The organism is Amycolatopsis sp. cmx-11-12, assembly GCF_046269425.1.
GTDB lineage: Bacteria > Actinomycetota > Actinomycetes > Mycobacteriales > Pseudonocardiaceae > Amycolatopsis.
The window spans coordinates 56,883-111,265 of the sequence record NZ_JADNQM010000019.1; the positions used below are offsets into that span (position 1 = coordinate 56,883).

Sequence of the window (54,383 nt, forward strand, 5' to 3'; positions counted from 1 at the left end):
TGCTGGCAGGCGGGCAGAGCCTGGTGCCGTTGCTGAACCTGCGCCACGCTCGGCCGTCGCTGGTGGTCGACATCAACCGTGTGGACGAACTTTCGTTTCTGCGCAAGGAGAACGGGCGCCTGGAGATCGGCGCGCTCACCCGGCACCGGGTCGCCGAGACGTCCGACGTCGTCCGGTCGGAAGTTCCACTACTCGCCGAGGCACTCGGTTACGTGGGGCACGTGGCGATCCGGAACCGGGGCACGATCGGCGGCAGCCTCGCGCACGCCGACCCGGCCGCGGAGCTGCCCGCGGTGATGGTCGCGCTCGACGCAGAATTCGCCGTCCACGGGCCGGACGGCGAGCGGACGATCGCCGCGCGGGACTTCTTCCTCGGCCCGTATCGGACCGCTTTGGGAGCCGGCGAACTCCTGACCCGGATTTCGGTGCCGGTGGTTCCCGGCGGCTGCGCCGTCGAGGAACTGAGCCGGCGCAGCCGCGACCTCGCACTGGTCGCCGTCTTCGCCACCGTGACGATGTCCGGCGACGTCTGCGAAACCGCCCGGATCGCCGTCGCGGGCGCGGGCCCCACGCCGATCCGGGCCACCGCCGCCGAAGCGTCGCTCGTCGGCCAGCCCTTGACGGACGGCGTGATCACCACCGCCGCGGACCTCGTCGCGGCCGCGACCGACCCGCCCGACGACCTCCACGCCCCGTCCGGCTACCGGCGCGAGATGGCCGCGGTCCTCACCCGGCGGGCGATCACACGAGCGAAGGAGGGCGCATGATCACGGTCACCCTGACGGTGAACGGACGGACCTACCGCGCCGACTGTGAACCGCGGCGGACGCTGGCCGACTTCCTGCGCCACGACCTGGGTTTCACCGGGGTGCACGTCGGCTGCGAACACGGCGTCTGCGGCTCGTGCACGATCACCCTCGACGGCGCGAGCGCGCGTTCGTGCTGTCTGCTGGCGGTGCAGGTGGACGGCGCGGAGATCGTCACCATCGAGGGCCTCGCCTCGGACGGCGAGTTGCACCCGCTACAGGAATCGTTCCGGAAGCACCACGGCCTGCAATGCGGATTCTGCACGCCCGGGATGCTGGCGACGGCGCTCGAGTTACTGAAGGAGAACCCCGCTCCGACGGACGCCGAGATCCGGCAGGGGATCTCGGGAAACCTGTGCCGGTGCACGGGTTACCAGTTCATCGTGGACGCCATCCGGGACGCGGCGCCGGGCCGGTGAAGTACATGAAGGCCCCCTTCCTGTACCCGCACTCGCGTGCTTGGAGGCGGATCTCGCGTGCTTGGAGACCGCACACGCGAGATCCGCCTCCAAGCACGCGAGTTCGGCGAACAGGGTCGCCGTGCTTGCGCGTACTTCGGGATCAGCCGACGATGTCGATCTCGAACTCCACGTTCGAGCTGTACTCGAAGTCGGCCCACACCGCGCCCGGCAGGTGGTACCGCCGGTGCGAAACCGTCTTCGGGTTGAATCCGGGCGTCTGCAAGGGATTCCCGCCGACGCCGACCTTGTCGCTGCCCCAAGCGTAGATGTTGCCCTGCCAGACGGGCGCGTCGGTGATGCCGTCGCCGTCGACACGCGGGCGGACGATGATCGCGGCCGTCTCACTGCCGGAGAGGAACAGCCGCACGGACGTGGTGGACGGGCTGGCCGGAATGGTCCTGCGTTCCATGAGTTCTGTCGTCGCCTTCCGCTTCGGGGCGGCGCCGCCGCCGGTCAAGTGGGCGTTCGTATAGGACTCGTTGAGGTCGACACTGCTCGCGCGGATGCCGGGGACCTGACCGGCGTCCGAGTACTGGTGCACGTCATAGCGGCCCGCGGCGGCGTCGGGTTTGGCGCCGTAACGCGCGATCCAGATCACCAGGTCCGGCACGCCGAACTGGTCGGGGCGCAGCATCTTCGCGAGTGAGTTGTTCATGTACACGCCCGGCCGGAACCCGTGTCCCGCCACGCGGTTGCAGAACCTGATCGAGAAGTCCCGCTTACGCCCGTCGGGGATGTTCGGTGCCCCCGAACCCGGCGGGTTGTCCTCGAGGTCGAGCATCGGGACGCAGCCGGTCGCCCCGAGCCGCCGGACCTCGGCGATGAGCACATCCGCCTGGGCCTCAGGCGAAGGACTCGCCTGAGCGAAGTGGTAGCCCCCCACCGGAATTCCCACGGATCTCGCTCCGGCCACCAAGGCGTCTCCGGTGTTGCGGCCACCGTTAGGCAGGCCTCCACCGTCGGTGAGCTTCACGAAAACGTAGGAAACACCGTGGTTCTTTACGGATTGCCAGTTAGTAACGGATTGGAAGCGGCTGTAGACATCTATTCCCAGCGCCATCGTTACAGCCTGACGGGCGAACGAGTTGGACAAAAGGGCCTAGTGGGCGATTACTCGGACGTCCGATTCGCCCTTTCGGGCGGCCCCTCCCTGGCTGACCCGGCTCACCCGTGCCCGTACTGTGACGACCATGGCGTCTCGAAGCCCCTTTCGCTGGATGACCCGGTGGGTGGACTGGTTCGAAGAGCGCGGCGTCTACGTCCCGGGCGAGGAGAGCCGCGCGGTCGACCCGATGCGTGATTTCGGCTGGTTGATCGTGGCCTGGGTGTCCGGTTTGGCGATCTTCATCCTGTTCTTCGCCATCGCCGTTTGACCCTGATCGGTGTGCCACCGAGGTGACGACTGTCACTAGCCGTACCCTTCCGATCACGGATAGGCCACGGCTGTACACCAGGTGCGCTTCAACCCGGCCGTGCCGCTCCTCTCAGCTGAAGAAGACCGCCACTCTGGACTCTTCGGCAGTAATGACTACCTCGAACGGCCCACCCGCACCGCCGACTGGAGTAACCGCACATGGCGCCCCCGCGCACCCCGAAGCTCTTGATCGCCGCCTGCTCACTGATGCTGGCGACCGCGTGCGGGGTCCAGGCACCGGAAAAGGGGGCCGCCGCCCTCGGCGCGGACGCCCCGGCGCAGGGACTGGCCGCCACGCACGCGGAAGGCGACCTCGCGTTCGGCGCCCCGCACCGGTTCGCGACCGGGGTCACGATCTCCGTATCCGCGCCGAAGTCGTTCCGTCCCAGCCCGTCGGCGTACCCGCAGAGCCCGCGCGCGGTGGCCTTCGGGATCGAAGTGACCAACGCGGGCGACGGGACCTACAAGCTTTCCGGCCTGTCCGTGACGGGCGAGGTCGACGGCGAAAGCTCGTCGGTCAAACAGGTCGTCGACCCCGTGCAGGGTTATAACGGCATCGCGGACGCGGGCAAGGACGTGGCGCCCGGCCGGTCGGTCCATCTGAACCTGGCGTTCGCCGTTCCGGACAAGCCGGTGAAGCTGCGCCTCCAGGTACGGCCGAACCCCGCGGAACCCGTCGCGGCGAAGTACTGCGGGAAGGTCTGACGCCGCCGGTTTCGCTACCGTGTGCGTCATGACCGAGCAGCGACTCTCCCCCGGCGACAAAGCGCCCGACTTCACCCTCCCCGACAGCGAGGGCAACGACGTCAAGCTCAGCGACTTCCGCGGCAAGTCGGTCGTCGTCTACTTCTACCCGAGCGCCGGCACCCCGGGCTGCACGAAGCAGGCCTGCGATTTCCGGGACAGCCTCGCGCAGCTCAACGACGCCGGCTACCAGGTGCTCGGCATCTCCCCGGACAAGCCCGCGAAGCTCGCGAAGTTCGTCGAGGCGGAGGGGCTGACTTTCCCGCTGCTCTCCGACACGGAGAAGACCGTCCTCAAGACGTACAGCGCCTTCGGCGAGAAGAAGAACTACGGCAAGGTCTACGAAGGCGTCATCCGCTCGACTTTCGTCGTCGACGCGGACGGCAAAATAACCGTGGCGCAGTACAACGTGCGCGCCACCGGGCACGTCGCGAAGCTGTTGCGGGATCTCTCCCTGGCGTGAGCGGCGATGCCCAGCCGCCGTGTCGCGAAAGCCACTTTCGGGACATCAGACGTCCCGAAAGTGGCTTTCGCGACACCCGGGAGGGCTGGTATCGCCCTCACGAGACTCAGTCGGCCAGCTTCCTAAGCTCCCCTACCAACGCTCGCAACGCCCGTCCCCGATGCGAAGAAGCGTCCTTTTCGGACGGTTCCAGCTCGGCCGATGACCGCGTCTCACCTTCGGGCACGAAGATCGGGTCGTAGCCGAATCCGTTGGTGCCACGGCGTTCCCGGATCAGCGAGCCTCGCCATTCGCCGCGCACCACGGTCTCGTCGCCACCGGGGACGACCAGCGCCGCCGCGCAGACGAAGGCCGCGCCCATCCGCTCGTCGGGAGTGTCGGACAGCTGCGCCAGCACGAGGTCCAGGTTCGCCTCGTCGTCGCCGTGCTTGCCCGACCAGCGGGCCGAGAGCACACCCGGCATGCCGTTGAGCGCGTCGACGGCGATGCCGGAGTCGTCCGCGATGGCCGGGAGGCCGGTCGCGGCGGCCGCGTCCTGCGCCTTCGCGAGCGCGTTGCCCTCGAAGTCCGGAGCGGTTTCGGGCGCTTCGGGGAACTCGGGGACGTCGGCGAGGCCGATGACCTCGACGCCTTGGATCCCCTCCGCCACCAGGATGCGCCGAAGTTCGCCGAGCTTCTTCGCGTTGCGGGTGGCCAAAAGCAGCTTGGTCACTTCGCACCCTTCTTCTTGTCCGTGCGCGGCTCGGGCAGTTCGCCGGGGTACGGCAGCGCGAGCGCCTCGGTCTGCAAGCGGGTCAGCTCCGCGCAGCCCTCGAGCGCCATGTCCAGCATGGTGTCCAAAGTGGACCGGGCGAAGGTGGCGCCTTCGCCGGTGCCCTGAACCTCGATCATGGTGCCCGCGTCGGTGGCGACGACGTTCATGTCGACCTCCGCGCGCGAGTCCTCCTCGTAGGGCAGGTCGAGCCGCACGCGGCCGTCGACGACGCCCACGCTCACCGCGGCCACCGAGGACGAAAGCGGCTGCGGGTCGGCGAGGCGGCCCGCCGCGCCGAGCCAGGTGACGGCGTCGGCGAGCGCGACGTAGCCACCGGTCACCGCGGCCGTGCGGGTGCCGCCGTCGGCCTGGATGACGTCGCAGTCGATGACGATCGTGTTCTCCCCCAGCGCCGCCAGGTCGATGCAGGCGCGCAGGGACCGGCCGATCAGCCGGGAGATCTCGTGTGTGCGGCCGCCGACGCGGCCCTTGATGGATTCGCGGTCGCTGCGGGTGTTGGTCGACGACGGCAGCATCGCGTACTCGGCGGTGACCCAGCCGAGGCCGGAGCCTGCCCGCCAGCGGGGGACACCTTCGGTGACGCTCGCCGCGCACAGCACCCGGGTGTCGCCGAACTCGATCAACACCGAGCCCGCCGGCCACCGCTGGAAGCCGCGGGTGATCTTGATGTCGCGAAGCTGGTCGTCGTTCCTGCCGTCTTTTCTCGCCACGGCCGTCACTCTAGAACCCCGTGTCAGAGGTCGTAGACGGCGCCCTGCTCGACCAGCTCGGCGCCGGGGAACGCGACGGCCGCCTCGGCGAGCACGGTGTCGCGGTCGGTCCAGGGCGCGACGTGAGTGAGCAGCAGCCGCCCCACTCCGGCTTTTCGCCCCAGTTCCCCCGCTTCCTTGCCGGACAGGTGGACGCCGACGGGCCGGTCGGGCGAGTCGGTCCACGACGCCTCCGACAGCAGGACGTCGGCGCCCGCGGCGAGGTCGGTCAAGGTGTCGCAAACGCCGGTGTCGCCGGTGTAGGCGAACGTCTTGCCGCCATGGGCGATCCGCAGGCCGAACGCCGGGGTCGGGTGGTCGACCGGGACCGCGGTGACCTCGAACGGCCCGATCTCCATGGGCCCCGCCCGCAGGACGTCGAAGGCGAAGACGTCGGAGAGATCGGTGGTCGCCCGCTCTGCCTCGTTCGCCGCGTAGGCGTAGGCGAGCCGCTCGTGCACATCCGACGGCCCGTACACCGGCAGCCGTCGCGGCCTCGCCGGATACGGCAGCGCGGGGTGGTAGCGCCGCAGCACGGTCAGCGCGCTGACGTCGGCACAGTGATCCGGGTGGAGGTGCGAAAGGATCAGCGCGTCCAGATCGAACGGGTCACGCAGGGCCTGCAACCTGGCGAGCGTCCCGTTGCCGAGCTCGAGCCCCAGGACGAACCCGTCCGCCTCGATCAGGTAGCCGGACGCGGCGGCGTTGGGTCCGGGGACGCTGCCGCAGCAGCCGAGGATCGTGAGACGCACTGTGACACCTTAAGCGCGGAATCGGCGATTTACGCTCGGGTGGGAGCCAGCACACCCGGAGCGAAACCCATGAACCGCTGAGCGAGTCGGGTGAACGGCTCGGCGGATCCGGTGGCGACGAACTCGTGCCGCGGCGGGGTGTCGCGCTCGGCGAGGAGATCGTTCTCGGTGAGGACCCGCACGAGGTCACGCGCGGTTTCCTCGGCGCTGGACACCAGCGTGACCTCCTGGCCCATGACGATCTGCAGCACGCCGGACAGCAACGGGTAGTGCGTGCAACCCATGACCAGCGTGTCGACCTGCGCGTCCAGCAAGGGCTCCAGATATCCCTGTGCGAGCCCGAGCACCTGACGGCCGGTGGTGATCCCGCGTTCGACGAAGTCCACGAACCGCGGGCACGCGACACTGGTGATCTCGACGTCCGGGGCGGCGTTGAAGGCGTCGTCGTAGGCGCGGGACCGGACGGTGCCCTCGGTGCCGATCACACCGATCCGGCCGGAGCGCGTGGCCGAGACGGCCCGCCGCGCGGCCGGGAGCACGACCTCGACCACGGGGACGTCGTAGCGCTCCCTCGCGTCGCGAAGACAAGCTGCGGAGGCGGTGTTGCAGGCGATGACCAGCGCCTTCACCCCGCCTTCGACGATGTCGTCCAACGCCGCGAGCGCGTATTCGCGCGCCGTCGCGATGGGAAGCGGACCGTACGGGTTGCGCGCGGTGTCGCCGACGTAGCGCAGCTGCTCACCGGGCAGCTGCTCCAGGATCGCCCTGGCGACGGTGAGCCCGCCCACTCCGGAATCGAAGACGCCGATGGGGGCGTCGGCGCTCGGCTTCGTCACACGGCGAGGCTACCTGGACCGGCGGAAGTCGCTTTCCGGGCTTGGGACTTGTCCATCCGCGCCACCACCCAGGCCGCGAAGACCCCGGACAGCGCGCCGAACAGGTGCCCCTGCCACGAAACGCCCGGATCACCCGGAAGCAGTCCCCAGAGCATCCCGCTCCAGATGCCCAGCAGCACCACGGCCACCAGGATCTGCCCGACGGCCCGGTTGAAAATGCCCCTGACCAGCAGGAACGCGAGCCAGCCGAAGGCGATTCCCGATGCGCCCACGGTCACCGTGTTGTCCGGCGCGATCAGCCAGACACCGAGCCCGGAGAGCAACCAGATGATGGCGGTGACCAGCACCCACCGGCCGATACCCGCGGCCATCGCGAGGAAGGCGAACACCAGGACCGGGACGGTGTTGGAGAACAGATGCCCCCAGCCCGCGTGCAGCAACGGTGCCCAGAGCACGCCGTCGAGGCCGGAGACGTCGCGGGCGAGGATGCCACCCTGGTCGAGGTCGGCGGGCAGCACGACGTCGACCAGCTCGACCAGGTAGAGCAGCACGGTGAAGGCCAACGCCACGATCGCGGCGGCCTTCGCGTTCGGCGGCAGGACGCGTTTGGCCGGATCCGTACCGGACGACTCGCTCGCCGGGACCGGCTGGGAAGGCATTGTGGTCACCTCCCCAGGCTACGACGGGGAACGGCGAGATCGCCTCCGTGAGAACCCTGAATTGTCGGTGGGCGGCGCTACGGTCGTCGGCATGGGGAACTCTTCTTCCGAGCACGTCGACGTGCCGGCCTACCTCGCGCGACTCGGCCTCGAGCACGAGCCGCCGTCCCTCGGCGCGCTCTTCCGGCTGCACGCGGCACACGTGGAACGGGTGCCGTACGAAGATTTCGAAGTCCAGCTCGGCCGGGTGACCTCGCTGGATCCGGCGGTGTCGTTCAGCCGGATCGCCGCCGGCCGCGGCGGCTACTGCTATCACCTCAACGGCGCGTTCTCGGCGCTGCTTCGGGAGCTGGGCTACCAGGTCACGCGGCATCCGGGTGGTGCGCAGATGCCGGGCGACCCGGCCGGCATCCACCTCAACCACCTGCCGCTGACCGTGTCCGGGCTGGCGGAGACACCGGAAACGAGCTGGTTCGTCGACGTGGGGCTCGGCGACGGCATCCACGAGCCACTCCCGCTGCTCGAAGGCGAGTACAAACAAGGGCCGCTGGTGTTCGGCATGCGGGCCTCGGAGGTCACGCCGGGCGGCTGGCGGTTCGACCACGATCCGCAGGGCAGTTTCGTCGGGATGGATTTCGCGCCGGAGGCGGCCGTGATGCCGGACTTCGCCGAGAAGCACGTCGAGCTGTCGACGTCCGCGGACTCCGGGTTCGTCCGCACGCTCGTGCTGCAACGCCGGGACGCCGAGGGCGTCGACTCACTGCGCGCGCTGACTTTGAGCAGGCTGCCGGGCGACAAGACGGTGCTGGAGTCACCCGCCCTGTGGTGGACGGCGATCGAGGACGTCTTCGGCGTGCCGCGCGGCGGCTTCACCGGTGAAGAACAGGACAGGCTGTGGCGGCAGGCCGTCTCCCAGCACGAGAGTCACGTGGCGGGAGGGAGTGAGATCTCGCCGAGCGCGTAGTCCACGGCCGCTTCGGCGTGCAGTCTGGTGGTGGGGAAGGTCGGCACCGGGCTGTCCTCGGGACCGACGAGCAGTTCGATCTCGGTGCAGCCGTAGATCACGCCGTCCGCGCCCGCCTCGGCGAGCCGCGCGATGACCTCGCGGCACCGCTCACGGGAGTCCTCGGTGACGACACCGTGGATGAGTTCGTCGTAGATGACCCGGTGCACCGTCTCGCGATCGGCTTCGTCCGGCACGAGCACGTCGAGCCCGTGCGCGGCGAGGCGTTCGCGGTAGAACGGCTGGGTCATGGTGAAACCTGTGCCGAGAAGCCCGACGCGCTTGATGTTCGCGGCCTTGATCGCGACGGCCATGGTGTCGGCGATGTGCAGCAACGGAATGCCGAGGCCGTCCGTGAGCTGATCGGCGACCTTGTGCATCGTGTTGGTGCACAGGACGACGAAGTCCGCTCCGGCCGCTTCGAGGCTGCGGGCGGCGCGGTTCAGTTCCCGACCTGCGTCGTCCCAGCGGCCTTCGGCCTGCATCGCTTCGAAGTCGGCGAAGTCCACGGAGTAGAGCACGGTACGCGCGGAGTGGTACCCGCCGCGCAGCTCACGGACGCGCTCGTTGACCAGCCGGTAGTACCCGGCCGACGATTCCCAGCTCATCCCGCCCAGCAACCCGATGGTCTTCACACCCGCCATCGTGCCACCGCTCGTGTTATGAACGGACCTTTCATAACAAATTCTGTTATGAAAGGTCCGTTCATAACACGTGGGTCAGGCCCAGAGCTGCCCGTCGAGCCGCTCGGCCGCTTCGTCGAGCGAACCGGAGTAAGCGCCCGTAGAGAGGTACTTCCACCCAGCGTCCGCGACCACGAAGGCCACGTCGGCGGGCTTACCCGAAGCAGCGGCCTTCTCGGCGACGGCCAGCGCCGCGTGCAGCACCGCACCGGTCGAGATCCCCGCGAAGATGCCTTCGTGCTCCAACAGCTCACGCGTCCGGCGAAGCGCGTCGTACGCCCCGACGGAGAAGCGGCCGTTGAGCACGCTCGCGTCGTAGAGCTCCGGAACGAAGCCCTCGTCCAGGTTCCGCAGGCCGTACACCAGCTCGCCGTAGCGCGGCTCGGCCGCGATGATCTGCACGTCCGGCTTCGCCTCGTGCAGGTAGCGTCCGACACCGACCAGCGTGCCGGTGGTGCCGAGGCCGCCGACGAAATGCGTCAGCGTCGGCAGGTCCTTGAGCAGTTCGGGCCCGGTGCCGCGGTAGTGCGCTTCGGCGTTGGCCGGATTGCCGTACTGGTAAAGCATCACCCACTCCGGGTTCGCCTCGGCCAGTTCCTTCGCCCGGCGCACCGCCTCGTTGGACCCGCCCGCCGCCGGCGAGAAGACGATCCGCGCGCCGTACGCCTGCAGCAGCTGCTTGCGTTCGGTGGAGGTGTTCTCCGGCATGACGCACACCAGCCCGTAGCCCTTGAGCTTCGCGGCCATGGCGAGCGCGATCCCGGTGTTGCCCGACGTCGGCTCCAGGATCGTGGAGCCGCGCCGGAGGGTGCCGTCACGCTCGGCGGCCTCGATCATCGCCAGCGCGGGGCGATCCTTGATCGAGCCGGTCGGATTGCGATCCTCCAGCTTCGCCCACAACCGCACGTCGTGGGTGGGCGAAAGCCGGGGCAGGCCGACCAGCGGGGTACCGCCGAGCGTGTCGAGCAGCGACTCGAAGCGAGCCATGGATCAGCCTCCGGCCACGGCGGGCAGGATGGTCAGCGTGTCGCCGTCCTTGACCTCGGCCTCGAGACCACCGGAGAAGCGGACGTCCTCGTCGTTGACGTAGACGTTGACGAAGCGGTGCAGCTTCTCCTCCTTGACCAGGCGGGCCTTGAGGCCGCCGTGGCGGGACTCGACGTCGTCGATCACCTCGAGCACGGTCTTGCCGGTCGCCTCGACGGACTTCTCGCCGCCGGTGTGCGTACGCAGGATGGTCGGGATGGACACGGTCACGGCCATGGTTTTCTACCTCCGGTGGTGTTCTCTGCAACGCAGACGTTCGGGCGGCCCGGCTTGTTCCGGGGCCGGGTTCAGCCGATGATCTCGACGGGCTCCTCGGTGATCTCCCCGTCCACGATCCGGTACGACCGGAATTGGTGCGAATCGGGGTCCTTCGTGGACACGAGCACGTAGTGCGCGTCCGGTTCCGAGGCGTACGAGACATCGGTGCGCGACGGGTAGGCGTCCGTCGCGGTGTGCGAGTGGTAGATGACCACCGGGACCTCGTCGTTGGCGTCCATCTCGCGGTAGAGCTTGAGCAGATCACCCGAGTCGAATTCGTAGAACGTGGGCGAGCGTGCCGCGTTCAGCATCGGGATGTACCGCTCGGGGCTGTCCGATCCGTCAGGACCGGCGATCACCCCGCACGCCTCATCGGGATGGTCACGACGGGCATGGGCGACGATCTCGTCGACGAGTTCACGGCGGATCCGGAGCACATCGCACATCTTAGGTGCTGGACGGGCGCCTTCCACACTCTGAGATTGCCGCCACTCAAGCCCGCGTTTAGTCCTCTAGTTGCGGTAGTTGCACGTGCAACTACCGCAACTAGAGGACGAATTGCGTGGTCAGGAGAAGGCTTCGGGCCACACATCGCGGTACGCGCGCATGCCGCCCGCCGAAGTGGCGTTCAGCACGCCGTGCACCATCGCCCGCCCGAACACCCGCGCGGCGGCCGAGCACAGCGTGTCCAGCACCGCCGCCCGTCGCGTCGCCGCGACCGGGCCCGCGCCGCCGGGTAGCTCCCGCTCGCCGGTCGCCAGCGCGAAGACCGTGTCGCCGTCGAACATCGTGTGCGCCGGTCGCACGGCCCTGGCGATACCGTCCTGAGCGGCCACCGCGAGCCGTCGCGCCTCCGCCTTGGACAACGCCGCGTCGACCGCGACCACGCCGATGGTCGTGTTGAGCCCGGCGGCCTTCGCCTCGACGTCGCCGGGCCGGTCCGGCCAGCGGACGCCGAACTCGCCGTCGACCTCGTGGTCCGCCGCGAAGGCGCGGCCGGTCGAGAGGTCGACAGCCTCACCGGCGGCGTTCACGGCGGCGACGACGCCGACGGTGAACTCCCCGACCCGTTCCGAAGCCGTCCCGATCCCACCTTTGAGTGATCCCGCCTTCGCGCCGGCACCCGCGCCGACAGTTCCCAGCGGCACAGGACCGGCCGCGGCCGCTTCACAGGCCGCATAGCCGAAGGAGGCGTCCGGACGGTTTCCCCAGTCGCTGCGTGGCAGGTCGAACAGCACCGCGGCGGGCACGATCGGCACCACCTCGTGCGGCTCGGCACCGACCGGGATGCCCAGGTTCCGCTCGGCGAGCCAGCGCATGACGCCGTCCGCCGCGGCCAGGCCGTACGCGCTACCGCCCGACAGGCAGATCGCGTTGACGTGCTGGACCAGGTTCTCCGGCTCCAGCAGATTGGTCTCGCGCGTGCCGGGCGCGCCGCCGCGCTGGTCGACGGCCCCGACGGCGCCGCCGGGAACCAGCACGACCGTCGTCCCGGTCGCCCAGCCGTCACCGACCCGCTCGTGGTGCCCGACCAGCACGCCGGGAACGTCGGTGATCATGACGTCAGCGACTGGATGAGGGTTTCCTGCACCCAGGTCAACCAGTGGTAGACGCCCAGATGCGGGGCGCGGGGATCGTCCTCGGGCAGTTCGTCGGGCATGTCCTCGGTGACGTCGAGCGCGGTGCCCAGCGCCAGCCGGACGTCGTTGAGGGCGCCAAGCCACGCGTCGGCCTGCTCGAAGGTCAGCCGCACGTCCCCGCCGTCACGCGGCAGGGTGTCCAGCACGATCTTGGCGACGCCGACCTTCTTGTCCAGCAGATCGGGCTCGTGGATCGACCGCATCGCCGCGGCCGAATCGATGTCCTCGCGGGTCGGGTTGTCCGGGTCCAGCTTGTGGAAGTCCGGCAACAGCCGCGAAAGCACCGGATCGTCGGGCGACTCGGTCGGGCCCGTGCGGATCCCGGTCAGCTCCGCCAGCTCGTCCTGCGGCGCCTCCTCGGCGCGCGCGGTGAGCATGTCCTCCAGCTGGCTGACCAGACCGCGGAGAACCGCGGCCTCCTGCTGTTCGAACCCGGCGACGATCGTTTCGCCCTTGCGGCGCCATCCGTTCATGAAGGCTGCTCCATCGTCGCCCAGAGGCCGGCCGCGTGCAGTTTCGCGACGTCGGTCTCGACCTTCTCCTTCGAGCCGGACGACACGATCGCCTTGCCCTTCTGATGCACGTCGAGCATCAGCTTCGTCGCGTGGTCCCGGCTGTAACCGAACAGCTTCTGGAACACGTACGTCACGTACGACATGAGGTTCACCGGATCGTTCCAGACGACCGTCCGCCAGGGGCTGTCCTCAGAGACGACCTCTACTCCCTGTGGATCAACCTGCGTCTGCTCGGATGCGACAGGCGTGGACATGCACTCCATGGTGTCACGGGCCCAACCCGGTACGGGCTGGCAGGTCCGGCCATGTGGGTGAATAGGCTGGCAGCATGGGTTTCCCCGAGGCGGCCATTGGCGCCAGCACCGCGTTGCTCACCGACCACTACGAGCTGACCATGCTGGCCAGCGCCCTGGCCGACGGGACGGCGGATCGGCCGTGTGTCTTCGAGGTCTTCGCCCGCCGCCTGCCCGACGGCCGCCGCTACGGCGTCGTCGCGGGCACCGGCCGGGTTCTCGACTCGATCGCGGACTTCCGGTTCACCGACGCCGAGCTGAGCCAGCTGGAGGCGACCGCCGTCGTCGACGACGACACCCTTTCGTGGCTCGCGGACTACTCCTTCTCGGGGAACATCGACGGTTACCCCGAGGGCGAGCTCTACTTCCCCGGCTCCCCGATCCTGACCGTCACCGGTTCCTTCGGCGAGGCCGTCGTGCTGGAGACGCTGATCCTGTCGATCCTCAACCACGACAGCGCGATCGCGGCCGCGGCGGCACGCATGTCGGGCGCCGCGCACGGCAGGCCGATCATCGAGATGGGCGGGCGCCGCACCCACGAGTGGGCCGCCGTCGCCGCCGCGCGGGCCGCGTACCTCGCCGGTTTCGCCACGACGTCCAACCTCGAAGCGGGTCGCCGCTACGGGATCCCGACGCGGGGCACCGTCGCGCACGCCTTCATGCTGCTGCACGACAGCGAAGAAGAGGCGTTCCGCGCACAGGTCGACAAGATGGGCGCCGACACCACACTCCTGGTGGACACCTACGACATCACCAAGGGCATCGAAACAGCCGTCCGGGTGGCGGGGACCGAACTCGGCGCGATCCGCATCGACTCCGGTGACGTGGGCCCGCTGGCCCGCAAGGCCCGCGAGCAACTGGACGCCCTCGGCGCCAAGGACACCCGGATCGTGGTGTCCGGTGACCTCGACGAACACGCCATCGCGGCGCTCCGGGCGGAGCCCGTCGACGCGTATGGCGTCGGCACCTCGGTCGTCACCGGCTCCGGCGCGCCGACCGCCGGGATGGTCTACAAACTCGTCGACGTCGACGGCAAACCGGTCGCCAAGCGCAGTGCGCACAAGGAGTCCCGCGGTGGCCGGAAATCGGCGCTGCGACGGCACCGCGGCACCGGCACCGCCGTCGAAGAGGTGATCTGGACAGCCGCCTCACCCTCCTCGGAGGTCCCGGAACAGGGACCGAACGACCACGAATTGCAGATTCCGCTGGTCCGGGGCGGCCGGACGGTGGATGATTTGCCCACGCTGGACGACGCGCGCCAGCGGCTTCGCCGGGCCCTGGTGAGCCTGCCGTGGGAGGGCCTCAAGCTCTCGCACGGGGAGCCGGCCATCCCGACCGTATTCGTCTGATGAGAACTCAGGAGCAACACATGGGGACCGCCCTGATCGTGGTCGATGTGCAGAACGACTTCTGCGAAGGCGGGTCGCTCGGCCTGCCCGGTGGCGCCGCCGCCGCCGAAGCGATCTCCAAGCAGGCCGCCGAGGGTGGCTACGCGCACGTCGTCGCCACCCGTGACTACCACATCGACCCGGGCGACCACTTCAGCGAGACGCCGGACTTCAAGGACAGCTGGCCGCGCCACTGCGTCGCGGGCACCTCAGGCGCTTCGTTCCACCCGGCGCTCGACGTCGTCCCGATCAGCGAAGTCTTCTCCAAGGGCGAGTACACCGCCGCGTACTCGGGTTTCGAGGGCAACGCGCGCGACGGCAAGACGCTCGACGCGTGGCTGAAGGAGCACGACGTCACCGAGGTCGACGTCGTCGGCATCGCGACCGACTTCTGCGTACGCGCCACGGCGCTCGACGCGGCGAAGGCGGGCTTCACCGTGCGTGTGCTGTTGGACCTCACCGTCGGCGGTTCGCAGCCGACGGTCGACGCCGCGCTCAAGGACTTCGACGAGGCAGGCGTGACCTACACCGGGAAGGCGCCGGTCCCGGCCGCATGATCCAGCACCACCTCCAGGACACCCTGATCGAAAACCGGCTCATCGCGATCCTGCGAGCCGACAACGCGAACCGCTTCTCCGACGCCGCGACAGTGCTGCACGCGGCGGGCGTCCGGGTGCTCGAAGCGGCGTTGACCACGCCGGGAGCCCCGGAAGCCATCGCGGCCATCCGCAAGAAGCTCGGCGACGACGCGCACGTCGGCGCCGGGAGCGTCCGTGAACCGTCCGATGTGGACATCGCGGCGGACGCGGGCGCGACGTTCCTGGTCACGCCAACGGTGAACCCGCTGGTCTTGGAGCGCGCGCACGAGCGCGGGCTGCCGGTGGTCTGCGGCGCGCTGACCCCGACCGAGATCGACCATGCCTGGCGCCTCGGCGCGGCCGCGGTGAAGGTGTTCCCGGTCGCCGCCGTCGGCGGGATCGCCTACCTGCGGGCGATCCGGGCGCCGATGCCGGACATCCCGCTGGTGCCGACCGGCGGCGTCCACCTCGCCGACGTCGCGAAGTACCTCGAGGCGGGTTCGATCGCCGTCGCCGCCGCGACGCCGCTGCTGGGTGACTCGCTCACCTCCAGCGGCTCGCTGGCGGACCTCGCGACCAGGGCGAGCGAGTTCGTCGCCGCGGCCGCGAAGTACGTCTCGCGCACTTAGGCCCCTCCCGCAATTCGGCACCTACTTGCGGTCGCAATTCGGCACCTACTTGCGCTAGACGCGCGTGCAACGACCGCAAGTAGGTGCCGAATTGCGCGGGTCAGGGCTTCTTCTTGCCGTACGGGTCGCAGCGCGCGGTCCCGAGGTAGATGTCGCCCTTCGCCGGTCCGCCGCCCTGCGGGAACAGCTTGATGTGCAGCATGTGCGTCACGAGGCTCCCGTCGGGCGGCGTCGGCGTGACGGTCTCGTTGACCGTGAGCGATGCCAGCGCCGTCCCGCCCTTGCCGCCGGCGATGGTCAGCCGGTAGTTCTGCGGGATGTTCTCCGGCAGCGTGAACCCGGTGACGTCGCCGAACTCGATGTAGCCGAGGCTGCCGTCCTTGGTGGTGCTGCACTTCGCCATGAACGTGCGGACCTTGATCACCGGGCCGCCGAAGCGCTTGAGCAGGCTCATCTCGAACCGCCGCCCGGACGCCTCGCCGACCGCCGCCGCGCCGGTCCGGCCGCAGTTCGACTCGCCGCCGCCGAACCGGGCGAAGTCGCCAGTGGCCCCACCCTGGGTCTTCGCGGTCAGCGGCCCGTCGACGTCGCACGGCGCGAGATCGCCGGTGACGACGTGCTCGTCGCCGATCTCCACGTCGAGCGAGCCGACCGCCGCCGAAGCCGTCGCGGGCGCCGCTTCCGCCGAAGCCGTCGCCGTGCCTCCCGCCACCAGTGCTCCGGTCAGTATCGTCACCGACAGCAGCCGCCCCGCCGTCCTGGGTTTCGTCATGGTTGGCAGCCTCCACCAAGTCCCTGACCGGCGCAGGGCCACGCCACCCGGACGAGTGGATCGGCGATGACCGTGAGGTGGCCGACATTCGGTCCGCGACCCGTCGTCTGGCGTTAACCTCGGTTCACATTCGTGTACTCATAGGAGGTCTGAGTGTCTTCGCTGTCTGTGGCCGACCGTCGTGTCGTCCTCGCCGACCTCGTTCCCGGCGCACTGGTCCGTGACGCGATCCTGGTCGCCGGTGGTGCCGCGCTGACCGGCGCGGCCGCGCAGATCGTGCTCCCGGTGCCCGGCTCGCCGGTGCCGATGACCGGCCAGACGTTCGCCGCCCTGCTGGTCGGCGCGGCGCTGGGCTGGAAGCGCGGCGCGCTGTCGATGGCGCTGTACCTCGCCGTCGGCGCGGCCGGCTTCGGCTGGTTCCAGAACGGCTCGTCGGGCCTGTTCGGCGACAGCGCCGGTTACATCGTCGGATTCGTCTTCGCCGGTGCCCTGGTGGGCGCACTCGCCGGCCGCGGCGGGGACCGCACGCCGCTGCGCATGGCGGGGACGATGGTGCTCGGCAACCTCGTCATCTACTCCTTCGGCGCGCCGTGGCTGGCGGCCTCGCGGGGCGTCAGCCTGTCGACCGCGGTGGAGCAGGGCGTCGTGCCGTTCCTGATCGGTGACGCGCTGAAGATCGCCGTCGCGGCGGCGCTGCTTCCGGGCACCTGGGCGCTGGTCTCGCGCTTCCGCAAGGAGTCGTGACCGGCCCTTTCATCGCCCCAGCGCGTGTTATGAACGGTCCGTTCATTACAGGGTCTTGTTATGAACGGACCGTTCATAACACCGGGCGGACGATCCTGACGGTGCCCCCGGCTATCGTCTTGTCCCGTGCCAACCCGTGCTGACTTCCCCGGTGTCCTCGAACTCCTGACCCACGCGGTCGAGTCCGTTGGTGGTGCCGAGCGCGAGGGCCAGGTGCAGATGGCGGACGCCGTCGGCCGCGCCATCCGCACCGGCGAGCACCTGGCCGTGCAGGCGGGCACCGGCACCGGGAAGTCGTTGGCCTACCTCGTTCCCGCGATCCGGCACGCGGTCGAGAAGGAGGCGACGGTCGTGGTCTCCACGGCCACCATCGCCCTGCAACGCCAGCTGGTCGACCGAGACCTCCCCCGGCTCGCGAAGGCGCTGAAGAAGCCTCTCGGCCGTGAACCCACCTTCGCGATCCTCAAGGGACGCCGTAACTACCTCTGCCTCCACCGGCTCGATTCCGGCGCCCCGGACGAGCCGGAGGACCAGCAGCTGTTCGACCCGTTCGCCGTCTCCCGGCTGGGCAAGGAGGTCACGCGGCTGCGGGAATGGTCGTCCGACACAGAGACCGGCGACCGCGACGAACTGGTCCCCGGCGTCTCGGATCAGGCGTGGCGCCAGGTTTCCGTCACGGCCAAGGAATGCCTTGGCGCCTCACGCTGTCCCATCGGCACCGACTGCTTCGCGGAACGGTCCCGCGCCGAGGCCGGCAAGGCCGACGTCGTGGTCACCAACCACGCGCTGCTGGCGATCGACGCGTTGCAGGGCTACCAGGTGCTCCCCGATCACGACCTGGTGATCATCGACGAGGCGCACGACCTGGTCGACCGCGTGACGTCCGTGGCCACCGGCGAGCTGACCAGCGGCATGGTCTCCGCCGCCGCCCGGCGCTGCGGGAAACTGGTCGACGACGAAGTGGCCGACCAGCTGCTGGAGGCGAGCGACGGGCTGGCCCTGATCCTCGACGACCTGCCGTCTGGCCGCATGGACTCGCTGCCGCAAGCCCTCACCGGCGCGGTCCCAGCCGTCCGCGACGCCGCGCACCGCTGCCTCACCGCGCTCGGCAAGGACCGAAAGGAAGAGGTCGACGAGGCCACCGCCCGCAAACTGGCGCGGTCGCTGCTCGAAGAGGTCCACGACACCGCGGTCCGGCTGCTCGAAGCCTTCGACGACGACAACGCGCATCAACGCGACGTCGTCTGGTTGACCGGGGACCGCTTCTCCACGAACCCGCGTCCGCCCGCGTTGAAGGTCGCTCCGCTGGGCGTCGCGGGCCTGCTGCGCGAGCGCGTCTTCAACCAGCACACGACCGTCCTCACGTCGGCGACGCTGACCCTGGGCGGCACTTTCGACACCATGGCCCGGCAATGGGGTCTGCCGCCCGGCGGCGCCAGGGTCGAGAAGGCGCCGGGCGCGGCGACCGACAAGGCGGTCCCGGCCGATAGCGACGGCAGTAACGACAGCGACGGCCCGAAGTGGACCGGGCTCGACGTCGGCTCCCCGTTCGACCACAAGCGCAACGGCATCCTCTACCTGGCCAAACATCTGCCGCCGCCGGGACGGGACGGACTACAGCCCTCGACGATGGACGAACTGGCCGAGCTGATCGAGGCCGCGGGCGGGCGCACGCTCGGCCTGTTCTCGTCGATGCGCGCGGCGAAACAGGCCACCGAGGAGATGCGGGAGCGGCTCGACGTGCCGATCCTGTGCCAGGGCGACGATTCCACCGGCCTTCTGGTGCAGAAGTTCTCCGAGGACGCGCGCACCTGCCTGTTCGGCACGCTGTCGCTGTGGCAGGGCGTCGACGTGCCCGGTCCGTCGCTCCAGCTCGTGGTGGTCGACCGTATCCCGTTCCCCCGCCCGGACGACCCGGTCTCGTCCGCGCGGCAGCGAGCCGTGGAAGCCAGGGGCGGCAACGGTTTCCTCACCGTCGCGGCCACGCACGCCGCACTGCTGCTCGCACAGGGCACCGGACGGCTGCACCGCTCGGTCACCGACCGCGGCGTCGTGGCGATCCTGGATTCGCGGCTGGCCACGGCCCGTTACGGCGGATTCCTGCGCGCCTCGCTGCCGCCGTTCTGGCCGACCATGGACCCGAAGGTCGCCCGCGACGCACTGCGCCGCCTCGACGCCGCCGCCCCGGCCTGAGTGGTCTGGAACACGGCCGAGTACCGTAAACGGAACGCCGAAGACAGGGAGAACCGGTTGTCCCACGAGTCGCCCAACGCACAATCCCGGACCGTCAGCGTCGATGACACCGGAGTGCGTCGCCAGCTCGCGGACGGAAGCGAGGAAGCCGTCACGTGGTCCGAGCTGTCCGCGGTAGTGGTCAGAGTGATCCCTGAAGGCCCGTGGAAGGAAGACGTCTTCTTCATGCTCGCCGGTGCCGACGGAAAGGGCACCGCGATCCCCAGCGGCGACCCGGCCGCCGACGCGCTGATCGAGCGGCTGCAGACGCTGCCCGGCTTCGACAACGAGAAGTTCATCGAGGCCATGACCACTGACGCCGACGAGGCGTACGTGGTCTGGAGCTCCGAAGGCCATGCCGCGAAGCACTAGCGAAGTGTTATGAACGGTCCGTTCATTGCAAAATTTGTTATGAACGGACCGTTCATAACATCCCGGGCCCTACTCGGTCGGGAAGCTCTCCGTGACCGGGATCCCCTTCTTCAGCGTCCGGCTCACCGTGCACAGCCGCTCGATGGCGCGATCCACCGCCGCCGCGAGCGCCTCCCGATCCTCAGCGGGCAGTGACGACACGTCGACGTCGAAAGCCACATGGACGGCGTCGAGTTCCGAAACGCCTTCGCGGCTGTCCGCGGTCACGCCGACCCGGAACTTCGAGTCTTCCCCGATCCGGCGCGTGATGAGGTTCTCGGCGGTGACGGCCGAGCAGCCCGCCGCCGCGATCTGCAGCAGTTCGGCGGGTGAGAAGGCGCCCTCGGCGCCCTTGCGGCCGATCACGACCTCGGCGCCGCGTTCGTTGCGGCCGACGAAGCGGTGCTCGCCGTCGCGCTGGACTTCCAAAGACACGGGCTTCCCTTTCAGAGTGGTGGCAGCCTTGGCGCGATCTCCCTGGCGAGCCGTTCCGCCGCCGGGCACATCTCCGGCGGCTTCTTGACCTTGTCCGAAACGTAGATCTCCACCGTCTCGATCATGGCACGGCCGTTCCCGGTGAAGGTCCGGTGCGGGATCTCGGCCTGGCAAGCCTCCCACTCGGACGAGACCTCGACGAAGGCCTCCCGCGATCCGAGAGCGACGCGGGTGCCGTCTGCCTCGAACGGCGCCCACTCCCGCTCGAACCGGATCGTCACCTCCGTCTCACGATGGTTCCAGTAGCACTCCCAGTTGCCGAAGACCGGATCCGGCATTGCCGGGCCGCCGACGATCGCCTGCGGCAGTTCCCCGCCCAGCGCGCAGGCATCGAGACTCCCGAGCGTTCCCGCGGCGAAGGGAACGGGACGCCGCTTGAGCGGTTCCCGGTTCAGCACGTCGGCCGCGTGCACGGCCACCGGGACGACGTAGTCGCACAGATGGGCGTGCCAGTCCTGGATGTGCCGGGCGTGCACCCAGACCTGGTTGCCGTCCGGCAACGGGATGACCCGGGCACACTTCTCTTCGGGTTCGCCCGGTACTTCGCGCACAGTCAAGCGCCCCGGAACCGGCTTCTCCAGCAACGGCGATTTCGGAATCGTCAATTCGAGCCGGACGTCGACGATGTCACCGTCGTCGGGGCTCATCCGCAGCAGGATTCCGCAGGCGTTGAAGTTGCCGTTGGCGGTGTCGAGTTCGGGGGTACCGAACCGCTTCAGCACCGAGGGGTCCACCAGCGCGCACGGATCCGCCGTACGCGGGTCGCCGACCGAATCGGCGGGGAGCGGGGCGGCCGCGATCGACGCCGGTTCCTTGGTGGCGTAGACCAGGCCACCCACCAATACCAGCACCGCGGCGACGGCTCCGATCGCGACAGCGCGCCTGGTCACCCGGAAACGTCGCGACCGCGCCGGAACGTCGACATCCGCGACCTCGGCCAGCAGCTCGGCGGCGCGGACGGCGTTCGGCCGCCCGGCGGGTTTGCGCCGCAGCAGCTCGGTCAGCACCGGCGCCAGCCGTCCAGCCTGGCGGATCGGCTCCAGGGTGTACGACGTCGCCCGCCGGAGCTGGACGAACGGTCCCGCGTTCGCGTCTCCCCACACCGATGTGCCCTCGACGGCGGCGAAGAGCGTCGCGCCGAGCGAGAAAACGTCCGCCGCGGCACCCGCCTGCTGCCCTTCGGCCATCTCGGGCGCGACGTAGCCGGGAGTCCCGACGTCGAGGGCGCCCCCGGTGCGGGTCACCTCCGCCCACTGCGCGATGCCGAGGTCGGTGAGTTTGGCGGTGCCGTTCTCGGCCACCAGGACGTTGCCCGGTTTGAGGTCGCGGTGGACCATGCCCTTCTCGTGCATCGCCGCGAGCGCCGCGGCGAGCTGGACGCCGATCTTCGCGACTTTGCCGGGCGGCAGCGGACCGTCGGTTTCGAGGATGTCCGCGAGGCTGCGCGAAGGCAGGTATTCCATGACGAGCCAGCGCTCGTCACCGTCCATCACCGCGTCGAAGACGGTGACCACGTTCGGATGATGCAGGCCTGCGCCGATTCGCGCCTCGCGCCGGATCTGGCCGTTGTCCCCGGCCTGCGAGCGCTTGAGCGCGACGACCCGCCCGAGGTCCTGATCGGTGGCACGCCAGACCACACCCATGCCACCGGCGCCGATCCGCTCCTCCAAGCGGTAGCGCCCGGCGATCAGCCGGTCACCCATGCGGGGAGTATAAGAGGCTAAGCCCTTTGGGCTAGGACAGTGACCGTTCCGGGATCAACCTCGGTGAATCCCGCGTCCCGGACCGCGACGACACCGTCCCGGCGCCACGAGCCCTCGGGGTCCTCGACCGGGCACAGCGCCTTCCAGGTCGCGACCGGCGGGGTCCGCACCGAGCAGCGGAAACCGGTCTCGGCCCAAGCGGCCAGTCCGGGCTCGTCCAGCAGCGAGGCCAGGATCATCGTCGCGTGCCCGACCTGGGCGGCGCCCTTGCCGACGGTCATCGAGACCTCGGGGTTCAGCAGCAACCGCGGGACACCGTCCGGTGCGGGCCCCGGCTCGTCGGCCGGGAGTTCGCTCCCGGAGATCTGCAACCGCGAGACCTCTTTCGGCGTCTCGATCACGCGGCCGGGAAGCAAGGCCCGTGCCTCAGCGCCGTCGACCTCGATCGTGATGCCCGGCAGTTCCTGGACGGCCTGCCAGTGCGCGCCCCGCGCACGCCGGGCGACCTTGCGGATCCGGCCGTCGACCCAGGCCTTGAGCGGCTCGTGCCACTCACCCTCGGGTCCGGCACGTTCGTCGAGGCAGACCGCGATGGCCGCGGCGGCGGCGGCCTCCAGCAAAGCGGTGCGGGACGGCGGTTCGGCGCGTTCCATCCGCAGGATCACCGGCATGGCGCGGACCTCGGCGGGATCCTCGTCCGAGGTGTCTTCCGTGGCCTCGGCAGGCAGTCCCAACCAGTACGCGTAGCGCGCGGCCAACGGCTCCAGCACGCTCATGGCCGGGACAGTTCGAGACCGTCGGCCGCGTCGGCGGCCTCGATCTCACCGCGCGTGACACCGAGCAGGAACAGCACGGCGTCGAGGTACGGATGCGAAAGCGCGGTGTCGGCCACCTCGCGCAGCGCGGGCTTCGCGTTGAAGGCGACGCCCATCCCGGCGACCGACAGCATGTCGATGTCGTTCGCCCCGTCGCCGACCGCGACGCACTGCTGAAGCGAGATCTCGTACTCCTCGGCGAACCGGCGCAGCGCGGTCGCCTTGCCCGCGCGGTCGACGATCTCCCCGATCACCCGGCCGGTGAGCTTGCCGTCGACCACTTCGAGTTCGTTCGCGGCGGCGAAGTCGAGGCCGAGGTCGTCCACCAGTGACTGGATGATCTTGGTGAACCCGCCCGAAACGACCCCGCAGCGGAAACCCATCCGCTTCAGCGTGCGGATGGTCGTGCGTGCGCCGGGGGTGAGTTCGATCGACGCGGCGACCTCGTCGAGCACCGTCTCGGGGAGCCCTTCCAGCAGCGCGACACGGCGCTCCAGCGACTCACCGAAGTTCAGTTCACCGCGCATCGCGGCCTCGGTGATCTCGCGGACCTGCGGTTCGACGCCGGCGTGCGCGCCGAGCATCTCGATGACCTCACCCTGGATGAGCGTGGAGTCGACGTCGAAGACGACCAGCCGCTTGGCCCGGCGTGCGAGCCCGGCCCGCTCGACCGAGATGTCGATCCCGGCCTCGACGGCGGCGTCGGCCAGCGCGGTCCGCAAGGCGGCGTCGGCCTCCGGCGTGTCCTGGGCGAGCGAGGTGTACAGCTCCAGCCCGGTGACCGGGTAGTCGGCGACACTGCGGATCGAGTCGATGTTGACGTCCAGCGCGGCGAGGCGGCGCGCGACGTCGGAGAACGCCCGCGCGGTCACCGGGCGGCCGAGCATCAGCAGGACGTGCGTCGAATCCTTCTGGCCGATGGCGAACGGGTCGGCACCGATGGCCGAGCCGATCTTCACCTCGACCTGCATCCCGACCGACGCCATCGCCTGCTCGACGTATTCCTGGAGGCCTTCGGGGTCGCGGTACACCCCGGCTAGCACGCCGAGCACCAGCTGGCCTCTGATGACCACCTGCTCGACGTCGAGGACGTCGACGTCGTGGCGCGACAGCACGGCGAACAGCACCGAGGACACGCCCGGCTTGTCGGGACCGGTGGTGGTGATGAGAACTGGTGTCTGCGTCACGGGCTCAGTCTCTCTCAGCCAGACACGAAAAAGGCGCGTGCCTTGTCTCGGTGTGAGGCAGGGCACGCGCCATTTCCGCTTATCGGGTCACTTCTCGCTGGAGTTGTCCTTGGAGTGATCACCCGGCATGGCCGCCTCGGTGAGCACCTGAGACGGCGCGCGGTGGGTGTTGACCTTCTGCTTCCCGAAGAAGCCGATCTCACCCTCCTTGTGGATGCGCTCCACCATATGCGGGTAATGCAGCTCGAACGCCGGCCGCTCGGAACGGATCCGCGGCAGCTCGGTGAAGTTGTGCCGCGGCGGCGGGCAGGACGTCGCCCATTCGAGCGAGTTGCCGTAGCCCCACGGGTCGTCCACCGTGACGATCTCGCCGTACCGGTAGCTCTTGAAGACGTTCCAGATGAACGGCAGCGTCGAGGCACCGAGGATGTACGCGCCGATCGTGGAGATCGTGTTCAGCGTGGTGAAGCCGTCGGATTGCAGGTAGTCCGCGTACCGCCGCGGCATACCTTCGGCGCCCAGCCAGTGCTGCACCAGGAACGTGGCGTGGAAACCGATGAACGTGGTCCAGAAGTGCCACTTGCCGAGCTTCTCGTCCATCATGCGGCCGGTGATCTTCGGGAACCAGAAGTAGATCCCGGCGAACGTGGCGAACACGATCGTGCCGTAGAGCACGTAGTGGAAGTGCGCGACGACGAAGTAACTGTCCGACACGTGGAAGTCGATCGCCGGCGCGGCCAGCATGATGCCGGTCAGACCGCCGAAGAGGAACGTGACGATGAAGCCCATCGAGAAGATCATCGGCGTCTCGAAGGACAGCTGGCCCTTCCACATCGTGCCGATCCAGTTGAAGAACTTCACGCCCGTCGGGACCGCGATCAGGAAGGTCATGAAGGAGAAGAACGGCAGCAGCACGGCGCCGGTCGCGTACATGTGGTGCGCCCACACGGCCACCGACAGCGCGGCGATCGCCAGCGTCGCCCAGACCAGGCCCTTGTATCCGAAAATCGGTTTGCGGCTGAAGACCGGGAAGATCTCCGACACGATCCCGAAGAACGGCAGGGCCACGATATAGACCTCTGGATGGCCGAAGAACCAGAACAGATGCTGCCAGAGGATCACGCCGCCGTTCGCGGGGTCGAACACATGCGCCCCGAGATGCCGGTCCGCCAGCAGGCCCATCAGGGCCGCGGTCAGGATCGGGAACGCCAGCAGGATCAGGATGCTGGTGACCAGGATGTTCCAGGTGAAGATCGGCATCCGGTACATCGTCATACCGGGGGCGCGCAGGCAGACCACCGTGGTGATCATGTTGACGCCACCGAGGATGGTGCCGAGACCGGAGACGACCAGACCGGAGATCCACAGGTCGGCGCCGACGCCGGGCGAGTGGATGGCGTCCGACAGCGGGGTGTAGGCGAACCAGCCGAAGTCGGCGGCGCCACCCGGCGTCAGGAAGCCGGACATCACGATCAGGCCGCCGAAGAGGTACAGCCAGTACGAGAACGCGTTCAGCCGCGGGAACGCGACGTCCGGCGAACCGATCTGGAGCGGCAGCACGAAGTTCGCGAATCCGAAGAGGATCGGCGTCGCGTACAGCAGCAGCATGATCGTGCCGTGCATCGTGAACAGCTGGTTGTACTGCTCCTGCGAAAGGAACTGCTGCCCGGGACGTGCCAGCTCGGAGCGGATCAGCATCGCCATCGCGCCGCCCACCATGAAGAAGGCGAACGACGTGACCAGGTACATGATGCCGATTTGCTTGTGGTCCGTCGTGCGGAACAACCGCAGCAGGTACGAACCCTTAACCGACTCGCGCGCGGGATATGGGCGCGTGGCGATCGGCTTGGGGGCTACGGCCGTCACTCCTGCCTCCAACACTCAAACCTTGTGGTGGTCAATGTTCTGCCGTCGGCCGGGTTCGGGACCCATTTCGGCGGCTAGTGGGGATCGTAGCCCTCACTACCCACCGTCGCGCGCACCGGCTGGCAAGATCGCGCCGTGACCGACGAACACACCCGCGCGGGAGTGGCCGCGGCGATCGCTGTCGGTGACCGGTACGGGCTGCCGACCGGGGATCCCGATGTCCTGCACTTCAAGTCGAACGTGCTGGTGAGACTGGGTCCGGTGGTGGCGCGGGTGCCGGGAACGACGCGCTTGGCCCGGCCGTCCCCTGTGGACTGGCTCGCGCGCGATGTCGAGCTGTCGACGTACCTCACAGAACGTGATGTGCTCGTCGTCTCACCGACCACGGATCCCCCGGCCGGACCGCATTTCGCCAACGGCCTGCCGGTCACTCTCTGGCACTACACGCCCCATGAGGCGGGAGACACCCTGCCGCCGCGGGAGGTGGTGTCTTCACTCGCGCGAGTGAAGACGGCGCTCGCGGACTACCCCGGTGAACTGCCCGACCTCGGACCCGTCCGTGAACTCCGGACGCTGCTCGACCGGCACGGGTCCTTCATGAACGGTGCGGCGCCGCGACTGTACGAAGAACTCGAACGGGTCGCGGCGGCGCTGCCGGACTTGCCTGTCCGGCCGCTGCACGGGGACGCGCACTCGGGGAACGTCGTCGCGACAGCGGCCGGGCCCTGCTGGCTCGACTTCGAAGACGCCTGGCGCGGACCGCTCGGCTGGGACCTCGGTGTGCTCTACGCGGACCTCGGCCCTTCGGCCCTTTCCGCGTACCCGGCGGACGTGGCGCCTTCGTCACTGGAGCCGTTCATCGCGCTTCGGCGGTTGTTCGAGGTTCCCTGGCGGTTCGTGATCGCGCGGCGGTTCCCCTCGCGGCTCGGGGAGGCCGAGGCGGCGCTTGAGCGCTACTTCTCCCGCAAGTAGTCGCCCACTTGCGGCCGGGCGACGCAAGACCGCGTGCACCCAATGCGGCATCGGGTGCACCCAACGCACCCGACGCCGCATTGGGAGCACCGGGGCCTGGCCGGGCCGGAGCAAGTAGTCGACTACTTGTCCCCCTTCGGCAAAACGTGAAGGCACGAATTGTGGACCGGGAATGGGGGCTAGCCGCAAGTCCCCTTGTCCGCTATACCTTCAAAGGGGCAAGGGAAACGTTTTACGCGGGGTACCAGCCCAAGATCGCTTCGACGACTCCGGCCGGATCCTCCAGCGGCGTCAGATGTCCCGCTTCCGGCAGCACGACCAATGTCGCGTCCGGCAGCGTCTCCACCAGAGTGTTCGCCGCGTCCAACGGGGTCAGGCCGTCCTCTTCACCGACCACGACCAGCGCCGGCACGTCCGCCGATCGCAGTGTCTCGACCGAATCGGGCCGTGCCGCCATCGCACGGGCCGCCCACGCGACCCCCGACGGCGGCTGCGTCGTGATCAGTTCGCGAAGCCGTTCGGCCCCCTCGGGGCGGGCTTTCTCGGCGAGCAATCCTGGCGTGAGGGTATCGGGCAGCCATCCAGTGCCTTCCGCTTCGACCCGGGCCGCGAGGTCGTGCCGGGTCTGCGCGGCATCGGGAGTGTCGGCCGTCGCCTTCGTGTCGATGAACACGAGACCGCCCACGCGTTCCGGTGCGACGCGCAGCACCGCCATCGTCAGGTAGCCGCCCATCGAGCAGCCACCGAGGACGACCTTGTCGAGTTCGAGCCGGTCGAGCAGCGCCACGACGTCGCGGGCGGCGTCGTCCAGGTTCGGCTCCCGGTCGGTTTCCGGCAGCGGACTGCGGCCGAGGCCGCGCTGATCGGGGGTGATCAGCCGAAGGCGTTCCGAAAGCGGCGCACGCACCGGATCCCACATGCGGGCGTCGACAGGGAAGGCGTGCAGCAGTACCAGCGGGAGATCCGTCATGGCGATAATTCTGTCGCACCCTGGGTCTACCGTCGGAACCGTGCTGACAGAGATCAAGACGGAGAGGCTGCTGCTGCGGCGGCTGCACGAGGCGGATCGCGAGAACATCGTCGCACTGCAGGCCGATCCCGAAACGAACAAGTTCAACGTCGTCCCGCACACCGTCGAGGGTGCGCGGGAGCTGTACGACACCTGGATGAAGCAATGGGCCGAGCATGGTTTCGGCTACGTGACGGTGTCCGCTTTGGACGATCCGGACGTGATCGCCGGCTTCGGCGGCGTCCGATATCACGAATGGAACGGCGAGCGCGTGCTGAACCTCGCGTACCGCTTCTGGCCGTTCACCTGGGGCAAGGGCTACGCGACGGAGATGGCGGCCGCCGTCGTCGAATGGGCGGAGCGAGAGATCCCGGACGTCCCGGTGATCGCGAACATCATGGAATCCAACGAACCGTCGATCCGGGTCGCCGAGCGGCTCGGTTTCAAGGTCCACACGAGGGAGGAGTTCGAGGGAGCGCCTTCACTGCACCTGCGGAGGTGAATCAGACGCCGGATCACCAGCGGCCGGGGCGGCGCCGGGACCGCGCGTCCCAGCACGCCTTGTGCCAATGGCGGCGGTCGGCGACCCCGCCGGTGTCGTCGGCGGGCCAGACGACCAGATGCGGGGTCCCCGGCCGGATCTCGTGGTCACAGCCGGGGCAGCGGTAGTCCTTGGTGGCTTGTGCGCCGGGCACGGTCCGGACCAGCCATTCCCCGTCCGTGGCCGATTCGGAGCGCGCCCAGCCGGTCGACGCGCCGAGATCTGGGCGTCCACCGCGTTCGGGCCGGTTACGTCGAGGCACGCGGGAAACGGTATATCGGGCCTTCGCTCAGCCGCCGAAGTAGGCGCCCGGCGTCACACCGACGGCCCGGCGGAAGGCGACGACGAACGCGCTCGGCGACGAGTAGCCGATCCGGCGGGAGACCGCGGTCAGCGGCATGCCCTCGGCCAGCAGCGGCAGCGACGCGCGCAACCGGGCCTGCACCCGCCACGCGCCGAACGTCGTCCGGCACTCGGTGAGGAACAGCCGCGCGAGCGTGCGTTCGCTCGCGCCCACGCCGTGCGCGAAGTCCGCGAGACCACGCCGGTCCGCCGGGTCGGCGATCACCGCCCGCGCGACGGTCAGCGCACGCCCGTCGGAGGGCATGGGCACGTTGATCGGCACGACGTCCACCGGTTCGAGCAGGTCGAAGACGACGGCTTCGGCGCGGCGGCGGGTGCCGTCGTCGAGCGCTGCCGAGCCCAGGTGTTCCAACAGTTCCCGCAGCAACGGCCGGACGGCGACGAGCGTCGGCACGGCCCAGCGAACGGGGCACCGGTCCTGAGCCGCGTAGATCCCCCGCAACACCGCCTGCGCGGTGGCGCCGGTCCGGTGGACGACACCGGCCGGGATCCACAGCGCCCTCGTCGGCGGGAGCACCCAGTGCTGCTCGCCGACGTTCACGCTCAGGATCCCCCGCGCCGCCCAGGCGAGCTGGTGACCGTCGTGCTCGTGCCACGGCAACCAGGTGCCCGCGGGCAGATCCATCTCACCGAGCACCATCGCCGTCGCCATCGGGGGAAGGAGTCCGATTCTCGACATCACTTGGCAGCCTATCGCCTACCGGTCACGGCTAGCTTCGGATTCATGCCGATGAACCTGGTGCACCGCAAACTCTGCAGTTCCGCGCTGTGGGCGAAGGCCGTCGCCGCCGAGATGCCGCGCAACGTCGCCGGTTTCGATCTCGGCGACTCCGTACTGGAGATCGGCCCCGGCTACGGCGCGACCACCCGGGCACTGGTCGGGCTCGTCCCCCGGCTCACCTCCATCGAAATCGACGAAGCGTCGGCGGATCTCCTCAACCGGGAGTTCGACGGGCGGGTGCGGATCGTCCACGGCGACGGCGCGGCGATGCCCTTCGAGGACGGCGAGTTCTCGGCGGTCGTCTGCTTCACGATGCTGCACCACGTGCCGACGACGGAGTCGCAGGACGCGATCTTCGCCGAGGCGTTCCGGGTGCTCCGCCCCGGCGGCGTCCTGCGGGCGATGGACAACCTGGCGAGCGCGCCGTTCCGGCTCTTCCACCTCGGCGACACGATGAACGCGCTCGACCCGGTTTCGATCTGGCCGCGGCTCCAGGAAGCCGGATTCACCGACATCAAGGTCGGTCACGTGCCGAAGCGAAGCGTGGAGTTCTCGGCCAGGAAGCCGGAGTAACGCGGGCTAGCCGCGCGCGAGGACCAGCGGGACGAGTTGTTCGGCCGGGGTCAGGGAACCGTGCTGACCGACCATCGAGGACTCGACGGCCTCGGCCAGTTCCCGCACCAGCCCGAAACGCCCCTTCGCCGCCACGACGACGTCGCCGATCCGCGGCCGTACCCGGTCGGCGACCGGCCCGAACCAGCCCGCCTCGACGGCCTCGTCGCGTGACAGGATCCACGCCCGGTCACCGATCACCTCGCGCCAGGCCGCCAGCACGTCGGCCTCCGCCCCCGGTTCGCTGTAGACGTGCCGGGCCCGGACCTCGCCCCCGATGGCCCGGACACCGCCGAGCAGCGCGGGCGTCTCGTCGATGTCGAGCGCGCCCTCGACGGTCACCATGCCGTGGTCGGCCACGACCGCGAGGAGCGCGCCGGACGGCAGACCGTCCACAACGGACTCGACCAGCTTGTCGACGTGCCGCAGTTGCATCCGCCACGGTGACGAACCGGGTCCGTAGATGTGGCCCAGCATGTCGAGTTCGCTGTGATAGCCCCAGCAGAACGCCGGTCGCGCCTGAAGACAGTTCAGGATGCAGGCGGCAAGGTCGCCGAGCGCGTGGACGCCCACATAGCGTGCGCCGGACTGCGTCGCGCGGGTGAGCGCGGTGTCCGCGAACTTCGCCGACGAGACCACGCTGGTCGTGATCCCGGCGGCCGCCGCGCGCTCGAACGTCGTCGGCAGGGGTTGGACCTCGCGCGGCGGCAGCGCGCCGCGGAGATCGCCGCCGTCCTCGTGACTGGTCCAGCGCAACGCGTTCATGACGCCCGCCCCGGGGACTTCGAAGGTGTAGCCGACCAGGCCGTGCTCCCCCGAGGCCAGGCCGGTGCCGATCGCGCCGAGCCCCGCCGCGGTCGTGGCCGGGAAACCGACCCGCAGCGGCGACTTCGCCAGTTGGGTGAGCACGGGCGCGTCGGCGGCGTGCTCGGCCAGCAGTTCCCAGCCGAGCCCGTCGATGAGCAGCACGCAGGCGCTGGACGCCTCGGCGAGGCTCAGCGGGTTCGCGAATTCGGCGGCGCCGAGGGCGGAGAGGACGGACGGGACGACTTGGCCGAGGTGCGGCACGTGCGCCGCGACAGGCAGTTCCACCCGGCCAGCTTGCCATCCCGCAAGGTGAAAGGAGATGAGAAGATGAGCGCATGCCGACTTACGCCTACCGCTGCCGCGAGTGCACCGAGACCTTCGAACTGCTCCGGCCGATGAGCGAGTCCGGCGCGCCCGCGCCGTGCCCCGAGGGCCACCAGGACACCGTCAAGCTGCTGACGACCGTCGCGCTGACCGGATCCGCGGCCGGTCCGGCCCCTGTTCCCGCAGGTGGGGGCGGCGGCTGCTGCGGAGGCGGCTGCTGTAGCTGACCACCCGATCGGGTGGCCCCACGTGTGACGAAGTGGTCACCGGGTACCCCCTTCCCATCAGTCTGGAACCTCCAGTAGTGGGAAGGGAGAACGTCCAGTGGCCACATCAGCACTGGCGGCCGTCGATTTCGGTCAAGGCGTGTCCAGCGCCTGGAGTTCGGTCGCCACCTTCGTCCCCAAACTGCTCGCGTTCCTGGTCATCCTGCTCATCGGCTGGCTGATCGCCAAGGCGATCGCGAAAGCCGTGAGCATGGTGCTCGAGAAGGTCGGGTTCAACCGCCTCGTCGAACGAGGTGGTTTCAAACAGATGCTCGCGCGGAGTCAGTTCGACGCGTCGGGCATCATCAGCAAGATCATCTACTACGCGATCCTGCTGATCGCCCTGCAGTTCGCGTTCGGCGTCTTCGGCCCGAACCCGGTGAGCTCGCTGCTCAACGAGATCGTCGCGTGGCTGCCGCGCGCCATCGTCGCGATCATCATCGTGGTGATCACCGGCGCGATCGCGAAGGCGGTCAAGGACCTGGTCGGCCGGGCCCTGAGCGGCGTCTCCTACGGCAAGGTGCTCGCCACCATCGCCTCGGTGTTCATCTGGGGCCTCGGTGCCATCGCCGCGCTGAATCAGATCGGGGTGGCCACCGCGGTCACGCTGCCGGTGCTGATCACCGTGCTCGCCACGGTCGGCGGGATCGCCGTCGTCGGTGTCGGCGGTGGCCTGATCAAGCCGATGCAGCAGCGGTGGGAGACCTGGCTCGGCAGGGCCGAGGCGGAGATCCCGGCCGCGAAGGCACAGGCCGAGGCATACCAGCGGGGTCGCGAGGACGCGAACCGCTCCGGTGAAGTGCCGACCGAGCGGACGACCACTCAGCAGCCGGTGTCCGCCGGACATCACGCGGTGAACGATCCGAACATGACCGCTGGCCAGCACCAGCAGTTCCCGCCGAACCAGGGTCAGGTGCCCCAGCACCAGGATCCCGGCCAGCGGCCACCCGGTGGGTCAATGCCCCCTCCGCCGGAGTACCGCTGACCTGCAACGGGAACGGGTGGGGCGTCCGGCCGCCCTATCCGTTCCCGGTCGGCTGTGCCCGGCGGTCGTCCATCGTCGCGGCCAGCGAACACACGCCGACCAGGCGCGCGGTCGTCCAGTCGCTGGTGCTCCAGCCGGACAGGTCGGCCGGGGCGCGGAACGTCCAGCCCTTGGCCCTGGCCTCGTCCAGCAGCCCGCGCGTGTAGCCGGCGAGAAGTACCACCCCGGCGACCGCCGCCGAACCTTCGACCCCAGCCGCGAGGATGTCCCGCACCGCGGCGGAGTGCTGATCGAAGACGGCCGACAGCCCGGGAAGGGCCGCCGCCGCGGCGAGTCCGGCAACGCCGATCTGCTCGTGGAGCCGCGAAAGCGTGTTACGAGCCGAAGATTCCACCCAGGACGAGACCAGATCTTTCACCCGACCAGGTTAGCCAGGCCGGACGATTTGTCGACATCCCGGTGACCACGATCGCAGTGATTCAGCACGCTTTGAGTGCCTGATCCAGGTCGTGCCAGAGGTCCTCGACGTCCTCCAGCCCCACCGACATGCGGATGAGCCGGTCGGTGACGCCCGCGCCGTGCCGGTCGTCCTCGGCGACGATCCGATGGCTGATCGAGGCGGGATGCTGGATGAGCGAGTCCACGCTGCCGAGGCTGACGGCCGGGGTGACCAGCCGGACCGCGCCGATGAGCGTGTGCGGATCGCCCTCGACCTCGAACGCGATCAGCGGCCCGCCGATGCTCGGGTAGTGCACCGCGCTGACGTTCGAATGCGAGCGAAGCCGTTCGACGAGTTCGGCGGCCGTCGCGGACGCGGCGTTGACGCGCAGCGGGAGCGTCGAAAGGCCGCGAAGCAGCATGTACCCGGCCAGCGGGTGCAAGACACCTCCGGTGGCGAAGCGGATCTGCCGCAGCATCCCGGCGTCCTCGGCGCTACAAGCGACTACGCCACCCATGACGTCACCGTGGCCACCGAGGAACTTGGTCGCACTGTGCAGGACGAACCGGGCTCCGTGGCGTCCCGGACGCTGGAGCACGGGAGTCGCGAAGGTGTTGTCGACCAGCACCGGCACATCGCCGGCGGCATGCACGATCTCGGCGATGTCGACCTCGCGCAGGGTCGGGTTCGCGGGCGTTTCGAGCAGCACCAGTCCGGTGTCGGGACGCAGCGCCGAGGCGAGCTCCGCCGGATCGGCCCAGGTCACCTCGGTGCCGAGCAGACCGGACGTGAGCATATGGTCGGTGCAGCCGTAGACCGGCCGGACGGCGACGATGTGCCGCTTGCCCCGCGCGACGGCGGCGAGCAGCGAAGCCGACACCGCGGCCATGCCGGTGGCGAACGCGACGGCGTCTTCGAAGCCCTCGAGTTCGGCCAGCGCCTTCTCGAATCGTTCGACGGTCGGGTTGCTCAGCCGCCCGTAGACCGGGAGCCCGGACAGCGAGCCCGTGGTGGCGAACTCGTCGATGCGGCCCGCCTCCTCGACGCTGTCCCGCGACGGGTAGGTCGTGGACAGGTCGAGCGGAGCGGCGTGGACGCCGAGGTCCGTGAGGTCGTCACGGCCGGCGTGGACGGCTCGGGTGCGCAGCGTTGCGGTCATACCGAGATGGTGCGGTTTTCTCCGGATCGGAAGCAATATCCTCGGATATCATTCGCCAATGTCGGATTCTGTCGAACTGAGCACGGTCGACCTGCGAATTCTGCGGCTGCTCCAGAACGACGCCCGGATCTCGAACAAGGATCTGGCGGCCGAAGTCGGCATCGCGCCCTCGACCTGCCTCGACCGCGTCAACCGGCTTCGTGAGCTCGGGGTGATCACCGGACAACGCGCGGAGGTGGACGCCGCCAAACTCGGCCGACCGCTCGAAGCGCTCCTGTTCGTCCAGGTCCGCCCGCACCGGCGGACGCTGGTGGACTCGTTCGTCGAGCATCTGCTGGCCCTGCCCGAGGTCCGCGCCGTCTACCACCTGACCGGACCGGACGACTTCCTCGCGCACGTCGCCACCGCTTCGGCGACCGAACTGCAACGCCTGGTGCTCGACGAACTGACCGCCCGCGACGAGGTCGCCCGGGTACACACGAACCTCGTCTTCCAGCACTGGAGCGGGGGACCTTTGCTACCGCCCGCCTAGCGCCCGGAGTCGTCGGTTCCAACACCGCACTCACGTGTGCGGAGTCTGAGCACGCGAGATCCGTCTCTGAGCACGCGAGTGCGGAGTCTGAGCACGCCCGGGACGCCACTCGATGGCACGGACCGCTAGTCGATCCGGACCTTGAACGGATGCGCGACGTCGGTGGGACACGTGAAGACGTTCAGCACCCCCTTCCGGGCGAACGACCAGCCGGCCGGTTCCGCTTCGGCGACCTCGCACCCGCAGTCGACCTCGTGCTCCTCCGTGGCCAGCGCGATCGTCTGCCGTAGCTCGGCGCCGCATTCCCGGCAGCCCAGCTCGTGACGATCGGTCTCGTCCCAGGCGGTCCAGCCGCCGATCTTCGAGTATTGGTCCAGCTCCGGCCAGCCCTCCGGGTCGTCATGCGCGCCCTCGGGGATGCCGAGCGCGGCGCGGGTCTCCGGCGGGAAGTCGCAGAGACGGGGCAGTTCGTCGATCGAGCACGGTTCGAACACGCAGGGCACCGGAAGGAGAGCCGTGTCGGCGTCCTCGGGCGCGGGCGGCGGGTCCATGATGTCCTCGACTTCGCCGGAATCGCGCCACACCAGCCGGACCGCGGGCCCTTGGTGATGCAGGCTGTTGTGCTGCATCGGGCAGAACAGGAGCTGCAGGACGTCGGTGCCCTCCGGGAAGGGCAGCTCGGGGAAGTCGCCGCGGAAGAACTGCGCGGCACTGATCATCGCCGGAACCGGTTCGTCGAGCGGATGCCCGCCCGCCCACGCGTCGTCGGACGCGTCCGGGTCCGGCGGCCAGGTCACCGGGCATTCCGGCCACGGCTCGTCCGACGGCCAGAGCAGCGGGCCGCCCAGATGGCTTTCGTCCGGACGGGGGTCGCCTTGCGCGGGATGCAGGCGGATGGCCGTCCGGACCAGGTCGTTCAAGCCGGGGATCGGCACCCCGTCGTATGTCAGCTGGCGCACTCCGGCGAGCTTAGAGGTCCGGCAGCGGATCTTCAGGCTTTGCCGCGTCACGCATTATTTCCGCGTCGGCGGCGTGGATGACCGAAACGTACTCGTCGTCGATCTCGTAGACGATGCCGCAGAACTTGAACCACGGGGTGGTCGCCGTCTCCACCGGCCCGATCCGCTGGTTGCGCGGGGTCGTCGAGATGACCCGCTTCGGCGTCGTCCTGCTCCAGTGCCCGGTCGACAGCACCGTGATCGTCTTGCGGGTGACCGCGATGAACACGCTGGGATTGGCGCTGCCGTCGACGTCGGCTGGGAACACGTAGTGGATCTCGTCGTCCGGATCGAGGAACTCCTTGATCCGCTTCCTGACCCCCGAGGAAACCGGCATGGGGTCCAAGTTACCGGCCGTCGGCGCAAGTAGTCCTCCACTTGCGCCAACGAGCCCTACTTGGCCGAGTAAGGCCTTACTTGGCCAAGTAGTCCTTGAAGCCCTTCCCCGTCTTCCGGCCCAGCCGGCCGGCGGTCACGAGGTGCTCCAGCAGCGGCGCGGGCGCGAAGCCCTCTTCGCGGAACTCGTTGAACAGGGTCCGCTGGATCGCCAGCGAAACGTCCAGCCCGACGACGTCGAGCAGTTCGAACGGGCCCATCGGCAGCCCACAGCCCACCTTCATCGCGGTGTCGATGTCGTCGGCCTCCGCGTAGTGCGCTTCGAGCATCTTCACCGCGTCGTTGAGGTACGGGAACAGCAGCGCGTTGACGATGAACCCGGCCCGGTCGCCGCAGTGGACCGGGTGTTTGCCCACCGCCGCGCAGACGGCGTCCACGGTCGCGACCACGTCGGGCGCGGTCGCGATGGTCGAGACGACCTCGACCAGCTTCATCACCGGCGCCGGGTTGAAGAAGTGCACGCCGACCACGTCCGACGGCCGCGAGGTGGCGGCCGCGCATTCGATCACCGGCAGTGAGGACGTGGTCGTCGCCAGCACCGCGCCGGGCTTCACGACGTCGTCGAGGGCGGCGAAGACGGCCTGCTTGACGGCCAGATCCTCGGCGACGGCCTCGACGACGAGGTCGACGTCGGCCAGTTCCTCGAACTCCACCGCCGGCGAGATCCGGCCGAGCGCGGCGGCGGCGTCCTCCTCGGAGAGTTTGCCCTTGACGACGGCCTTGTCCAGCGACTTCTTCACCCGCGCGACCGACGCCGCGGCCTTTTCCGCGCTCCGCGCCCGGAGGATGACCTCGTAACCCCGTTTCGCGAACACCTCGACGATGCCGGTCGCCATCGTCCCGGTTCCGACGACGCCGACCTTGCGCACCTCGCGCGGCGCCACCGTGTCCACAGTGGACGCCGTGACCGCGTCGGTCACCGTCGGCGAATCGGGCTCGTCGTAGGCGTAGAACCCCTGTCCGGTCTTCCGGCCGAGCAGCCCAGCGGTGATCATCTGCTTCAGCAGCGGCGCCGGCGCGTGGAGCCGGTTGCGCGACTGGTGATACATCGTGTCGAGGATCTCGTACGCGGTGTCGAGCCCGATGAGGTCGAGCAAAGCCAAGGGCCCCATGGGATATCCGCAGCCGAACCGCATCGCGGCGTCGAGATCCTCACGGGTGGCGTAGCGCTGCTCGTACATCCGCACGGCGTGGTTGAGATAGCCGAACAGCAACGCGTTCGCGATGAACCCGGCGCGGTCGCCGATCACCACCGGGGTCTTGCCGAGGCGTTCGGCGAACGCGACGACGTCGGTGACGACGTCGGGCTCGGTGACGACGGTGCGGACGATCTCGACCAGTTTGAGGATCGGCGCCGGGTTGAAGAAGTGCATCCCGACGACCTTGCCCGGCCGCGCGGTGTGCACGCCGATCTCGGTGATCGACAGCGACGAGGTGTTGGACACGAAGATCGTGTCCGCGCCGGTGATCTTGTCCAGCGCCGCGAAAACGTCGGTTTTGGCTTCGAGGTTCTCCGGAATCGCCTCGATCACCAGGTCCACATCGGACAGTTCGGCCAGCGACGTGGTGTACCGGATCCGGCCGAGCAACGCGGTCCGGCCGTCGGCGTCGAGTTTGCCGCCGGACACCGCCCGTTCGGTCGAATGCTCCAGATGACCCCGGCCCCGGCTGACGCCGTCGTCGTCGATCTCCACCGCGACCACGGAGACGCCGCTCCGCGCGAGCACCTCGGCGATCCCGGCACCCATGGTGCCGAGACCGATGACTCCCACACTCGAGATTTCCCGCGCCACAACCGGCCTCCGGAGGTTACTCGCTGGTAGTTTTCTCCGATCGTGCCATGCCGGGGCGCGGAAAGCAGCGGCTGTCACCCTCCGGATCGAGTAAGTGTCACTCGCGGACGAGAGCTGAAGGAGACTTTCCCCGCGTGAGACGAGGGGAAAGTCCCCTTCAGCTCACTCGCCGAAGTTTTGCTCGACCAGGTCCTTGACCTTGGCGAGCGCCTCGTCGGCCTGCGCACCCCGCGCGCGGACCTCGATCCGGTCGCCCTGACGGGCGCCGAGAGCCATCAGCGCGAGCACGCTGTTGGCGTCCGCGGTCTCCTCGCCGAGCCGCACGGTGACCTCCGCCTCCAGCCCCGCGAGGCTCCGGACCAGGACAGCGGCGGGCCGCGCGTGCAGTCCGACGTCGTTCCGCAGCGTGAGTTCGACACTGCTCTCGCCGTCTCGCGCGCCGCTGTCGATCGTCAGGTCCGGCGGGGCACCCGCCGAGGCGGCGGCTCCGGCGACGGCCTGGCGGTCCGCCCCGCCCTGCGCCGCGACGGCGGCGGCGATCGCGCCTTCGACGAGCGGCGCGTCCACGACGACCGCGGCCGACGGGTCGGCGAGCGATTCGACGGCGAGGTCCGCGGTCATCTGCGCGCTGCCCAGGTCGTACAGCAGGACGACGCCCGTCCCCGAATCGGCGCGCTGGGTCGCGGCGACGACCTCGTCGTAGTCCGTTCCGATCCCGCCTTCGGACAGGCCTCCGGCCGCCACGATGGTGACGTCCGGTGCCATCTGCGCGGCGAGTTCCGCGAGTCCTTCGGCGAGTTTGGCGCTGTGGGAGACGAGCACGATTCCGACGCTCACCGGGCCGCCTCCGCGAACGCGCGCAGCAGCAGCGCCGTCGAGCGGGCCCCTGGATCGAGATGCCCCTTCGCGCGCTCGCCGAGGTAGGACGCGCGTCCCTTGCGCGGGACGAGATCCACAGTGGACTCGGCGCCCTTGTCCGCGGCGTCCGCCGCCGCGGTCAGGATCGCCGCGATGTCCGAACCGGCCGCCTCTTCGGCGGCGGAGACGGCGGGAATGAGCGCGTCGACCATGGTCGCGTCTCCTCCGACGGCCTTGCCGCGCGCCTGCACCCCTTCGAGTGCCGCGCGCAAGGCTTCGACGAGCAACGGGCCGTCCACCTCCGCCGCGTCACCCAGCTTGACCGACGCGCGCAGGAAAGCCGTGCCGTACAACGGGCCCGCCGCCCCGCCGACCTTCGAGATCAACGTCGTGGCGGCGAGTTTCACCACCGCGGCGGGGGTTTCGGGCGTCGCGGTGTCCAAAGCGGACACGATGGCGGCGAACCCCCTGTCCATGTTCTCGCCGTGGTCGGCGTCGCCGATCGCACGGTCGAGGTCGATCAGCTCGCCACGATGTTCGGCGATCACCACGGCCGCCGCCCGCAAGGCGGCGGCGAGCGTCTCGGCGGTGCAGGCCATCAGACTCCCCACCTCAGGGCCGGGGTGTTCACCGGCGCGTCCCACAACTCGGTCAGCTCGTCGTCCAGTTTCAGCAACGTCAGGCTCATCCCCTGCATCTCGAGGCTGGTGATGTACGGCCCCACCAGGCGCCGTTCGACCACGATCCCACGCTCGGCCAGCAGCCGCTCGGCGATGCCGTGTGCCAGGTACAGCTCGACCAGCGGAGTGCCGCCCATCGAGTTCGTGAACAGCAGGACCTTGTCGCCGTCGCCGAAAGGTAGATCCGTCACCAGCGCCTCGACCATGCGCGCGACGAGTTCGTCGGCGGACAAGGCCGGGGTCCTTTCGATTCCGGGTTCGCCGTGGATCCCGATGCCGAACTCGATCTCGTCGTCGGCGAGGTCGAAACTCGGCTCCCCCGCGTGCGGCACGGTCGGCGCGGTGAGCGCGACGCCGATCGAGCGGACCTGGCCGATCACCTTGCGCGCCAAGGCTTCCACCACATCCAGGGGTTCTCCCCGTTCGGCGGCGGCGCCGGTGATCTTCTCCAGCAGCACCGTGCCGCCGACCCCGCGACGACCTGCGGTGTACGTGGAGTCCTTGACCGCGACGTCGTCGTCGATGACGACACTGCGCACGTCCAGCCCCTCGGCGGCGGCGAGTTCCGCGGCGGTCTCGAAGTTGAGCACGTCCCCGGTGTAGTTCTTCACGATCAGCAGCGCGCCCGCGTCGCCGGTGGTGGCCTTGACCGCGGCCTCGACGGCGTCCGGCGTCGGCGAGGTGAACACCGCGCCCGGCACGGCGGCCGCCAGCATGCCCTGCCCGACGAAGCCGCCGTGCAGTGGTTCGTGGCCGGAGCCGCCGCCGGAGATCACGGCGACCTTCCCTGCCACGGGCGCGTCCACGCGCACCACGATCGCCGGGTCGTCCTCCACGCGCAGGACGTCCGCGTGCGCGACGGCGAGCCCGCGCAGGGATTCCGCGACCACCGTCTTCGGGTCGTTGATGATCTTCTTCATGGCGGTCTCCGACACGTCGGCGGGTGGGATGTCCCCTTCCTACCTCGCCCGGCCGGATGCCGCCAGCGTCAGGGCTTCGGGAGCTTCGAGATCACCGATTTGGCGATCTTGGCCGCCTTCTCGCAGGACGCGGTTTCGTCCTTCTTCTCGTCGTAGTTCTTGTAGATCACGCTGACGAGCTCGACGTCGTCGTCGATCCACGGCTTGTGCTGCCACTCGATCTTGCACTCGGCGTCGTTGCCACTTCCGACCTTCTGGTAGACGGTGACGCCGTCGATCTCGACCTTCTTGGTCCCGTCGCGTTCCTGCGGCGGGAGGCCGGGACGGAAGCCGATGGAGATCCGCGGGTTGGAACCCGGCGTCCAGTCACACGAGTGGAAGCTCGACAGCGAGGTCGCGCCGTGCGGCACCACCTCGCCGAGGACGGCGGCGTCGGCGGCGGTGCACGGGTCGACCGCGGTGAGCGTGCCCGCGCTGGAGGGGAACTTCGCCGGGGACGAGTGCAGGCTCTTCACGGCCTTCGCCGCCACCGCGCGGGCCGCCGTGCAGGGGTCGCCGCCGTCGTAGTTGACCGAGAAGTTCACCCCGCGCTCGGGCTGGCGCAGCGTCAGGACACCGACGTCGCAGCTCTTGCCGTCCTTGGCCTTCCGCTCCACCTGCGGCAGGCCCTCCACCGCCGAGACGACGGCACCACCGGTGTCGGACAAGTAGGTCGACGCGCCGATGTCGACACTGACGGAAAGCTTCTTGCCGCCGGCGTCGACGACCTTCGCCCGGCAGCTGCCGAACGAGACGGACCCCGGCACCGGGTCCTCCGGGGTGCCCAGACTGCTCAGCACGTCCTTGTTCACCAGCGGGCACGGGTCGATCGTGCGCATCACCGCGGGGGTGACGGCCGGGTCGTTGATGTTCCCGCTCGGCACCTCTCCACCGCTGCCCGCTTCGGCGGCGACGGTGGTACGGGCGAAGTTGGACTTGCCGAGGTTCTGACCGCAGGCGGAAAGCACGCCGAGCGCGGCCACGAGGGCCAGCACGGACGCGATCCGGCGACGTCGAGCGTTGAGCAGCACGAAGTGCACGGTAGCCGGAGCGCCGCGCCGCTGTCCGGACAACCCGGCTATTCGCCGTCCTCGCCGGTTTCGGGCGTGGGCGGCACCACGATGGGCCGCAGCTTCGCCCACAGCACGAACAACGCCGCGAACACCAGCATGCCGATGCCCGCCCACAGGTTGATCCTGACGCCGGCGGCCTTGGCCAGCTCCTCTTCGGTGGTGAAGCCGATGCCCATGATCGTGAGCACCAGGCCGTAGCCGCCGATGAGCAGGGCGATGATCAGCCGGATGTCGAAGACGCCGGCCTTCTTGGGAGCTTGGGACGCAGCCATCTCCGGCCTCCTAGAAGATGATGTTGAGCACGATGGTCAGGATCAGCACGATGCCCGCGAGCAGGCCCGGCTTGCGGTACCAGCCCGCGTCGTCACCGGTTTCGTCGTGCTTCAGCGACTCCTTCGGGGTGAGGGAGTACACGAGGCCGACCAGCTGGGCTTCCGGCTTCGGCGCGGTGGCGAGCGAAACCGCGACGCTGACCACGATGTCGACGGCGAACGCCGTACCGGCGGCCACGAAGCTGACGCCCTGCCCGGTGAGGCCGAGGACCCCGGCCTGCGACAGGAGCCACACGGTGATCGCGGACGCGGTACCGGACACGAGGCCGACCCAGCCCGCCGTCGCCGTCATCCGCTTCCAGAACATGCCGAGGATGAAGGTGGCGAACAGCGGCGCGTTGAAGAAGGAGAACAGGTCCTGCAGATAGGTCAGGATGTTCCCGGAGTTCGACGCGATGAACGCGGTGCCGATCGCCAGCACCGTGCCCGCCGCGGTGACAAGACGGCCGAGACGGAGGTAGTAGCCGTCGGACTCGTTCTTCTTCACGTACGACTGCCAGATGTCATAGGTGAAGACGGTGTTGAACGAACTCAGGTTCGCCGCCATCCCGGCCATGAACGAGGCGAGCAGACCGGCGATCGCGACACCGAGCATGCCGTTGGGCAGCAGGTCGCGCATCAGCAGCAGGATCGCGTTGTTCGCGGTGACGCCGCTGGGTGCTTCGCCACCGTCGAGCAGGACCTGCTTGTCCTGGACGTACTCGGACACGGTGACCGCGGCGATCATGCCGGGGATGATCACGATGAACGGGATGAACATCTTCGGGAACGCGCCGATGATCGGCGTCCGCCGCGCGGCCGACATGCTCTTCGACGCCATGGCGCGCTGGACCTCGACGAAGTTCGTGGTCCAGTAACCGAACGACAACACGAAACCGAGGCCGAAGACGAGACCGAGGATCGAGAGGAAGCTGTTGCCGAAGCCGGTGAGGTTGTCACCCGGCCAAGAGGACAGCTGCGCGTCGCCACCGGGGCTGGCGGTGACCTTGTCGACCAGGCCCTGCCAGCCGCCGACCTTCACCAGGCCGACGATGGTCAGCGGCAGCAACGCCGCGACGATCACGAAGAACTGCAAGACCTCGTTGTAGATCGCGGCGGAGAGGCCGCCGAGCGCGGTGTAGGAGAGCACGACCGCGGCCGCGACGATGATCGACACCCACAGCGGCCAGCCGAGCAGGAGGTTCACCACGCTGGCGAGCAGGAACAGGTTCGCGCCGGCGATGAGGATCTGCGCGCTCGCGAAGCTGATGCCGTTCACCAGGTGGGCGGGTTTGCCGAACCGGCGGAGCATGAACTCCGGGACACTGCGGACCTTCGAGCCGTAATAGAACGGCATCATCACGATGCCGAGGAACAGCATCGCCGGGATCGCGCCGATCCAGAAGTAGTGGAAGGTCGGGAGGCCGTAGAGCACGCCGTTGGCCGACATACCCATGATCTCGACCGCGCCGAGGTTCGCCGAGATGAAGGCGAGGCCGGTGACCCAGGCGGGCAGCGAACGGCCGGAGAGGAAGAAGTCCAGGCTGCTCGAGACCGACTTTCGCGCCATGTACCCGATGCCGAGCACCAGTGCGAAATAGAAGGCAAGCAGGACGTAGTCGATAGGACTCGCGTCGAGCCGCAGGTTCGCATCGGCCAGCACGTGCAACCGACCCACCTCCATAGTGAAAATGTCCACGAGAAACGCCGGTATCGCGTCAATCGCGGACCATACTGCATGGATTCAGCAACGGCAGCGTGGGTGGCGGGCGACCGCCCTGAAGTGTCTGTTTTGGGGCTGTTCTTGACAATTCTTGTCCGGTGAGTGCCACGCGAAAAAGGGCCGCTCCGGTCAGGAACGGCCCTTTCCCGCGACCGGCGGGGGTTTACCGGTCCGTGGGCAGGCCGACTTCGCCGTCCTCCTTGATCAACCGGGCGAGGACGTCATCCGGCATGAACGTGCGGTGCGGGTAGCCCGAGCCCCACGAGTTGAGGAACGGCACCGCGCCGAGTTCGTCGGCGCGCGGGTTGCCCAGTACTTCGTGGACCTCTTCGACGGTCTTCGCCCAACGGTAGGCCTGGATGCCGTTCTTGACGTCCGGCGTGTAGGCGGCCCGCTTGACGTGGTCGTCGTCGGCATAGCTCTCCGCCCACTGGACATGGCCCAGTTCGAGCAGGACCTCGGCCGCCGCGCGGACGGACGTGCCGTTGTTGTCACCGGGATTGGTCTCGTCCCATTCGTCGCGCAACTTCGACTGGTCCCACAGCCACCGCGCGCCGTAGAGGTCGCCGTTGAACAACGTCATGCAGCGCGACCAGCCGAAACCGACGCAGGCGCCCTCCTTGCCCTGGTCGTAGAAGGCGTACTGGGTGTCGCCATCGGTCGATTCGCCGGGTTCGAGGCAGACGCAGTGCCCGCCGCGGATCCGGGTGAGCGATTTGGCGCCGCCCTTCGCGACGAAGAACTCGCCGGACTTCTCGTCCTTTTCCGGGACGTCGAATTCCTTGTACCAGTTGACACCGATGACGACCGGCGACCTCGTCGGCCGGTCCTCCGTTGCCAGCGCGGTCAGCGGATAGCGCTCGACGTGGCGCCAGTCGTCCGGGACGAACCGGCCGAGGCGGCCATCCGCGGGATCACTGCCGATCGGGCGATAACGCATGGGATCCTCCTATCCCTCATCCCACCGGAATACCGCCGGCGAGTTCACTTCGGCACAATCTTTTCCAGAAACCGCCGCGCGGCCTCCCGCCCGTTTTCGAAGAGGTGCTTCTTCGCCTCTTCGCCGAGCCCGAAGTCGACGGCGGAGACTCCGGTCGTGTCGACGTACACCGTCCGCCGGTTCACACCTTCCTCGTGCAACCGGTAACGATTCCAGTCCGACATCAGGGTTTCGAGCGAACCGATGGCGATCCGCAACGCGCTCTTCACCGGTTCGTCCTTGCCGCCAACAGGTTCCCCGGAAAGCTTGATGCCCCAGGTCGGCCAGCGCGCGGGCTTCGCATCGGTCCGGTCGAAGACGGTGATCGGGAAGTTCGACAGCAGACCGCCGTCGACCCAGGTGACGGCGCCCTCCGGGCGGACGTCGAACTGCACCGGCCGGAAGTAGAGCGGAATGGACATCGACGCGCGAACGGCGTCGACGATCTTTGCCGTGCCAGGATCGTGGCCGTACTGGGAATAATCCCAAGGCAACCGGACGAGCGCGCGGCGGGTCAGGTCGCTGACGTGGACGACGAGGGAATACCGTTGATAGGGAAGCAAAGTACCTTCGGGATCCTCGATGGCGAGATCGGCGAAAGTACGCACGCCGACCTCGTCCAGCAACGGCGCGAGCCATTCGGCGAGATAGTCACCGGAGTGCATCCCGTCGTGCAAGATCAAGTCGACACCGTCGCCGATCACGCCGGTGACCTTGTCGAGCAGGGACTGATCCTGGAACCGGCGGCAGTCCAGGTCGTTCATCACCGCTTCCAGGCCACTGAGATCTTTCCCGGCCTTCTGATAAGCGGCGACCAGCGTCGCGACGATCGCGCCCGCGCTCGTCCCGGCGATCCGGGGGAACGAGTAACCGGCTTCGTGCAACTCCAGCACCGCGCCGAGCAACCCGATACCTTTGACGCCGCCGCCTTCCAGCACCAGGTCGACACGCTTTTCGGAATCAGCCACGGTTATCACCCCTGCACCCCGCGGGTCTCCCTATGTCGGTGGTACCCCTCGCGGAAATCGAGTGTGACACAGCGCGAGACCGAGGAATCCGCCGTTCACCCGAATGACCCAGAAATAGCTGGTTCTTTTGCCGAAGTAGCCGAGTTCGTTAATTTCCCGCCGCCCTTTAGGGCATTCCGTGGTGCAGGAAAGAATGCAGATACAAAACGCAGGACTCGATTGGATATCGGCTGTTCACCGCGCCCCCTCTCGCGATTCGTCCTCTGGTTGCGGTGGTTGCGCGCGCAACTACCGCAACCAGAGGACGAATCACGAGGGTGGTGGGTGGGCGGGCAGTCGCCGATCCGGGTCGCCCTGAGTGGCGGCTGGATGCGAGTGCCCCCAATGCCGCATTGGGTGCACACGGCTTCGCCTTCGTCCCGGCCGCAAGTAGCCGACTACTTGCGTGGTCCCGGGCTTCGGCGCTCCCAATGCGGCATTGGGGGCGCTGAGCGTCTCCAATGCCGCATTGGGGACACGACCCGCTCTTCTCCGCACCGCAACCCAACGCAAGTAGTCCTCTAGTTGCGGTCGTTGCGCGTGCAACTACCGCAACCAGAGGACGAATTGCGAGAGGGAAGGGTCAGAAGAGGCGGAACTCGTCCGACTCGATGCCTCGCAGCGCGTCGTAGTCCAGGGTGAGGCACCGGATCCCCCGGTCCTCGGCCAGCACTCGCGCCTGCGGTTTGATGATCTGCGCCGCGAAGACGCCCTGCACCGGCGCCAGCAGCGGGTCGCGGTTGAGCAGTTCGAGGTACCGCGTCAACTGCTCGACGCCGTCGATCTCGCCGCGCCGTTTGATCTCCACGGCGACGCTGCCACCCGAGGAGTCACGCGCCATGATGTCGACCGGCCCGATCGCGGTCGGGAACTCCCGCCGCACCAGGGTGTAGCCGTCACCGAGGGTCTTGATGTGCTCGGCGAGCAGTTCCTGCAGGTGCGCCTCGACGCCGTCCTTCTGCAGGCCCGGCTCCGCGCCGAGTTCCTGGGCGTGGTCGTGGAAGATCTCGTCGATCGTGATGACGAGCTTCTCCCCCTGCTTGTTCTCGACGATCCACAGCTTGCCGTCCTCGATCAGCCAGCACGGCGGGCTCATCCAGTTCAGCGGCTTGTAGGCGCGGTCGTCCGAGTGCACGGACACGGAGCCGTCGGCCTTCACCAGCAACAGGCGGGTGGCCATCGGCAGATGGGCGGTCAGACGGCCGGCGTAGTCGACCTGGCAGCGAGCGATCACTAAGCGCACCCCGCGAGGGTAGGACAAGCATCGCGATACTGGTCGCATGGACCCCATTCAGCGTGTCAGCTCGCGCGAGGTGTACCGGAACAACTGGATGACCCTGCGCGAGGACACCGTGCGGCGGCTCGATGGTTCCGAAGGGATCTACGCCGTCGTCGACAAACCGACCTGCGCCATAGTGATCCCTTTCGACGGCGCCAGGTTTCACCTGGTCGAGCAGTTCCGCTATCCGATCGGGCTGCGGCGCTGGGAGTTCCCGATGGGCACCGCGCCCAACCGGGCCGACGTCCCGCCGCTCGAACTCGCCGCTCGCGAACTGCGCGAGGAGACCGGGCTGATCGCGGGATCGATGACCGACCTCGGCCGGACCGACGTCGCCCCCGGTACGTCGAGCCAGCGCGGGCGCGTGTTCCTCGCCACGGATCTCACACAGGGTGAAACCCAGCGTGAGATCGAGGAGCAGGACATGCGGACGGCATGGTTCGAGCGCGACGAGTTCGAGAAGATGATCACCACGGGTGACATCACCGACGCGCAGACGCTGGCCGCCTACACGCTCCTGCTGCTGCGCGAACGCGTTTCCGGATGAGATGAACGGGGCTTTCAGTGCAAATTTTGCAATGAAAGCCCCGTTCATCTCATCCAGGCGCCGGGTCAGTCGGGCCAGACCGGGGAACGCTTCTCCAGGAAGGCCGCCATCCCCTCCCGCGCCCCGGGCAGCTGCGACGCCGAGGCCATGACCTCCAGCGCCAGCGCGTAGGCGTCGGCTTCAGGCCGGTCCAGCTGCGCGTAGAGGGTCTGCTTCCCCAGCGCCTTGCTCGCCCGGCTGCCCCGCGTCGCGCGCTCCAGCAGCGAAGCGACGGCGTCGTCCAGCGAATCGTCCGGGACCACGCGGTTCACCAGGCCCCAGTCCAGCGCGGTCGCCGCGTCGACGACGTCGCCGGTGAGCGCCAGTTCCATCAGCCGTTTCCGCCCGATCGACCGGGCCACCGGCACCGCGGGGGTGTGACAGAACCAGCCGCCCTTGCCACCGGGCAGCGCGAATCCGGCGGATTCGGCGGCGACGGCGAGGTCGCAGGTGGCCACCAGCTGGCAGCCCGCCGCGGTCGCGAGGCCGTGCACCCGCGCGACGACGACCTGCGGGACCGACTGCATCGTGCCCATCAGGTCCGTGCACAGCCGCAGCAGCTCGCGCACGCCCGTAAGGTCGCGCGCGGCCACGTCGCCGAAGTCGTGTCCCGCCGAGAACACCGGTCCGGCGCCGGCCAGGACGATCCCGGTGGCGTCGGTCTCCCCCGCCTCGTGGAACGCCGCGAGCAGTTCGGCGAGGTGGTCCGCCGACAGCGAGTTCCGCCGCGCGGCGCGGTTCATGGTGATGGTGACGGTGTCGCCGTCACGTTTCACGAGGATGTGCTCGTACTCGGCCATGCTTCGACGGTAACCGACCGGAACGTCCGGCGATACGAATCGGGCCCGACGCCGACGTCGGCCCGCAGCCGTCGCCGCAGGTTGGCGGCGGTGCCGAGCCCGGACCGCTGCGCGACCCGCTCGACCGGCAGCTCGGTCGTCTCCAGCAGCCGCCGCGCGAGCCGCACCCGCTGCGCGCGCAGCCATCGCCCCGGCGTCACCCCGGTGGCCGCCGCGAACTCGCGATGGAAGGTCCGCTCGCTCAGCCCGGCGTGGCCGACGAGGTCGTCGACGCCGATGTCGTCGGCGATCCGCTCCAGCGCCCAGTCCATTGTGGACGAAACACTCGGCCGTGACGGCTTGGGCGGCAACGGGTTGTCGACGTACTGACGCTGCCCGCCTTCCCGCGCGGGCGGCATCACGAGACGACGGGCGAGCGCGGCCGCGACCTCCGCGCCGTGATCGCGCCGCACCAGGTGCAGGCACAGGTCGAGGCCGCCGACCACCCCGGCGGACGTCAGCACGTCACCCTCGTCGGTGAACAGGACGTCCCGCTGGACGACGGCGTCGCGAGCGGCGGTTTCCAGGTCGTCCAGCAGCCGCCAGTGCGTGGTGACCGAACGGCCGTCGAGCAGCCCGGCCGCGGCCAGGGTGAAGGCCCCGGAACACAGCGACGCCACGGTGACCCCGGCCCGGTGCGCCTTGCGCAGCGCGGCGACGGCGGCAGCGGGCACCTCGGCATGCGGATCGACCCGGCCGGGCACGAGGACGAGATCGCAGCCATCGAGTCCGCTGAGCCCGTGAGTCGCCCCGAGCGACCCGAACGGATGACTGGCGACCGGCGTCCGGCCCGGCGAACACAGGCGGACCTCGAACGGGCCGATGCCGCTGTCGGTCCGGTCCACGCCCCAGACCTCGCCGATCACGCCCAGGTCGAACGCCCGGCTGCCCGGCAGAAGGAGAACGCCCACGATGCGCATGGCAGAAAAGTACCGTATCGCGCTTCTTCTGCCACTCCCGTCCGGCCGCGGAACGCGGGAAACTCGAAGCCATGACCACTGAGAACACCAAGGCCCTGCTCGTGATCGACGTTCAGCGCGGCTTCGACAAGCCGGTCTGGGGACCACGCAACAACCCCGGCGCGGAAGCCAACATCAAGGCGCTCGTCGACGCCTACCAGGAGCGCGGGCTGCCGATCGTGCTCGTACACCACGACTCGGTCAAACCCGGCTCGTCGCTACAGCCGGGACAGGAGGGCAACCACTTCAAGCCCGAACTCGACGGCGTGCGCGCGGATCTGGTGTTCGGCAAGAAGGTCAACTCGGCCTTCCACGGCGACATCGACCTCGACGGCTGGCTGAAGACACGCGGCATCACGTCGTTCGTGCTCGCCGGCATCCAGACGAACTTCTGCTGCGAAACCACCGTGCGCGTCGGCGGGAACCTCGGTTACGACGTCACTTTCGCGCTGGACGCCACGTTCACCTTCGACCTCGCCGGGCCGGACGGGAGCGTCCTCACCGCCGACGAGCTGTCCAGGGCGACCGCGACGAACCTGCACGGTGGCGGGTTCGCCACGGTCACCTCGACCAAAGAGATCCTCGGGAGTCTCTGAGGTCTTGGGAGCGCCGTGGGTCGCCTCGGTCGCGAGTGGCGTTTCGGGCTATTGAGGGGTAGACAAACGTGTTGTCGGTCGCCGGACCTTCGTGACCACACCACCCGCACCGGGCATGTCGCGAAAGCCACTTTCGGGACATCTGATGTCCCGAAAGTGGCTTTCGCGACACCCAGATCAGCACCCGGACGAGCACGTAACACGCCACCTTCGCCTTACCCTCAAGAGAAACCGAAACGCCACTCACGACCCCCCTGTACCGACGCCTCAAGCGCGGTCGATCACCGCCTTGAGGAACCGCCGCGTCCGGTCGTGATCGGGATCGTTGAACAACTTCTCCGGCGCGGCGTCCTCCAGCACCTGTCCCTGGTCGAACATCATCACCCGGTCCGAAACGTCCCGCGCGAACTGCATCTCGTGCGTGACGCACAGGATCGTGATGTCCGTCGACGCGGCGATCTCGCGCAGCACACGCAGGACGTCCGCGACCAGTTCCGGGTCCAGCGCCGAGGTGACCTCGTCCAGCAGCAGCACGTCCGGCCGCATCGCGAGCGCCCGTGCGATCGCGACGCGCTGCTGCTGGCCGCCGGAAAGCCGCGTGGGATGCGCGTCCTTCTTGTCCGAAAGCCCGACCATCTCCAGCAGTTCGACGGCTCGTGCCTCGGCCTCGCCGCGGGCGACGCCGAGTGAATGGATCGGTGCCTCGGTGATGTTGCGCAGCACGTTCATGTTCGGGAAAAGGTTGAACTGCTGGAACACCATGCCGATCCGCTTGCGCACGGCCCGCAGGTACTTCTCGTCGGCGGGCACCAGTTTCTCGCCGCGCTTCATATGGCTGAGATAGTCACCGCAGACCTCGATGGTGCCGCCGTCGACCCGCTCCAGGGTCATCAGCAGCCGCAGGATCGTCGTCTTCCCGGACCCGCTCGGCCCGATCAGCGAGACGAACTCCCCCGGCGCGACGGTGAAATCGAGGTCCCGCAGCACGACGTGGTCACCGTAGGACTTGACCACCTGCGAGAACCGGATCATCGGGGAATCAACTGTGGGCGGCACGACGCTCCAACCTTCTCACCAGAATCGACGCCGGCAGGCTCACCAGCAAGAACAGCACCCCGGCCAGGGTGTACGGCTCGATGACGCGGAACGTTTCGGCGCCGACCTCTTTCGCCCTGTTGAGCACGTCGAGGACGCCGATCCCCACGAGCAGTGGGGTCTCCTTGAACAACGAGATCGTGTAGTTGCCGAGCGCGGGCAGTACCCGAGGGACCGCCTGCGGCAGGACCACGGCCGTCCACACTCGAGACCGCGGCAGGTTCAGCGCGGTCGCGGCCTCCCACTGTCCTTTCGGGACAGCCTCGATCCCGGCGCGGTAGACCTCGGCCGAGTAGGTCGCGTAATGCACGCCGAGCGCCACGACACCGGTGACGAACGCCGACATCGCGAACCCCGTCAGCGGCGGAACCAGGTAGTAGATCGCGAACACCTGGATCAGCAACGGAGTGCTGCGGACGAACTCGATGAACAGCGTGACCGCCTGCGACAGCACGGGAATCCCCGTGCGTCGGATCAGCGCGAACACCAGCCCGAGCGCGTAGGCGACGGCGGAGGCGAGCAGGGTGATCTCGACGGTGACGAGCAAACCCTTCAGTAGCAAAGGAATCGAGTCGAACGCCGCTTCCCAGCTCCAGTCCATCAGACACCCCCCGCCGTAGCCGTCATCTTCGCCGGAGCCCTGCCGAGGCGCCGCGCCGCGATCCGCTCCAGCGCCCGCATCCCACTGGTGATCAGCAAGGCGATCAGGAGGTAGAGCACGAGTTCGGTGCCGTAGATCCAGCCGATCTCGGAACCGAACACCGGCCGCAGCAGTTCACCTTGCCGCGCCATCTCCGGAACGGCGATGAACGAGAGCAGGGCGGTGCTCTTCAGCAACTGGATGAACAGGTTGTTGAACGGTGGCAGCATTTCCACGAACGCCTGCGGCAGGATCACCCGCCGCATCCGCTGAGCGGGCGTCAGGTTGAGCGCGACAGCGCCTTCGAACTGCGCTCGCGGAACGGAATTCACCGCGCCGCGGACGATCTCCGCGCCGTACGCGCCGTGATTCAGCCCGAGCACCAGAATCCCGGCGAACATCGGGACCAGCTGGAAGCCCACCAGTACCGGCAGGACGAAGTACAGCCAGAACAGCTGGACGACCTCCGAGGTGCCGCGGAAGATCTCCACGTAGACCCGGGAAATCCCCCGCACGATCCTGGACGGCGATCGGAGCGCGAGGCCCGCGATCAACGAGAGCACGATGGTGACGGCGATTCCGCCGAGCGCGGCGGTGACGGTCGCTGTCAGTCCACTGAGGACGGACGTGATGATATGCGATACCGACGACGACATGACGTCAGCCCCGTTACACCGCGCAGAGTTTCTCGGTGGTGACGTCGGCCTTCGGCAGGTTGTCCGCCGAGAACCCGAACGGCGTCACGATCTTGGTCCACTCACCGCTGTCGTGCAGCTTCTTGAGTTCGGCGTTGAACGCCTCGCGCAGCGGGTTGTCGTCCTTGCGGAAGACGAACGCGCCGGCGGAGATGACCGGCTGCCCGTTCTTGATCGGATCGAAGCCAGGAGTCACTTCCGCGGCGGCGCCGGCGTTCTTCGCCAGGACGTCCTTGAGGGAGATGTCGGTCAGCGCGGCGCAGTAGACCCGTCCGTCGGTGACCGCGCGGAGCATGTTGTCCTGCGAATCGAGGGTGACGATCTGGTCCTCGGCCACCCCGGCATCGGTGGCGTAGCCCTTCTCGACGGCGGCGGAGAGCACGGCGACCTTGACCTTCTTCGCGGCGATGTCCTCGAACTTCAGGACCTGCTGCGGATTTCCCTTCGGTACCAGCAAGGCGGTCAGCGCCGAGTAGTCGGGGATCGAGAACGCGGCGGCGTCGCACCGCTCCTTCTTGATGTTCATCCCGGCCGCCACGAGGTCGTACTTCCTGGCGTTGAGCGCGGGGATCAACTGATCGAAGGAGACCGCTTCGGCTTCCACGTTGTCGATGCCCATGGCCTTGAAGACGGCACGCGCGACTTCCGGCGCCTCACCGGTCACCTTGCCGCTTTGATCCGTGAAACCGTACGGAGCTTCGTTCGCGATACCGATCTTGATCTTCTTGGAGCTTCTCGCCGCCTCCAACGCGTTCCCGGAGGTCGTCGACGTGCATGCGGACAGCAGCACCGGACCACCGATCGTCACCGCCCCCAGAACGGCCGACCGCCGGAAGAATTCTCGCCTCGACCACTCGCCGTGCGCCATAGCCGCACCCCTTTTCGATTAATCGGTTTAATCGAAACGTAGGTGGGTACCTTTGCCCCGGCAATGTGAGTGACTCCCTCGCCAGCCGCCGTTACGGTACCGAGATTTACGGTGACTTTACGTGCTCAAGCCGTGGCGCTCCCGCACCAATCCGACAATTCCGTCCATGATGTCGGTGAGTTCGTAGTCCTTCGGCGTGAACACCTTCGCGATCCCGCGTTCCAGCAGGAGCTTCTCGTCGTCGGGCGGGATGATGCCGCCGACGATGACCGGGATGTCACCCGCGCCCGCGGCCCGGAGCCCGTCCACGACCTGCGGCACGACCTCGAGATGCGAACCCGAGAGCACCGAAAGCCCGACCACGTGCACGCCCTCCTGGACGGCGGCCGCGACGATCTGTTCCGGCGTGAGCCGGATGCCCTGGTACACCACCTCGAAACCGACGTCGCGCGCCCGCACGGCCACCTGCTCGGCGCCGTTGGAATGCCCGTCGAGGCCAGGTTTGCCGACCAGGATCCGCAGCCGCTCGCCGATCTCGGTACTCGTCGTCTTGACCCGGTCACGTACGCGGCGGATGTCCGCGTTGCCCTCGCCCGCGGCCGCCGACGCGGAAACCCCGGTGGGAGCCCGGTATTCGCCGAACACCTCGCGCAGTGCCCCCGACCATTCGCCGGTGGTGACGCCGGCGCGGGCGCAGTCGATGGTGGCCTCGAACAGGTTCTCCGAGGTCTTCGCGATGGCCTTCAGCTTCTCCAGCGACGACTCGGCTGCCGCGTTGTCGCGCCGCGCCCGCCATTCTTCGATCGCGGTGACGGCCTGCTTCTCGACGGCCGGGTCGATCGTCTCGATCGCCTTGGCGCCTTCGGCTTGCAACGGTGAAGGCTCGGTGGTCTCGAACTTGTTGACACCGACCAGGATCCGGTCGCCGTTCTCCATGCCACGCCGCAATTCGGCGAGCGAGGCGACGAGCTGCGACTTCATGTATCCGCTCTCGACGGCCGCGACAGCGCCACCGAGATCCTGCACCCGCGCGATCTCCTCGCGCGCGCCCGCCATGATCTCGTCGACCTTGGCCTGGATGACGTGCGAGCCGTCGAAGATGTCCTCGTACTCCAGCAGATCGGTCTCGAACGCGAGCACCTGCTGCATCCGCAGCGCCCACTGCTGATCCCACGGCCGGGGCAGGCCGAGCGCCTCGTTCCAGGCGGGCAACTGGATCGCGCGGGCCCTGGCGCCACGGGAAAGCGAGACCGCGAGCATCTCCAGCACGATGCGCTGGACGTTGTTCTCCGGCTGGGCCTCGGTCAGGCCAAGGGAGTTGACCTGCACGCCGTAGCGCAGCCGCCGCGCCTTCGGATCCGTTACACCGTAACGATCCCGGGTGATCTCGTCCCAGAGCGC

General features: G+C 68.6%; 64 protein-coding genes (2 of these 64 cut by a window edge). 20 read left to right on the forward strand and 44 right to left on the reverse strand.

Annotated elements, in window-relative coordinates:
• Positions 1-767: the 3' portion of an FAD binding domain-containing protein gene (locus ACLARN_RS24715; protein WP_409493834.1), read on the forward strand. The gene continues 82 nt to the left of window position 1, outside the view; only the last 767 of its 849 coding nucleotides appear in the window; the start codon falls outside the window, past its left edge; it ends in the stop codon at positions 765-767.
• Positions 764-1,225: a (2Fe-2S)-binding protein gene (locus ACLARN_RS24720; protein ID WP_409493835.1), complete on the forward strand. Its 462-nt coding sequence runs from the start codon at positions 764-766 to the stop codon at positions 1,223-1,225. Before ACLARN_RS24715 ends, ACLARN_RS24720 begins: the two co-directional genes overlap by 4 nt.
• A gap of 142 nt (positions 1,226-1,367) precedes the next feature.
• Here the strand turns inward: ACLARN_RS24720 and ACLARN_RS24725 are convergent, their stop codons facing one another.
• A complete protein-coding gene (locus ACLARN_RS24725) occupies positions 1,368-2,327 on the reverse strand; it encodes a glycoside hydrolase family 25 protein (RefSeq protein ID WP_409493836.1) in 960 nt (319 codons plus the stop codon).
• Between the two features lie 130 nt (positions 2,328-2,457).
• On the opposite strand from ACLARN_RS24725, the gene ACLARN_RS24730 reads away from it, so the two are divergent.
• From ACLARN_RS24730 to bcp, 3 genes are all read left to right on the forward strand, one after another.
• The gene (locus tag ACLARN_RS24730; protein WP_076162529.1) at positions 2,458-2,640 is read left to right on the forward strand and encodes a hypothetical protein; all 183 of its coding nucleotides are present in this window, start codon (positions 2,458-2,460) and stop codon (positions 2,638-2,640) included.
• Between the two features lie 200 nt (positions 2,641-2,840).
• Complete coding sequence (locus ACLARN_RS24735; protein WP_409493837.1) at positions 2,841-3,386, forward strand: hypothetical protein; 546 nt, start codon at positions 2,841-2,843, stop codon at positions 3,384-3,386.
• A 28-nt stretch (positions 3,387-3,414) separates the two neighbouring features.
• The gene (gene bcp / locus ACLARN_RS24740; RefSeq protein WP_409493838.1) at positions 3,415-3,888 is read left to right on the forward strand and encodes a thioredoxin-dependent thiol peroxidase; all 474 of its coding nucleotides are present in this window, start codon (positions 3,415-3,417) and stop codon (positions 3,886-3,888) included.
• 106 nt (positions 3,889-3,994) lie between these two features.
• Here bcp and rdgB read toward each other — a convergent pair whose 3' ends face one another.
• From rdgB to ACLARN_RS24765, 5 genes are read right to left on the reverse strand one after another with little or no spacing between them, the layout of a single operon-like run.
• Positions 3,995-4,600, reverse strand: a complete 606-nt coding sequence (gene rdgB, locus ACLARN_RS24745; RefSeq protein WP_409493839.1) for an RdgB/HAM1 family non-canonical purine NTP pyrophosphatase — start codon at positions 4,598-4,600, stop codon at positions 3,995-3,997.
• Complete coding sequence (gene rph / locus ACLARN_RS24750; protein ID WP_076162811.1) at positions 4,597-5,373, reverse strand: ribonuclease PH; 777 nt, start codon at positions 5,371-5,373, stop codon at positions 4,597-4,599. The genes rdgB and rph overlap by 4 nt, the downstream gene beginning before the upstream one ends.
• Positions 5,374-5,396: 23 nt before the next feature.
• The gene (locus ACLARN_RS24755) at positions 5,397-6,164 is read right to left on the reverse strand and encodes an MBL fold metallo-hydrolase (RefSeq protein ID WP_409493840.1); all 768 of its coding nucleotides are present in this window, start codon (positions 6,162-6,164) and stop codon (positions 5,397-5,399) included.
• A 29-nt stretch (positions 6,165-6,193) separates the two neighbouring features.
• A complete protein-coding gene (gene murI, locus ACLARN_RS24760) occupies positions 6,194-7,000 on the reverse strand; it encodes a glutamate racemase (RefSeq protein ID WP_409493841.1) in 807 nt (268 codons plus the stop codon).
• Entirely contained in the window at positions 6,997-7,659 is a 663-nt protein-coding gene (locus ACLARN_RS24765) for a rhomboid family intramembrane serine protease (RefSeq protein WP_409493938.1), read from the reverse strand. The genes murI and ACLARN_RS24765 overlap by 4 nt, the downstream gene beginning before the upstream one ends.
• 91 nt (positions 7,660-7,750) lie before the next feature.
• Between ACLARN_RS24765 and ACLARN_RS24770 the strand changes: the two genes are divergently transcribed.
• Positions 7,751-8,623: an arylamine N-acetyltransferase family protein gene (locus ACLARN_RS24770; protein WP_409493842.1), complete on the forward strand. Its 873-nt coding sequence runs from the start codon at positions 7,751-7,753 to the stop codon at positions 8,621-8,623.
• On the opposite strand, the gene ACLARN_RS24775 is transcribed toward ACLARN_RS24770, so the two are convergent.
• The 7 genes from ACLARN_RS24775 to clpS form a co-directional block, all read right to left on the reverse strand.
• On the reverse strand, positions 8,584-9,297 hold the full coding sequence (locus tag ACLARN_RS24775) for an aspartate/glutamate racemase family protein (RefSeq protein ID WP_409493939.1): 714 nt from the start codon (positions 9,295-9,297) through the stop codon (positions 8,584-8,586). The two genes, ACLARN_RS24770 and ACLARN_RS24775, sit on opposite strands and share 40 nt — an antisense overlap.
• An 84-nt stretch (positions 9,298-9,381) precedes the next feature.
• Positions 9,382-10,332: a PLP-dependent cysteine synthase family protein gene (locus ACLARN_RS24780; protein ID WP_409493843.1), complete on the reverse strand. Its 951-nt coding sequence runs from the start codon at positions 10,330-10,332 to the stop codon at positions 9,382-9,384.
• A gap of 3 nt (positions 10,333-10,335) precedes the next feature.
• On the reverse strand, positions 10,336-10,608 hold the full coding sequence (locus ACLARN_RS24785; RefSeq protein WP_409493844.1) for a MoaD/ThiS family protein: 273 nt from the start codon (positions 10,606-10,608) through the stop codon (positions 10,336-10,338).
• Between the two features lie 71 nt (positions 10,609-10,679).
• Positions 10,680-11,087, reverse strand: coding sequence for a Mov34/MPN/PAD-1 family protein (locus ACLARN_RS24790; protein ID WP_409493845.1), 408 nt, complete (start codon positions 11,085-11,087; stop codon positions 10,680-10,682).
• Between the two features lie 129 nt (positions 11,088-11,216).
• Positions 11,217-12,209 (reverse strand): P1 family peptidase, encoded by a 993-nt coding sequence (locus ACLARN_RS24795; protein ID WP_409493846.1) that lies wholly within the window; start codon positions 12,207-12,209, stop codon positions 11,217-11,219.
• A complete protein-coding gene (locus ACLARN_RS24800; protein ID WP_409493847.1) occupies positions 12,206-12,763 on the reverse strand; it encodes a DUF2017 domain-containing protein in 558 nt (185 codons plus the stop codon). Before ACLARN_RS24800 ends, ACLARN_RS24795 begins: the two co-directional genes overlap by 4 nt.
• Complete coding sequence (clpS, locus tag ACLARN_RS24805; protein WP_037320717.1) at positions 12,760-13,059, reverse strand: ATP-dependent Clp protease adapter ClpS; 300 nt, start codon at positions 13,057-13,059, stop codon at positions 12,760-12,762. Before clpS ends, ACLARN_RS24800 begins: the two co-directional genes overlap by 4 nt.
• A gap of 74 nt (positions 13,060-13,133) precedes the next feature.
• Between clpS and ACLARN_RS24810 the strand changes: the two genes are divergently transcribed.
• From ACLARN_RS24810 to ACLARN_RS24820, 3 genes are read left to right on the forward strand one after another with little or no spacing between them, the layout of a single operon-like run.
• Positions 13,134-14,447, forward strand: a complete 1,314-nt coding sequence (locus ACLARN_RS24810; RefSeq protein WP_409493848.1) for a nicotinate phosphoribosyltransferase — start codon at positions 13,134-13,136, stop codon at positions 14,445-14,447.
• 20 nt (positions 14,448-14,467) lie between these two features.
• Entirely contained in the window at positions 14,468-15,043 is a 576-nt protein-coding gene (locus ACLARN_RS24815; protein WP_016336791.1) for an isochorismatase family protein, read from the forward strand.
• On the forward strand, positions 15,040-15,693 hold the full coding sequence (locus tag ACLARN_RS24820) for a bifunctional 4-hydroxy-2-oxoglutarate aldolase/2-dehydro-3-deoxy-phosphogluconate aldolase (RefSeq protein WP_409493849.1): 654 nt from the start codon (positions 15,040-15,042) through the stop codon (positions 15,691-15,693). Before ACLARN_RS24815 ends, ACLARN_RS24820 begins: the two co-directional genes overlap by 4 nt.
• A gap of 100 nt (positions 15,694-15,793) precedes the next feature.
• Here the strand turns inward: ACLARN_RS24820 and ACLARN_RS24825 are convergent, their stop codons facing one another.
• Complete coding sequence (locus tag ACLARN_RS24825; RefSeq protein ID WP_409493850.1) at positions 15,794-16,465, reverse strand: choice-of-anchor P family protein; 672 nt, start codon at positions 16,463-16,465, stop codon at positions 15,794-15,796.
• Between the two features lie 153 nt (positions 16,466-16,618).
• On the opposite strand from ACLARN_RS24825, the gene ACLARN_RS24830 reads away from it, so the two are divergent.
• From ACLARN_RS24830 to ACLARN_RS24840, 3 genes are all read left to right on the forward strand, one after another.
• Entirely contained in the window at positions 16,619-17,209 is a 591-nt protein-coding gene (locus tag ACLARN_RS24830) for a biotin transporter BioY (protein WP_409493851.1), read from the forward strand.
• A 126-nt stretch (positions 17,210-17,335) separates the two neighbouring features.
• A complete protein-coding gene (locus ACLARN_RS24835; protein WP_409493852.1) occupies positions 17,336-19,402 on the forward strand; it encodes an ATP-dependent DNA helicase in 2,067 nt (688 codons plus the stop codon).
• 57 nt (positions 19,403-19,459) lie between these two features.
• The gene (locus ACLARN_RS24840; protein WP_026466908.1) at positions 19,460-19,813 is read left to right on the forward strand and encodes a hypothetical protein; all 354 of its coding nucleotides are present in this window, start codon (positions 19,460-19,462) and stop codon (positions 19,811-19,813) included.
• Between the two features lie 69 nt (positions 19,814-19,882).
• On the opposite strand, the gene ACLARN_RS24845 is transcribed toward ACLARN_RS24840, so the two are convergent.
• The 5 genes from ACLARN_RS24845 to ctaD form a co-directional block, all read right to left on the reverse strand.
• A complete protein-coding gene (locus tag ACLARN_RS24845) occupies positions 19,883-20,287 on the reverse strand; it encodes an OsmC family protein (protein ID WP_409493853.1) in 405 nt (134 codons plus the stop codon).
• Positions 20,288-20,298: 11 nt separating this feature from the next.
• On the reverse strand, positions 20,299-22,050 hold the full coding sequence (locus ACLARN_RS24850; RefSeq protein WP_409493854.1) for a serine/threonine-protein kinase: 1,752 nt from the start codon (positions 22,048-22,050) through the stop codon (positions 20,299-20,301).
• A 17-nt stretch (positions 22,051-22,067) separates the two neighbouring features.
• Positions 22,068-22,826, reverse strand: a complete 759-nt coding sequence (locus ACLARN_RS24855; protein WP_409493855.1) for a peptidyl-tRNA hydrolase — start codon at positions 22,824-22,826, stop codon at positions 22,068-22,070.
• Positions 22,823-24,052, reverse strand: coding sequence for a phosphoserine phosphatase SerB (gene serB, locus ACLARN_RS24860; RefSeq protein ID WP_409493856.1), 1,230 nt, complete (start codon positions 24,050-24,052; stop codon positions 22,823-22,825). The genes ACLARN_RS24855 and serB overlap by 4 nt, the downstream gene beginning before the upstream one ends.
• Before the next feature lie 87 nt (positions 24,053-24,139).
• A complete protein-coding gene (ctaD, locus tag ACLARN_RS24865; RefSeq protein WP_005165634.1) occupies positions 24,140-25,918 on the reverse strand; it encodes a cytochrome c oxidase subunit I in 1,779 nt (592 codons plus the stop codon).
• A gap of 135 nt (positions 25,919-26,053) precedes the next feature.
• Between ctaD and ACLARN_RS24870 the strand changes: the two genes are divergently transcribed.
• Positions 26,054-26,890 (forward strand): phosphotransferase family protein, encoded by an 837-nt coding sequence (locus ACLARN_RS24870; protein ID WP_409493857.1) that lies wholly within the window; start codon positions 26,054-26,056, stop codon positions 26,888-26,890.
• Between the two features lie 232 nt (positions 26,891-27,122).
• Here ACLARN_RS24870 and ACLARN_RS24875 read toward each other — a convergent pair whose 3' ends face one another.
• The gene (locus ACLARN_RS24875; protein WP_409493858.1) at positions 27,123-27,860 is read right to left on the reverse strand and encodes an alpha/beta fold hydrolase; all 738 of its coding nucleotides are present in this window, start codon (positions 27,858-27,860) and stop codon (positions 27,123-27,125) included.
• 40 nt (positions 27,861-27,900) lie between these two features.
• On the opposite strand from ACLARN_RS24875, the gene ACLARN_RS24880 reads away from it, so the two are divergent.
• Positions 27,901-28,401: a GNAT family N-acetyltransferase gene (locus tag ACLARN_RS24880; protein ID WP_409493859.1), complete on the forward strand. Its 501-nt coding sequence runs from the start codon at positions 27,901-27,903 to the stop codon at positions 28,399-28,401.
• Between the two features lie 13 nt (positions 28,402-28,414).
• Here the strand turns inward: ACLARN_RS24880 and ACLARN_RS24885 are convergent, their stop codons facing one another.
• Together ACLARN_RS24885 and ACLARN_RS24890 are read right to left on the reverse strand one after the other, a co-directional pair.
• Positions 28,415-28,702, reverse strand: coding sequence for a hypothetical protein (locus ACLARN_RS24885; protein WP_076162472.1), 288 nt, complete (start codon positions 28,700-28,702; stop codon positions 28,415-28,417).
• Positions 28,703-28,729: 27 nt separating this feature from the next.
• Positions 28,730-29,482 (reverse strand): AraC family transcriptional regulator, encoded by a 753-nt coding sequence (locus tag ACLARN_RS24890; protein WP_409493860.1) that lies wholly within the window; start codon positions 29,480-29,482, stop codon positions 28,730-28,732.
• A gap of 51 nt (positions 29,483-29,533) precedes the next feature.
• On the opposite strand from ACLARN_RS24890, the gene ACLARN_RS24895 reads away from it, so the two are divergent.
• Complete coding sequence (locus ACLARN_RS24895; RefSeq protein ID WP_409493940.1) at positions 29,534-30,097, forward strand: class I SAM-dependent methyltransferase; 564 nt, start codon at positions 29,534-29,536, stop codon at positions 30,095-30,097.
• 6 nt (positions 30,098-30,103) lie between these two features.
• On the opposite strand, the gene ACLARN_RS24900 is transcribed toward ACLARN_RS24895, so the two are convergent.
• On the reverse strand, positions 30,104-31,228 hold the full coding sequence (locus ACLARN_RS24900) for an alkaline phosphatase family protein (protein ID WP_409493861.1): 1,125 nt from the start codon (positions 31,226-31,228) through the stop codon (positions 30,104-30,106).
• Between the two features lie 50 nt (positions 31,229-31,278).
• Here ACLARN_RS24900 and ACLARN_RS24905 point away from each other — a divergent pair, with 50 nt between their 5' ends.
• Positions 31,279-31,494 carry an FmdB family zinc ribbon protein gene (locus ACLARN_RS24905; RefSeq protein ID WP_409493862.1) on the forward strand — a complete coding sequence of 72 codons (216 nt, stop codon included), beginning with the start codon at positions 31,279-31,281 and terminating at the stop codon, positions 31,492-31,494.
• A 97-nt stretch (positions 31,495-31,591) separates the two neighbouring features.
• Positions 31,592-32,518: a mechanosensitive ion channel family protein gene (locus tag ACLARN_RS24910; protein WP_409493863.1), complete on the forward strand. Its 927-nt coding sequence runs from the start codon at positions 31,592-31,594 to the stop codon at positions 32,516-32,518.
• Positions 32,519-32,552: 34 nt separating this feature from the next.
• Here the strand turns inward: ACLARN_RS24910 and ACLARN_RS24915 are convergent, their stop codons facing one another.
• Positions 32,553-32,936, reverse strand: coding sequence for a DUF6401 family natural product biosynthesis protein (locus ACLARN_RS24915; RefSeq protein ID WP_409493864.1), 384 nt, complete (start codon positions 32,934-32,936; stop codon positions 32,553-32,555).
• A gap of 61 nt (positions 32,937-32,997) precedes the next feature.
• Positions 32,998-34,116, reverse strand: coding sequence for a trans-sulfuration enzyme family protein (locus ACLARN_RS24920; RefSeq protein ID WP_409493865.1), 1,119 nt, complete (start codon positions 34,114-34,116; stop codon positions 32,998-33,000).
• 58 nt (positions 34,117-34,174) lie between these two features.
• On the opposite strand from ACLARN_RS24920, the gene ACLARN_RS24925 reads away from it, so the two are divergent.
• The gene (locus ACLARN_RS24925; protein WP_409493866.1) at positions 34,175-34,648 is read left to right on the forward strand and encodes an Lrp/AsnC family transcriptional regulator; all 474 of its coding nucleotides are present in this window, start codon (positions 34,175-34,177) and stop codon (positions 34,646-34,648) included.
• Between the two features lie 125 nt (positions 34,649-34,773).
• Here the strand turns inward: ACLARN_RS24925 and ACLARN_RS24930 are convergent, their stop codons facing one another.
• From ACLARN_RS24930 to nucS, 12 genes are all read right to left on the reverse strand, one after another.
• The gene (locus tag ACLARN_RS24930; protein WP_409493867.1) at positions 34,774-35,607 is read right to left on the reverse strand and encodes a hypothetical protein; all 834 of its coding nucleotides are present in this window, start codon (positions 35,605-35,607) and stop codon (positions 34,774-34,776) included.
• 10 nt (positions 35,608-35,617) lie between these two features.
• Positions 35,618-35,983, reverse strand: a complete 366-nt coding sequence (locus ACLARN_RS24935) for a hypothetical protein (protein WP_409493868.1) — start codon at positions 35,981-35,983, stop codon at positions 35,618-35,620.
• A 76-nt stretch (positions 35,984-36,059) separates the two neighbouring features.
• On the reverse strand, positions 36,060-37,835 hold the full coding sequence (locus ACLARN_RS24940; protein ID WP_409493869.1) for a 3-hydroxyacyl-CoA dehydrogenase family protein: 1,776 nt from the start codon (positions 37,833-37,835) through the stop codon (positions 36,060-36,062).
• Positions 37,836-37,997: 162 nt separating this feature from the next.
• Positions 37,998-38,672 carry a dihydroxyacetone kinase phosphoryl donor subunit DhaM gene (gene dhaM / locus ACLARN_RS24945; protein WP_409493870.1) on the reverse strand — a complete coding sequence of 225 codons (675 nt, stop codon included), beginning with the start codon at positions 38,670-38,672 and terminating at the stop codon, positions 37,998-38,000.
• Positions 38,669-39,292: a dihydroxyacetone kinase subunit DhaL gene (dhaL, locus tag ACLARN_RS24950; protein ID WP_409493871.1), complete on the reverse strand. Its 624-nt coding sequence runs from the start codon at positions 39,290-39,292 to the stop codon at positions 38,669-38,671. The genes dhaM and dhaL overlap by 4 nt, the downstream gene beginning before the upstream one ends.
• Complete coding sequence (gene dhaK, locus ACLARN_RS24955) at positions 39,292-40,293, reverse strand: dihydroxyacetone kinase subunit DhaK (protein ID WP_409493872.1); 1,002 nt, start codon at positions 40,291-40,293, stop codon at positions 39,292-39,294. The genes dhaL and dhaK overlap by 1 nt, the downstream gene beginning before the upstream one ends.
• Before the next feature lie 68 nt (positions 40,294-40,361).
• A complete protein-coding gene (locus ACLARN_RS24960; RefSeq protein WP_409493873.1) occupies positions 40,362-41,363 on the reverse strand; it encodes a DUF3558 domain-containing protein in 1,002 nt (333 codons plus the stop codon).
• Between the two features lie 47 nt (positions 41,364-41,410).
• Positions 41,411-41,677, reverse strand: a complete 267-nt coding sequence (locus tag ACLARN_RS24965) for a hypothetical protein (protein ID WP_409493874.1) — start codon at positions 41,675-41,677, stop codon at positions 41,411-41,413.
• 10 nt (positions 41,678-41,687) lie between these two features.
• Positions 41,688-43,385: a sodium:solute symporter family protein gene (locus ACLARN_RS24970; RefSeq protein ID WP_409493941.1), complete on the reverse strand. Its 1,698-nt coding sequence runs from the start codon at positions 43,383-43,385 to the stop codon at positions 41,688-41,690.
• 217 nt (positions 43,386-43,602) lie between these two features.
• The gene (locus tag ACLARN_RS24975; protein WP_409493875.1) at positions 43,603-44,379 is read right to left on the reverse strand and encodes a hypothetical protein; all 777 of its coding nucleotides are present in this window, start codon (positions 44,377-44,379) and stop codon (positions 43,603-43,605) included.
• A gap of 44 nt (positions 44,380-44,423) precedes the next feature.
• Positions 44,424-45,386 (reverse strand): patatin-like phospholipase family protein, encoded by a 963-nt coding sequence (locus ACLARN_RS24980; protein WP_409493876.1) that lies wholly within the window; start codon positions 45,384-45,386, stop codon positions 44,424-44,426.
• 622 nt (positions 45,387-46,008) lie between these two features.
• Positions 46,009-46,668, reverse strand: coding sequence for an endonuclease NucS (gene nucS / locus ACLARN_RS24985; RefSeq protein ID WP_409493877.1), 660 nt, complete (start codon positions 46,666-46,668; stop codon positions 46,009-46,011).
• 37 nt (positions 46,669-46,705) lie between these two features.
• Between nucS and ACLARN_RS24990 the strand changes: the two genes are divergently transcribed.
• Positions 46,706-47,251 (forward strand): NUDIX domain-containing protein, encoded by a 546-nt coding sequence (locus tag ACLARN_RS24990; RefSeq protein WP_409493878.1) that lies wholly within the window; start codon positions 46,706-46,708, stop codon positions 47,249-47,251.
• A gap of 65 nt (positions 47,252-47,316) precedes the next feature.
• Here the strand turns inward: ACLARN_RS24990 and ACLARN_RS24995 are convergent, their stop codons facing one another.
• A complete protein-coding gene (locus ACLARN_RS24995) occupies positions 47,317-48,090 on the reverse strand; it encodes an enoyl-CoA hydratase-related protein (protein WP_409493879.1) in 774 nt (257 codons plus the stop codon).
• Positions 48,063-49,049 carry a GlxA family transcriptional regulator gene (locus ACLARN_RS25000; protein ID WP_409493880.1) on the reverse strand — a complete coding sequence of 329 codons (987 nt, stop codon included), beginning with the start codon at positions 49,047-49,049 and terminating at the stop codon, positions 48,063-48,065. Before ACLARN_RS25000 ends, ACLARN_RS24995 begins: the two co-directional genes overlap by 28 nt.
• A 71-nt stretch (positions 49,050-49,120) precedes the next feature.
• On the opposite strand from ACLARN_RS25000, the gene ACLARN_RS25005 reads away from it, so the two are divergent.
• Positions 49,121-49,684 (forward strand): cysteine hydrolase family protein, encoded by a 564-nt coding sequence (locus tag ACLARN_RS25005; protein WP_409493881.1) that lies wholly within the window; start codon positions 49,121-49,123, stop codon positions 49,682-49,684.
• Between the two features lie 267 nt (positions 49,685-49,951).
• On the opposite strand, the gene ehuA is transcribed toward ACLARN_RS25005, so the two are convergent.
• The 5 genes from ehuA to ACLARN_RS25030 all read right to left on the reverse strand — a co-directional run.
• Positions 49,952-50,716 carry an ectoine/hydroxyectoine ABC transporter ATP-binding protein EhuA gene (ehuA, locus tag ACLARN_RS25010; protein ID WP_409493942.1) on the reverse strand — a complete coding sequence of 255 codons (765 nt, stop codon included), beginning with the start codon at positions 50,714-50,716 and terminating at the stop codon, positions 49,952-49,954.
• Between the two features lie 7 nt (positions 50,717-50,723).
• Positions 50,724-51,380 carry an ectoine/hydroxyectoine ABC transporter permease subunit EhuD gene (ehuD, locus tag ACLARN_RS25015; protein ID WP_409493882.1) on the reverse strand — a complete coding sequence of 219 codons (657 nt, stop codon included), beginning with the start codon at positions 51,378-51,380 and terminating at the stop codon, positions 50,724-50,726.
• On the reverse strand, positions 51,380-52,075 hold the full coding sequence (gene ehuC / locus ACLARN_RS25020; protein ID WP_409493883.1) for an ectoine/hydroxyectoine ABC transporter permease subunit EhuC: 696 nt from the start codon (positions 52,073-52,075) through the stop codon (positions 51,380-51,382). Before ehuC ends, ehuD begins: the two co-directional genes overlap by 1 nt.
• A 13-nt stretch (positions 52,076-52,088) precedes the next feature.
• Positions 52,089-52,982, reverse strand: coding sequence for an ectoine/hydroxyectoine ABC transporter substrate-binding protein EhuB (gene ehuB / locus ACLARN_RS25025; protein WP_409493884.1), 894 nt, complete (start codon positions 52,980-52,982; stop codon positions 52,089-52,091).
• A 117-nt stretch (positions 52,983-53,099) separates the two neighbouring features.
• Positions 53,100-54,383, reverse strand: the 3' portion of a protein-coding gene (locus ACLARN_RS25030; protein ID WP_409493885.1) for a protein meaA. The gene runs 738 nt beyond the window's last position; 1,284 of the gene's 2,022 nt are visible here — the last part of the coding sequence; its start codon lies beyond the right edge, outside the window — the gene reads right to left on this strand; it ends in the stop codon at positions 53,100-53,102.

Bases quoted from the DNA above. Each gene is read 5' to 3' on its own strand.
- ehuB (WP_409493884.1), bottom strand. From the start codon at position 52,982: ATGGCGCACGGCGAGTGGTCGAGGCGAGAATTCTTCCGGCGGTCGGCC.
- ACLARN_RS24975 (WP_409493875.1), bottom strand. From the start codon at position 44,379: ATGCGTTATCGCCCGATCGGCAGTGATCCCGCGGATGGCCGCCTCGGC.
- ehuC (WP_409493883.1), bottom strand. From the start codon at position 52,075: ATGTCGTCGTCGGTATCGCATATCATCACGTCCGTCCTCAGTGGACTG.
- bcp (WP_409493838.1), top strand. From the start codon at position 3,415: ATGACCGAGCAGCGACTCTCCCCCGGCGACAAAGCGCCCGACTTCACC.
- ACLARN_RS24890 (WP_409493860.1), bottom strand. From the start codon at position 29,482: ATGTCGAGAATCGGACTCCTTCCCCCGATGGCGACGGCGATGGTGCTC.
- ACLARN_RS24810 (WP_409493848.1), top strand. From the start codon at position 13,134: ATGGGTTTCCCCGAGGCGGCCATTGGCGCCAGCACCGCGTTGCTCACC.
- ACLARN_RS24795 (WP_409493846.1), bottom strand. From the start codon at position 12,209: ATGATCACCGACGTTCCCGGCGTGCTGGTCGGGCACCACGAGCGGGTC.
- ACLARN_RS24920 (WP_409493865.1), bottom strand. From the start codon at position 34,116: ATGACCGCAACGCTGCGCACCCGAGCCGTCCACGCCGGCCGTGACGAC.
- ACLARN_RS24990 (WP_409493878.1), top strand. From the start codon at position 46,706: ATGGACCCCATTCAGCGTGTCAGCTCGCGCGAGGTGTACCGGAACAAC.
- ACLARN_RS24895 (WP_409493940.1), top strand. From the start codon at position 29,534: ATGAACCTGGTGCACCGCAAACTCTGCAGTTCCGCGCTGTGGGCGAAG.
- ACLARN_RS24820 (WP_409493849.1), top strand. From the start codon at position 15,040: ATGATCCAGCACCACCTCCAGGACACCCTGATCGAAAACCGGCTCATC.
- ACLARN_RS24735 (WP_409493837.1), top strand. From the start codon at position 2,841: ATGGCGCCCCCGCGCACCCCGAAGCTCTTGATCGCCGCCTGCTCACTG.
- ACLARN_RS24905 (WP_409493862.1), top strand. From the start codon at position 31,279: ATGCCGACTTACGCCTACCGCTGCCGCGAGTGCACCGAGACCTTCGAA.
- ACLARN_RS24720 (WP_409493835.1), top strand. From the start codon at position 764: ATGATCACGGTCACCCTGACGGTGAACGGACGGACCTACCGCGCCGAC.
- ACLARN_RS24785 (WP_409493844.1), bottom strand. From the start codon at position 10,608: ATGGCCGTGACCGTGTCCATCCCGACCATCCTGCGTACGCACACCGGC.
- ACLARN_RS24935 (WP_409493868.1), bottom strand. From the start codon at position 35,983: ATGCCGGTTTCCTCGGGGGTCAGGAAGCGGATCAAGGAGTTCCTCGAT.
- ACLARN_RS24875 (WP_409493858.1), bottom strand. From the start codon at position 27,860: ATGACGGATCTCCCGCTGGTACTGCTGCACGCCTTCCCTGTCGACGCC.
- ACLARN_RS24965 (WP_409493874.1), bottom strand. From the start codon at position 41,677: ATGGCTGCGTCCCAAGCTCCCAAGAAGGCCGGCGTCTTCGACATCCGG.
- ACLARN_RS24855 (WP_409493855.1), bottom strand. From the start codon at position 22,826: ATGAGCGTGCTGGAGCCGTTGGCCGCGCGCTACGCGTACTGGTTGGGA.
- dhaK (WP_409493872.1), bottom strand. From the start codon at position 40,293: ATGAAGAAGATCATCAACGACCCGAAGACGGTGGTCGCGGAATCCCTG.
- dhaL (WP_409493871.1), bottom strand. From the start codon at position 39,292: ATGGCCTGCACCGCCGAGACGCTCGCCGCCGCCTTGCGGGCGGCGGCC.
- ACLARN_RS24850 (WP_409493854.1), bottom strand. From the start codon at position 22,050: ATGGGTGACCGGCTGATCGCCGGGCGCTACCGCTTGGAGGAGCGGATC.
- ACLARN_RS25005 (WP_409493881.1), top strand. From the start codon at position 49,121: ATGACCACTGAGAACACCAAGGCCCTGCTCGTGATCGACGTTCAGCGC.
- ACLARN_RS24800 (WP_409493847.1), bottom strand. From the start codon at position 12,763: ATGAACGGATGGCGCCGCAAGGGCGAAACGATCGTCGCCGGGTTCGAA.
- ACLARN_RS25000 (WP_409493880.1), bottom strand. From the start codon at position 49,049: ATGCGCATCGTGGGCGTTCTCCTTCTGCCGGGCAGCCGGGCGTTCGAC.
- ACLARN_RS24765 (WP_409493938.1), bottom strand. From the start codon at position 7,659: ATGCCTTCCCAGCCGGTCCCGGCGAGCGAGTCGTCCGGTACGGATCCG.
- ACLARN_RS24815 (WP_016336791.1), top strand. From the start codon at position 14,468: ATGGGGACCGCCCTGATCGTGGTCGATGTGCAGAACGACTTCTGCGAA.
- ACLARN_RS24780 (WP_409493843.1), bottom strand. From the start codon at position 10,332: ATGGCTCGCTTCGAGTCGCTGCTCGACACGCTCGGCGGTACCCCGCTG.
- ehuD (WP_409493882.1), bottom strand. From the start codon at position 51,380: ATGGACTGGAGCTGGGAAGCGGCGTTCGACTCGATTCCTTTGCTACTG.
- ACLARN_RS24725 (WP_409493836.1), bottom strand. From the start codon at position 2,327: ATGGCGCTGGGAATAGATGTCTACAGCCGCTTCCAATCCGTTACTAAC.
- ACLARN_RS24825 (WP_409493850.1), bottom strand. From the start codon at position 16,465: ATGACGAAACCCAGGACGGCGGGGCGGCTGCTGTCGGTGACGATACTG.
- ACLARN_RS24995 (WP_409493879.1), bottom strand. From the start codon at position 48,090: ATGGCCGAGTACGAGCACATCCTCGTGAAACGTGACGGCGACACCGTC.
- ACLARN_RS24925 (WP_409493866.1), top strand. From the start codon at position 34,175: ATGTCGGATTCTGTCGAACTGAGCACGGTCGACCTGCGAATTCTGCGG.
- ACLARN_RS24770 (WP_409493842.1), top strand. From the start codon at position 7,751: ATGGGGAACTCTTCTTCCGAGCACGTCGACGTGCCGGCCTACCTCGCG.
- ehuA (WP_409493942.1), bottom strand. From the start codon at position 50,716: ATGATCCGGTTCTCGCAGGTGGTCAAGTCCTACGGTGACCACGTCGTG.
- clpS (WP_037320717.1), bottom strand. From the start codon at position 13,059: ATGTCCACGCCTGTCGCATCCGAGCAGACGCAGGTTGATCCACAGGGA.
- ACLARN_RS24730 (WP_076162529.1), top strand. From the start codon at position 2,458: ATGGCGTCTCGAAGCCCCTTTCGCTGGATGACCCGGTGGGTGGACTGG.